We start from the raw sequence: 47,956 nt of genomic DNA, 5'->3' as shown, positions 1-47,956 counted from the left end.
AAGGTCTCGCCAAGGAGCTCCGGTGTGGAGTATCCAGAGAATGCCATCGAGCACTTGGCGCGGTTCACGGGTAGGGCGCCCGATCAGGCTTCGAGAAGGAAACTGGGGCTCGATAAGCCCCAATTGTGCATCTGTCAGCTGATAACGGCGGGACACGGAATGGATCTTAAACTGTTGAGAAGATGTGAGATTATATCTTCATCACTTTAAGAACACAGCCTAGGGGCTGACAAGGAGAGAAAATCAGAAGGGGGAGAGGAGATCAGGCCTTGATCCCGAAAGAGCGGGTGCTTGAGCGGGTATTGCCTTTGGCGTCATAGGTCAGGGAGCTGCTGTCTCTGAGCTTGCTGAGGAAGCTGGCGAGACGGCGATTGGAGACAATGCTGAGTTCGAGCAGACGTCCATTGAGGTTGTTCTGCTCCTGACAGGCTTCCAGCTTGGCTTGAAGGGCCTGCAATTGGGCCGGGAAGGCGCCCAGCTGTTGCTGCAAGTCGGGTAGCTCTGCCAGAGTCTTGTCCAGCATCTCGATGGCCACCAGCAGTTGTTGCTTGCGATCGGCGAGTGCCGGCAAGGCAAGGGCCCGGTGAGCCTTGAGGAGGTCGAACTCCTCTGCCAGCAAGCCTTGCATCTGGGAGAGGTTGTCGTCCTGAGCGCGCAGCAGCGAAGGGAGGTCCATCATCCCAACCGTTTATCCAGATCGGCTTCGAAGCTGAACATCTTTCTGGCCACGGCTTCGCTGTTGACCTTGTACTCCCCACTGGCCACAGCCTTCTTCAGGCTCTCGACGCGGCTCTCGTTACCGGTGGAGGCGGTGTTGAGGGTCTTCTGCATCTGTTGCAATTGCTGCGCCTCACTGGTCAAGGAGACAGAGTCGCTCTTGACGGTCGTCGCACGGCTGCTCTCGCTGGAGGTCGCCGACTTGGTGGCTACACCTTGACTGCTTCCGCTGTTTTGCAGGCGGTTGTTAGCCAAGTTGTTGATATTGTTGATAGCCATAAGGTTTACCTTCGTCTGCTTTGCTGTTCGCTTACCTGTATATCGGTGACGGCGGTCAGAACTTTAGAAAAAAATTGCGCAGTGCATTCCTGTGTCAGAATGTCACGACCACGGAGCCCACTGCACTGACCTGGCCTTGCACCGTTCTGCCCGAGCGCGTGTTGACAAGCCGGATCATGTCTCCGAAGCTGCCATCTTGCAAGGCGCGGGCCATGGTTTTGATCTGCATGCTGCTGTTTTCGGCGCTCAGGGTGACCTGGTCCCCCTTGCAGACCACGCATACCTGGGTGAGTCTGATTGGCTGACCCGGTTTGAGCTCACGCTTGCTGCGTACCCCGATGAGGGTGGTCGGGTCGGTAAGGTAGTCGCCACGGATCAGGGTCTGATCCTGGTATGCCAGGGTCAGCATGGGTTCACTCAGAATGTCTCCCTTGGCAACCGGGACGGCGACGGTGACATAGGGTTTCTGGATGCTGACCCGGACCGGTAGATAGAGATCCCAGGATTTGTCTCCCTCGCACTTGAGGTAGACGGTGGTGTTGCGACGGATCTCCATCCTGGCGGGGAGGGAAATGGTGAGGGCATCTTCGCAGCGCGTGAGGGGGAGGCGCTCGTCAATGGTACCGGCCTTGACGTCGGCCTGTGCATCGAGGGGAATATCGAGCTGGTCGAGCACGAACGCCTGTGCCTGTTCTTGCAGATAGTCGGTGACCTCGGACGCCATGGCGTGAGACAGACTGCAAAACGGCAGTAAGATAAGGAAAAGTCTACTAATCATTTTTGCTTACCGGTCGATAAGTTATTCACGTATACCACCGTAGTTAACTATGCTTGCTCCAGAATTATTCGATTGTTGAAACAACGATGATCTGATGCAAGCCAATGTGCATGCATAATGACATGCACGATCAGTGCCAAGCATTTTTAGGGAGTGTTTATGGCGAGTATTCTGGACTCGGTCAACCAGCGAACCCAGCTAGTGGGACAAAACAGGCTGGAGCTGCTGTTGTTTCGTCTCAATGGACGTCAAAGATTTGGCATCAACGTATTCAAGGTACGCGAGGTGCTGCAGTGTCCCCCTCTGACCGTCATGCCCAAGCTCAACTCCTGCATTCGCGGCGTGGCACATATCCGTGGCCAGACCATCTCGGTGATCGATCTCAGCATGGCGATGGGCAAGCGCCCCATCCAGGACCTCTCCAAGTGCTTCATCATCATCTCCGAGTACAACCGCTCCATTCAGGGGTTCCTGGTCCACTCGGTCGAGCGCATCATCAACATGAACTGGGAGTCCATCCTGCCGCCACCCAAAGGGGCTGGTCGCATCAACTACATGACGGCGGTGACCGAGGTAGATGGTGAGCTGGTGGAGATCCTGGACGTGGAGCGCATTCTCAACGAGATCTCGCCGGTCTCCACCGAGGTGTCCACCGAACTGGTGGAAGCAAGCGTGGAGCGCAATCCTCACGGGCGTCCCGTGCTGGTTGCGGACGACTCTTCGGTGGCGCGCAAGCAGGTTCAACGGGCACTGGAGGCTATCGGGGTGCAGTGCGTGCTGGCCAAGGATGGACGGGAAGCGCTCAACATGTTGCTGGAGATGTCCAAGAACGGTCCCATCAAGGATCAGATAGCCCTGGTCATTTCGGACATCGAGATGCCGGAGATGGACGGTTATACCTTCACCGCCGAGATCCGCAACAATCCCAACCTCAAGGATTTGCATGTTATCCTGCACACTTCCCTCAGTGGGGTGTTCAATCAGGCCATGGTGCAGAAAGTCGGAGCGAACAATTTCATTGCCAAATTCCAGCCGGATGAATTGGCCAAGGCCGTACAAGGCGCTCTCTAATCAAGAAGAACAACTGCATGAAGACACTTTCGGACGACTTATACAGGCAATTCAGCAATTTTCTGGCGCAACAGAGCGGCATAGTGCTGGGTGACAACAAACAGTATCTGGTCAAGAGCCGCCTGTCGCCCTTGATGACTCAGTTTGGTATCGAGAGTCTGTCTGATCTGGTCACCCGGGCGATGAGCGTGCGCGAGCGGGAGCTCAAGATGGCGGTGGTCGATGCCATGACCACCAACGAGACCCTGTGGTTTCGCGATACCTATCCGTTCCAGCTGCTGAGCGACAAGATTTTCCCGGAGCTTGGCAAGAGCGGTCGTCCCATCAAGATATGGTCTGCCGCCTCTTCATCCGGGCAGGAACCCTACTCCATCGCCATGACGGCGCTGGAGCAGCAAGTCAAGCGGCCGGGTACCTTGCCGGGCGGGGTGCAGATAGTGGGGACCGATATCTCCAGCACCATGCTCAACCAGTGCAAGGAGGGGGTCTACGACAGCCTGGCGCTGGCTCGCGGGCTCTCCCCCGAGCGCAAGCGACTCTTTTTCGAACCCTGTGGCGACAACAAGATGCGGGTGGTGGAGCGTGTCAGAAAATTGACCAGCTTCCGTCCCCTCAACCTGCTGGAGAGCTACAGCCTGCTCGGCAAGTTTGACATCATCTTCTGCCGCAACGTGCTCATCTACTTTGCGCCCGAAGTGAAATCCAAGATCCTCAACCAGTTCGCCAGCAGCCTCAATCCTGGCGGCTACCTGATGCTGGGGGCCTCCGAGTCTCTGGCCGGCCTCACCGACAAGTTCGAGATGATCCGCTGCAACCCCGGCATCGTCTACAAGGTCAAATAACCCCGCTCAATACCCTCTTGGCACACCTTTTGCTAAATATTCATGAAGCAGGAGGTGTGCTATGGCAATTTCATTCGACAAGGCATTCGGTGTTCATCAGTACACGCTGAGCGTGCGCGCCAAGCGTGCCGAGGTGTTGTCCAGCAACATCGCCAATGCGGACACGCCGGGCTTCAAGGCTCGTGACATCGACTTCTCACAGGCGTTGCAGGATGCCCAGGGCCAGCAAGGGTTCGGGCTCAGCACCACCAGCGAGAAGCACTTCGCCTTGCAGATGGATACCCCGGGCACGACCCAGTACCGCAATCCCCTGCAACCGGATACCGGTGACGGCAACACGGTGGACGTGCAGCAGGAGCGCAGCGAGTTCCTGCGCAACAGCCTCGAATACCAGGCCTCCCTTGAATTCATGAACAGCAAGATAAGCGGCCTGCTCAAGGCACTGAAAGGAGAGCAAGGATGAGTTTGTTCAAGGTCTTTGACATTGCAGGCTCTGCCATGAGCGCGCAGTCCGTTCGCCTCAACACGGTGGCGAGCAACATGGCCAACGCTGACAGCGTCAGCTCCAGCGTGGAAAAAACTTACCACGCCAGGCGGCCAGTCTTTGCCGCCCAGCTGGATCAGGCCATGTCCGACAAGCAGGCCTCGGTCGGGGTGGATGTGAAGGGCATCGTCGAGAGTGATGCGCCCCTGCTCAAGGAGTACAACCCGAATCACCCCATGGCGGACAAGGATGGCTTCATCTTCAAGCCCAACGTCAACATGGTGGAAGAGATGGCGGACATGATAGCGGCGTCGCGCAGCTACCAGACCAACGTCCAGGTGGCCGATGCGGCCAAGAAAATGTTGCAGCAGACCCTGGGTCTGGGCAAGTCCTGACAGAGGTGAACCCGGATGAGAGTGACCCGTGATCGCCTGCCAGGCGGCAACAATCGGCCCAGTGGGCACGCCCTAGAGAGGGGAGCATAAGTGGCAGATACCTATGACAGCCTGCTGGGCGTCAACCGGACGACGTCGGCCCAGACCAGTACGGTCAACACCAGTACCCAGAAAAAGGAGCTGGATCAGGAGTCCTTCCTGAAGCTGCTGACCATGCAGCTCTCCTATCAGGATCCGTTCAAACCGGTGGACAACGCCCAGATGCTTTCCCAGATGACCTCGATGTCGACGTCTCAGGGGATCAGCAGCCTCTCCACCCAGATGGAGAGCCTCAACAGCCTGATGACCTCCAGCCAGGCGCTGCAGGCCTCCGCGCTGGTGGGACAGAACGTGCTGATCCCGTCCAACACGGGTTACGTGGAGAAGGGAGGCACCCTCACGGGGGTCATCGCCACCGGCGATGGCGGCAGCAACATCAAGGTGACGGTGAAGGACGAGAGCGGCCAGGTCATCAGGGAGTTCGCCATCGAAGGGAGCCACAAGGGGAACGTGGCCTTTGAATGGGATGGCAAGGACAAGTCCGGCAACGAGGCCAAGAGCGGCAAGTATTCGATAGAGGCGCATGCCACCGTCGACGGCAAGTCGGAGAGCGTCCCCGCCCTGACTTACGCCAAGGTGGAGAGCGTCACCCTGGGAACGAGCACCAACCCCAGCACCCTCAAACTCAAGGGACTGGGCGGCATCTACCTGACCGATGTATTGGAAATTGGCGCGACGACCGGCAAGACCACCACCCAGTCGGCTTCGTCCTCTAACGCAGTGATCTAAGGAGAAAGACATGTCATTCAACAATGCCCTCAGCGGCATCAATGCGGCTCAAAAAGACCTGAACGTCACCGCGAACAACATTGCCAACGTCAATACCACCGGCTTCAAGGAGTCCCGTGCCGAGTTTGCCGACGTCTATGCCAACTCCATCTTCGTCAACGCCAAGACCCAGGTCGGCAACGGGGTGGCGACTGGCGCGGTGGCCCAGCAGTTCCATCAGGGCGCGCTGCAATTCACCAACAACGCGCTGGATCTCGCCATCCAGGGCAACGGCTTCTTCGTGACCTCGGACGGCCTGACCAACCTGGATCGCACCTACACCCGTGCGGGCGCCTTCAAGCTCAATGAGAGCAGCTACATGGTCAGCAACTCCGGCGGTTATCTGCAAGGGTACGAGATCAACTCTGACGGCACCCCCAAGGCGGTGAGCATCAACGCCACCAAGCCCATCCAGATCCCGGACAAGGCCGGTGAGCCGGTGCAGACCACGACGGTCGAAGCTGGCTTCAACCTGCCTTCCAGCACGAAAACGCTGATGGATGTCAATGCCTCCAAATTCGATCCCACTGACTCGACCACCTACTCCTCCTCCACCTCCGTGGTGGTCTATGACTCCCTGGGCGAGCCACACACCATCACCCAGTACTTCACCAAGGAAGCGGATCCGGCCGATCCTACCCAAGCGGCGGTGCCGACTGCCTGGCGCATGTACCTCTATGAAGGGGACAAGCCCATCGACATCGTAGGCGGTACGGCCACCACCATGGCGACCGGTCTGAGCCAGGCCCCCCTGAGCGCCCGGGTGACCTTCGATGCCTCCGGCAAGATGGTCACACCCACCACCCCGGCGGTCATCAAGACGGAACCCCTGGGGGCGGCGGGGGCTGGTATCATCACCAATGGCGCCGATGGCACCCAGGAGATTGAGTTCAAGCTTGGTACCGTGACCCAGTACGCCTCCCCCTTTGAAGTGAGCAAGCTGACCCAGGACGGCTCCACCGTCGGTCGCCTGACCAAGGTGGAGATCGGGGCGGATGGCATAGTCTCCGCCACTTACAGCAACGCCACCACCGTCAAGGTGGCCATGGTGGCCATGGCGAAGTTTGCCAATGCCCAGGGTCTCACCCAGGTCGGCGACACCTCCTGGCGCCAGTCCCTGCTCTCTGGCGATGCCTTGCCCGGCACCCCGAACTCCGGCACGTTCGGCTCCATCAAGTCGTCGGCGCTGGAGCAGTCCAACGTGGACCTCACCACCGAGCTGGTCGATCTCATCACTGCCCAGCGCAACTTCCAGGCGAACTCCCGTTCCCTGGAAGTGAACAGCTCCCTGCAGCAGAACATACTGCAGATCCGCTAAGACGGCGGGTAGTTGGCAGGGGCGCTTCGGCGCCCCTTGTCATTTCCGTCCCGCCTCATTTCCTCCTTTCATTCCGTCTTCGTCATCTCTCTTGGCATTCAACTTGCAGTTGAGCTGTGAGAGTCATCTGTTTGACGGAGGATCCCATGGATCACCTGCTTTACATCGCCATGTCCGGGGCCAAGGAGAACATGAACAGCCTGGCTGTTCGTGGCAACAACCTTGCCAACGCCAACACCATTGGCTTCAAGTCTGACTTCGAGCAGGCGCGCAGCATGCAGGCGTTTGGCGAAGGGCTGCCCACGCGGGTGTTCGCCATGACCGAGCGGCCGGGCCAGAACCTGCAGCACGGCATGCTGATGACCACGGGTCGGGATCTTGACGTTGCCGTCGATGGGCCGGGCTGGATTGCGGTGCAGGATCCCAACGGTGCGGAAGCCTATACCCGCATGGGCAACCTGCAGCTCAATGCCACCGGCAATCTGCAGACCTCCACCGGTCTGAACGTGGTGGATGATGCCGGTCAGCCCATCGTGCTGCCCCTGCCCATGGAGAAGATCGAGATCAATCGTGACGGTACCATCAGCGGCCGTCCCGAGGGGGCAGCCGCCAACCTGCCGGAAGATTTCCAACGTATCAAGCTGGTCAACCCGGCGGCAGATGCGGTGGAGAAAGGTCAGGACGGCCTGTTTCGCCGCAAGGATGGCCAGAATGAGGCCGCGTCTGCGGATGTGGGCCTGATCGCCGGCTCCCTTGAGGGGAGCAACGTCAACGTGGTCGACGAGATGACCAACCTTATTCGCTTGCAACGTCAGTTTGAAACTCAGGTCAAGATCATGAAGACCGCCGAGGAGAACGACGAGGCACAAACCCAGCTGCTGCGTATCAGCTAATCAAGGAGCACCCCATGAATCCTGCACTCTGGATCAGCAAGACCGGCCTCGATGCCCAGCAGACCAACATCTCGGTCACCTCGAACAACCTGGCGAACGCCAGCACAGTGGGCTACAAGAAGGCGCGGGCCATCTTCGAGGATCTGCTTTATCAGAACATCAACCAGCCTGGCGGTCGCTCCTCGGCGGACACCGAGCTCCCTTCCGGCCTGATGCTGGGGGCGGGGGCCAAGGTGGTCGCCACCCAGAAAAACCACAGTCAGGGCAACGTCCAGACCACGGACAACTCCCTTGACCTGATGATCAGCGGCCGCGGCTACTTCGAAATCCAGCTGCCCGATGGCAGCGCCGCCTATACCCGCAACGGCCAGTTCACCCTGAACGACGAGGGGACCATCGTCACCCCGGGCAACGGTTACCCGTTGCAACCGGAGATCCAGATCCCCGAGAACGCTCAGAGCGTCACCGTGGGGGAGGATGGCCAGGTCTCCGTCCAGCTCAAGGGGGATGGCCAATCCCAGGTGGTGGGCCAGATCAACACCACGGACTTCGTCAACCCCACCGGCCTGCAGCCCATGGGGGAGAACCTCTTCCTCGAGACCCAGTCCAGCGGCGCCCCCATTCAGGGGACAGCCGGTGCGGACGGGCTGGGGGTGATCAAGCAGGGGATGCTGGAGACCTCCAACGTCAACGTGACCGAGGAGCTGGTGAATCTCATCCAGGCTCAGCGGGTCTACGAGATGAACTCCAAGGTCATCTCCGCCGTCGACTCCATGATGTCCTTCCTGACCCAGCGGACCTGATGAAAGGAGTGTCATGATGAAAGCCATATGGATGCTGGGACTGCTGACGCTGGCGGGTTGCACCAGTACCCCCAATACCGCCAAACCGGATGACCCGGATTTCGCCCCCGTCTACGGGGAGCCGGAGCCGGTGTCGGTGCGCCCGACCGGCGCCATCTTCCAGCCCGAGCAGGTCAACGGCATCTACTCGGACATCAAGGCGCACCGGGTGGGTGACATCATCACCATCCAGTTGGCGGAGTCGACCTCGGCGTCGAAAAAGGCCAACACCCAGAGCGGCAAGGACAACAAGCTGGCGCTCGACCCCGTCACCCTGGGTGGCGTGCCGGTCACGGCGGGGCCCTACGATCTGTCGGCCTCCATCGGCCAGAACAGTGCCTTCAAGGGGCAGGCCAAGGCGGATCAGAGCAACAGCCTGCAGGGCAACATCTCGGTCAGCGTGGTCAAGGTACTGCCAAACGGCAACCTGCTGGTGCGCGGCGAGAAGTGGATCATGCTCAACAATGGCAACGAATATATCCGCATCACCGGTCTGGTGCGCCCGGAGGACGTGAGCTCGGAAAACAGCGTCTCCTCCCAGCGGGTGGCCAATGCGCGTATCTATTACGGCGGTACCGGGGATCTGGCGAACACCCAGGAACAGGGCTGGCTCACCAGCTTCTTCAACGGCCCCTGGTGGCCCATTTAAGACTCAATAGTCCGGGGCGTTCACGGGCCCCGGATCAGGAAGGTTTTGTTAGGAGATGTCATGAACCGATTCCGTCTGCTTGCCCTGCTGTGCTGCCTGCTGCCCTTCGGGCTGGCGCACGCATCCCGCATCAAGGACCTCGCCTCGGTGGAAGGAGTGCGCAGCAACCAGCTTATCGGTTACGGTCTGGTGGTGGGCCTGCCCGGCACGGGGGAGAAGAACAACGCCTTCACCGAGCAGACCTTCAGGACCATGCTCAACAACTTCGGCATCAAGGTGCCTGACAACATCAAGCCCAAGATCAAGGACGTGGCGCCGGTGGCCATCCACGCGGATCTGCCCCCCTTCTCCAAGCCGGGTCAGACCATAGACGTCACCGTCTCCGCCATCGGCGAGGCGAAGAGCTTGCGTGGCGGCACCTTGCTCCAGACCTTCCTGAAAGGGCTGGATGGCCGCGTCTATGCGGTGGCCCAGGGCAGCCTGGTGGTCGGTGGCCTCGGGGCCGAAGGGGCGGACGGCTCCAAGGTGGTGGTGAACACGCCCACAGTGGGGCGCATCGCCAACGGGGCGACCGTGGAGCGGGAGGTTCCCAACTCCTTCAGCCAGGGCGACACCATCACCTTCAACCTGAACCGGCCGGACTTCACCACCGCCCGCCGTCTGGCGGACGTGGTCAACGATCTGGTGGGTCCGAACACCGCCCAGGCGATGGACGCCACCTCCATCAAGGTATTCGCACCGCGGGATCCGGCCCAGCGGGTCTCCTACCTCTCCACCATCGAGAACCTGGAAGTGGACCCGGCGAGCGAGTCCGCCAAGATCATCGTGAATTCGCGCACCGGGACCATCGTCATCGGCAGCGAGGTCAAGCTGCGCCCGGCGGCCATCAGCCACGGTGGGCTGACGGTCACCATCGCCGAGAACCAGCAGGTCTCCCAACCCAATCCGCTCGCTGGCGGGCAGACGGCGGTCACCAACAACTCCACCATCAACGTGCAGCAGGATCCCGGTCGGATGTTCAAGCTCGATACCGGCGCGACCCTGGACGACCTGGTGCGGGCGGTGAACCAGGTGGGGGTCGCCCCCGGGGATCTGATGGCGATCCTGGAGGCGCTGCAGCAGGCGGGCGCGATCCAGGGCCAACTGGTCATTCTGTAATTTCGTGAGCGGCAAGCGGTTGCCACGGGCGGCAAAGAGGTAGGTTATGGCAGAGTTCGACACCCAGAGCGGTATCAATATTGGCATGGTGCAGGACGTCCAGAACCTGGACAAACTGCGCCAGATGAGCCTGAGCAAGGAGGGGAAGCAAGGGGCCCTGATGGCGGCCGCCCGCCAGTTCGAATCCATCTTCACCCAGACCCTGTTCAAGGGGATGCGCCAGGCCAACTCGGTGCTCACCGAGGGCAACCCGATGAACAGCAGCTACACCCAGTTCTATGAAGGGATGCTGGACGAGCAGCGGGTTGCCGACATGTCGAGCAAGGGGGGGCTGGGCATTGCCGAGATGGTGGCCAAGCAGCTCTCACCCGAGCAGACCTTCACCCATCAGGATGGCCGGGTACTCAAGCTGCCCCAGCGTACCGAGCGGGTCTACAAGCCCTATCAACCCCCCAGTGCCTCCAACGATCTGATTGCTGCCTCCAAAGTTGGCAAAGATTTTGCTGATAACGAAATGAAGGGTGAGCTGAATGGGGCCGAGCGTACGCTGGCCCTGCCAAGACGTCCCCACCGCACCGTGCCGCCCATGGGCAGCAGCCAGAGGCCTTCGGCCCTGGATGGCAGCGCCAAGGTGTTTGACAGCCCGGAAGAGTTCGTCGACAGGCTGATGCCGCTGGCCAAGAAGGCGGCGGACAAGCTGGGGTTGAGCCCGGCGGTGCTGGTGGCCCAGGCCGCCCTTGAGAGTGGCTGGGGCAAGCGGGTGATCAAGGATGCAGACGGAAACGTGACGCACAACCTGTTCGGCATCAAGGCCGATCCGCGTTGGGAAGGCCCCAAGGCGGTGGTGAGCACCCTGGAATACGAGCAAGGGGTGGCCTCGCGCCAGAAGGCGGCGTTTCGCTCCTACGAGTCGTTCGAAGAGAGCTTCAACGACTACGTGGATTTCCTGACCTCTGGGAGTCGCTACAAGGGGGCGCTGGCCAAGGTGGACAGCCCGGACCGTTACTTCGAGGCGTTGCAGCAGGCCGGTTATGCCACCGATCCCCAGTACGCCAGGAAACTTAAACAAGTGTTGCGCAGTGATGCCATCGCCGGCTATTCGACGCCCGGTAACATTGCAGACAGGAACACAGAGATGGAGCTGTAAGCTATGGCAAGCGATCTGCTTGGAATTGGGACCTCGGGTGTGTTGGCCCAGCAGCGGCTGCTGCAGACCACCAGCAACAACATAGTGAACGTCAATAGCCAGGGCTATGTACGTGAACGCACCCTGATCTACACCAATTCCGTCGGATTGGGGACGGGCGACATGGTGAGCGATCGCATCATCAACGCCTATGCCCAGGCCGAGGTTCGCCGTGATACGTCCGCTTATAACGCCGCCAACACCCGCTACGATCAACTGTTCCAGCTCGACAGCCTGCTCGGTGATGCCAGCAACAGTGTGGGGTCCACCATCACCTCCTACTTCAAGGCTTTCCACACCGCCAACGAGTCACCGTCCGAGATCGGAGGGCGCCAGACGATCCTGAGTGAACTGAGCGGTATGGTGGACAGATTCCACACCCTCTCCGCCCAGCTCGACAAGCAGTCCGATACCATCAACGCCACCATAGGGGACGAAACGGACAGGGTGAACAGCCTGCTGAACAGCATCAACGATCTGAACCAGTCCATCGTCCGCACCCAGGGCTCCCCTGAAGAGAACCTGATGCTGTTCGATCAGCGGGATGAGGCCATTCGCCAGCTCTCCGAGAAGATGGAGATCCGCACCGTGACCCAGCCCAACGGCAGCATGCTGGTCAACATGAGCACAGGGCACTCCCTGGTGCTCGATGGCGGCGTGGCCCAGTTCAAGGTGGTGCCGGGGGACCCGGATTCCCGTGAGCCTTCCCTGCAGCTGACCCTGGGCAAGAACCAGGCCAGCATCAACGACCAGGATATTGGCGGTGCCATCGGTGGCCTCTTCACCGCGCGTCGGGATCTGGAGCCCGCCAAGCGGGAGCTGGGGCAGATGGCCGTCGCCTTGGGGGATGCCATGAACCAGCAGAACCGGTTGGGGATGGATCTCGACAACGAGCTTGGGGGGGATCTCTTCACCCTCAAAGGAAGCCAGGGGTTGCCCTACGCCAGCAACCAGGGCAACGGGGCGGCCAGCGTCAACTTCGTTCCCGGCAAGGGGAGCGAGGTCACCACCTTCGACTACGAGGTGCGGTTCAACAGCGCCACCGGTTACGAGGTGTTCGCCATCGACGGCAGCGGGCAGCGTACCTCGCTCGCCACGGGGACCACGCCGCCAGCCACCTTCGAAGTGACGGGCCACGGCATCGAAATCGATCTCTCCGGCACACCGGCTGCAGGTGACAAGATCTTGTTGCAACCCACCCGGAATGCGGCTGCCAACCTGGAGCAGGCGATCACCCGTCCTGAAGATATCGCGCTGGCTTCCCCCCTGAAGGCGGACAAGGGATCCCAGAACCTGGGCTCGGGCGAGATAGCGCTGGGCGGTGTCTACAACACCGGCACGGGCTCGGGTTTTGGCACCAACACTTTGGACCCGAGTGCCCCCCAGGTCATCAAGATCGACGGCAGCGGCAACTACGAGGTCTATGACAAGAACAACAACCTGCTGGGTGTCGCCCCCGCCTCCAGCAAGGGACAGAACCTGATGGCCGCCCTCGAGAGCCCCCTGGGGGGGCCCAAGGTCTACGCCGATCCGACCCAGAGCCCGGGCTATGAGTTCAGCATCACCGGCAAGGTGGAGGCCAGCGACAGCTTCACGCTCAGCTACAACAAGGACGGCTTTGCGGACAACGCCAACGGCCTGGCGCTGGCGGAGCTGCAGAACAAGGAGCTGGTGCGCAAGAACAACAACGCCGCCACCAGCAACGACAAGATGACCTTCAACGATGCCTACTCGGGTCTGGTGAGCGGCATTGGCAACAAGACCAGCCAGGCCAAGACCCTGCTGCAGGCCAACGAGGCGAAGCTGACCCAGAGTACCGCCATCTTCGAGAGTGTCTCCGGCGTCAATCTGGAGGAGGAGGCGGCCAACCTCATCCGCTTCCAGCAGTCCTATGCGGCCTCGGCCCAGATAGTGAACACCGCCAAGACCATCTTCGACACCCTGCTCTCCTCCGTGAGGTAAGTCATGCGCATCACCACCAACATGATCTATGACCGCAACCTTGCCTCCATGAGCAAGGTGAGCGAGCGCCAGAACACCGCCTACAACCAGTTGATGACGGGGGATAAATTCTCCCGCTCCGGGGAGGACCCGGCCGGCATGAGCCAGAAGATGGCGCTGACCAAGGAGATCGATCTCTTCAAGCAGTACGGCGTCAACGGCAGCCTGCTGGAGAACAGCCTTGGCCACGAGGAGACGGTGCTGACCTCCCTCAACAACGCCATGCTGAGTGCCCAGGCCCTGATCCAGAAGGCGAACAACTCCGCCATGGGCTCCGAGGAGCGCAGCGCCATCGCGAGCGAGCTGGAGGGGCTGCAAAAGCAGATGTTCGACCTGATGAACAGCAAGAACTCCCAGGGGGAGTACATCTTCGGCGGCAATCAGAGCAAGACCCAGCCCTTCGTCAAGGATGCCAGTGGCAACTATGTGTTCCAGGGGGACACGGGGCAGCGCAACATCCAGGTCTCACCCACGGTGCAGATCCCGGCCAACGACTCCGGTTTCGATCTGTTCGAGATAGTGGCGACCCGGCGCACTGCCAGCGCCGCTAGTGGCAACATCCAGGTGTCGGTGGCGGATCAGGGGAACTTCGAGAGCTTCTATCGCAACAACTATGACTCTTCCCTGCCGAGCAACCAATATGCGGTCAGCACCCTGGCCGGGCCGCCGGACACCTACGAGATCCGTGACAGCGGTGGAACCCTGCTGCAAAGCGGCGACTATGTGGCGGGCAACAAGATCCCCTTCAACGGCCTGGCGCTCACCCTCGACCTCCCTGCGGGGTCGGCGACCCAGAACTTCGTGCTGGATACCCCGAAAAACGACAACATCCTCAATGGCATGTCCGATTTCATCTCCGCCATGCGTGATCCGACCCTGTCCGAGAGCGATTTCCAGCTGGCGGTCTCCGATGCCACCACCCACATGAGCAACGCCAGAACCAAGATAGACCGGGGACTGGGGGAGCTGGGGGGAAGGATGAACAGCCTGGAGCAGGTGATGAGTTCCAACGATGGACTCAGCACCCTGAACCAGCAGGCGCGGGCCAAGGTGTCCGAGGCGGACATGTACGAGGTGATCGCGGCCCTCTCCAAGGAGGATGCAGCCATGAGCGCCTCCCAGCTAGCCTTCAGCAAGATAAGCAAGCTGACCCTCTTCGACTATATCCGCTGACGTTCGTCCGTTGACCGCAGGCTCCCCCGTGCCACGCACGGGGGAGCCTCGTTTCATGAAGGGCCCGCCGTCCGGCCAATTTGTAACAACCCGTTGCCAGGGGCCCGTTTGCCTTGACTCGACCTGCGCCTGGGCAGATGATGCCGCCCGCACGGTAGCGCCGTGCAATCAATGTTCGCAGCATCTCGTTAGGCGAGGCTCCTGCATAAACACAGGCCACTGATCTCACGACGTCCAGAGACGCCCAAGATCAGGACAGTTTTCATCGGATTAAGGTGTCAACCCAAGTGGCTTCCGGCATGCCGGATACGTTATGCAGTGCTAAAGCTGGTACGTGGGGATGAAAACACGCCGGACGGCGTCATTTCCTGCCTGTTACTCGTCAATCAAATTGCTGTTTTCTTGCCGTTGCATCCGGCCCGTTGCCGGAGGCGTTCAGGTTCGCCTGAAATCACATGAGGACATCTGTGATGAAGAAAACACACACCCTGCTCAATCGTCATCAACTGCTCGACCCGGTTGCCCTGCGCAACTGGCTGGCGCACAACCTGGATCCGGTGGCCCGTGCCGATCAGCTTCTGACCCTGCGCCCGGAAGAGCTCAACTGCATCTTCGATACCCTCTCCATGCCGGAAGGGGCGTCCTTGCTCGCCTCCCTCCCGGCGGAGTGTGCCGGCCATCTGCTGCTCAGGCTGCATGGCAGCATCGTGGGGATACTGCAGGGCACCCTGGCCCGTCGGGACCTGCTGGCCATCCTGCGCAGGCTCGACGAGCACGATCGCAAGACCCTGCTCGCCCGGCTGCCAGACCCCGCCCGTAAAGCCTTCCAGTCCCTGCTGGCCTGGCCGAACGAGTCGGTGGGGGCCAACATGCGCCACGAATACCTGGCAGTGGAGGCCAATGCGACGGTGGAAAGCGCCAAGCAGCTGATCCACGGGGCCTGGGATCAGGCCAGGCTGTTTGGTCATCTCTATGTGGTTGACGGCGAGCAGCGCCTGCTTGGCAGCGTCTCCCTCAAGTCGTTGCTGATCGCCGATCCGCTGCTGCCGGTAGGGGACCTGATGGAGGGGGAGGCGGTGCGCATCAACGCCCGGGCGGATCAGGAGCTGGCGGCCCGCCTGCTCATTGACCGCGACCTCTCGCTCCTGCCGGTGGAAGATCAGGGTCGTCTGGTGGGGGTCTTCCACGTGGACGATGCCGCCGACATCCTGGAGCTGGAGTCCACCGAGGATGCGGAGCTGCAAGGGGGCTCCTCGCCGCTGGATACCCCCTATCTGCAGGCCACCCCCTGGCAGTTGTGGCGCAAGCGGGTGGGCTGGCTGCTGATCCTGTTCGTGGCGGAAGCCTACACAGGCACCGTGCTGCGGGCCTTTGAAGAGCAACTGGAGGCGGCCATCGCCCTGGCCTTCTTCATCCCGCTCCTCATCGGTACCGGTGGCAACAGCGGTACCCAGATCACCACCACCATAGTGCGTGCCATGGCGGTGGGGGAGGTGAGCCTGAAAAACCTCGGCACCGTGCTGAAAAAGGAGATCTCCACCGGTCTGCTCATCTCGGCCGCCATCGCGCTGGCGGCCTGGGTGCGGGCCTGGAGCCTGGGGGTGGGGCCCGAGATCGGCATGGTGGTGACCCTGACCATCGTCGCCATCGTGCTCTGGAGCGCCACTGTCGCCTCGGTGATCCCCATGGTGCTGCGTCGCTTTCGCATCGACCCGGCGGTGGTCTCCGCCCCCTTCATCGCCACCCTGGTGGACGGTACCGGCCTCATCATCTACTTCGAGATAGCCAAGCTGATCCTGCCGGATCTGCAGTAGGAAAAGACAAGAGACAAAAAAAGGCAGCCATCGGCTGCCTTTTTGCACAGAGGGGCGGATCACCCGAGCTGGAACAGCAGGGGCCAGCCCTGCTCGTGGCAGTAGCGGTGCTCCTTTTCCAGGTTCTGCATCAGCAACTTGTTCTCGTCGCACCAGTCCAGGGGCAGGGTGACCACCAGCTGATCCCCGGCGGCCTGCACGTTCCACTCGGGCAGCAGGTTGTCCTGACGCCTGTGGTGGGCCGCCACCGCGAGGCGCAGGATGCGGATGCAGCGCAGCACCGTCTGCTCGTCGTGGTTGGGCAGGGCCGGCAGCTCGGAGAGCTTGAGCCCCTTGCGGTGAAAGCGTACCAGGGCCGCCAGCAGGGCCTGATCGTCCTGGTTGAAGCCGGGCAGATCGGTGTTTTGCAAGATATAGGCGGAGTGTTTGTGGATGCCGCTGTAGTTGATGGCAAGGCCGATCTCGTGCAGCCGCGCAGCCCAGCCGAGGATGGCGCGATAGGGCTCTTCCGGCATCTCCCAGGGGCCGCTCAGGACGTCGAACAGGGAGAGGACGCTGCTCTCTACCCGGGTGGCCTGGCGCTTGTCGATGCGATAGTGAGTGCTGAGTGCAAGCGCGGTACGTTCGCGAATGTCGTGATGCTGCAGGCGCTCCTCGAACTCGTAGAGCAACCCTTCGCGCAGGGCGCCGTCGGAGTACTCCATCCGCTCGATGGGCAGGGAGGTGAATAGCCCGAGCAGGATGGCCACCGCGGCGGCAAAGACCCCCTGACGCTCCTCGGTGAGGCCCGCCAGTTTGAGCTGATCGACCCGCTTGTGCTTGAGCATCTCTTCTTTCAGCCGCTCCAGTCCCGCCAGGGTGATGGCACCATCGGTCCACTCTTCCCCCTGCAACACGTCGCGCACGGTGCGGATGGAGCCCGAGCTGCCGAGGCAGCTCTGCCAGCCCAGCTTGCGGTACTGGTTGATGATGGGGGCGAGCTGATGCTGGGCTTCCAACACGGCGGCGTTGAAGGCCTTCTCGCCGAGCTTGCCGTTGCCAAAGAAGCTCTGGGTGAAGCTAACGCAGCCCATCTTGCGGCTGGTGAGCGCCTTGTGCTCAAACCCTTCGCCGATGATGAGCTCGGTGCTGCCGCCGCCGATGTCCACCACCAGCACCTGGCCCTCGATGTGCTGGGTATGGGCGACCCCCTGATAGATGAGGCGGGCCTCTTCCTGGCCGCTGATGATCTCGATGGGGTGGTTGAGCACCTTGGCTGCCTCGCGCACGAAGTCGCGGGCGTTGCTGGCGCGGCGCAATGTGTAGGTGCCGGCGATGCGGATCTGATCCGGCTTGATGTTGGTGAGCCGCTCGGCGAACAGGGCGAGGCAGTCCAGCCCGCGCGCCATGGCCTCCGGGGACATGCGGCGCTGCTCATCCATCCCTTCGGCAAGGCGCACTCGCTCCTTGATGCGATCGATGATCTGCATCCGCCCCTCGGTGAGGCGGGCAATGACCATGTGGAAGCTGTTCGAGCCCAGATCGACAGCGGCGTACAGACTATTGTCCATGGTTTGACTCTATGCGTTTGAGGTAGTCGTAAATCGCCACCTGGGAACGGACCTTGCGGCGGTTGCCCCGCTTCACGTATTCGTTCTTCTGGTCGGCATCGATCACCCGCGCCTTGCAGGTATCACTCAGTTGTAGCTCGAGAATGTCGAGGATGCGCTGCTTGAGCCGCTCGTCATAGATGGGGGTGCCCACCTCGATGCGACCGTCGATGTTGCGGCTCATCCAGTCGGCACTGGAGATATAGAGCTGGGGATTGCCCTTGTTGTGGAACACCATCACCCGCGGATGTTCGAGGAAACGGTCGATGATGCTGATGACCCGGATGTTGTCGCTCAGACCCGGCACCCCCGGGCGCAGGGCGCACATGCCCCGGATGATCATCTGGATGGGCACCCCGGCCTGGCCGGCGGCATAGAGCCGGTTGATGAGGTCTCTGTCCACCAGGTTGTTGATCTTGAGGGTGATACCGCTGGGTTGCCCCGCCTTGGCGTTGGCCAGCTCGTTGTCGATGAGGCGATAGAGCTGGCGGCGGCTGTTGATGGGGGAGACCAGCAGGTGGTTGAACTTGTAGCGCCGGTACGGGTACTCGATGTACTCGAACACGCTCTCCACCTCGGCGGTGATGTCCGGATGGCGGGTCAGCAGGGAGAAGTCGGTGTAGATCTTGGCGGTCTTCTCGTTGAAGTTGCCGGTCCCGATATGGGCGTAGCGCACCGCCTCGCCGTTCTCGTGGCGGGTGATGAGGCAGAGCTTGGAGTGGATCTTGAGGCTGGGCACCCCGAACACCACTTTGACGCCTGCGTCGGTCAGGATGTTGGCCCAGTCGATGTTGGCTGCCTCGTCGAAGCGGGCGCGCAGCTCCACCACCACGGTCACCTTCTTGCCGTTGTTGGCGGCGTCGATGAGGGAGTGGATGATCCGCGACTTCTTGGCCACCCGGTAGATGTTGATGCGAATGGCGCTGACCGCCGGGTCGAAGGCCGCCTGGCGCACCAGCTCGGTGAAGTGGTGGAACTTGTGATAGGGGTAGTAGAGCAGGATGTCCTGCTTGGCGATGGCGTCGAAGGCGTTGACGAAGCCGTCAAAGTCGCGGCAGTCCAGGGCCGGCAGCTTGGGGTTTTCCAGATAATCCCGGCCCACATTGGGGAAGCCGATGAAATCCTTGAAGTTGTGATAGCGCCCACCGGGCATGATGGCGTCGTAGGAGCTGATCTGCAGCTTGAGCTTCAAGAAGCTTATCATGGCCGCCGGCATCTCCCGCTCGTAGACGAAGCGCACCGGCATGGCGGTGAGGCGCTGTTTCAAGCCGTCACTCATCTTGTCCACCAGGCTGAGGTCCAGCTGGTCGGAGAGATCATATTCGGCATCCCGGGTCAGCTTGACCGCGTAGGCGGCAATCTCGTCGTAGTCGAAGAAGCCCTTGAAGATCTCGTCCAGACAGAAGCGGATAACGTTGTCCAGGATGATGATCTGCTTCTTGCGACGGGTGCCCTCCGGCGGTAGCTGGAAGAAGCGGGGCAGATCGTCGGTGGGCACTTCCACCAGGGCGTACTGGATCACCTGGCCGTTCTTCTTCATCTCGATGGCGAGATAGGTGTGCTCGTCTTTCAGGAACTTGACCGGGTTGACCTCTTTGTTGAGCAGGATCGGGATGATGTGGCGCAGCACCTTTTCCCGGAAGAAGATCCGCAGCCACTGCTGGATGGACTCGGAGAGCTGGCTTTCGTTCACCAGGAAGATGTTGTGGCGGGCCAGCGCGATCAGCAGCTCCTTGTAGGTGTTGTCGAACGCCTCGCCGAGCGCCATCACCTTCTGCTGGATGGCGCGCAGCAGCACCTTGGCCTCGTCGTCGCCGCCGTGGACTTCGTTGATGAGGATGCGGCGCTTGACGTCCGACACCCGTACCTTGAAGAACTCGTCCTGATTGGAGGAGAAAATCCCGAGGAAACGGACCCGCTCGATGAGGGGTACCGTCTTGTCCATCGCCTCTTGCAACACCCGTTCATTGAATGAGAGCCAGCTAAGCTCTTTCTCTTCATACTGCTTGTCGGTGCTCATCTGGTGCCTCTTTGCTCTGGTTGCGTCTGCGCGGAAGTTATGGCGTCAAATCATGACAAATTTATGACAGGCGACACTATTCGCTCAGATCCTGATCGATGTCGACGACGAGGTCGTCGGAGAGGGACTCCAGGGCCGTGACGAGATCGTCCAGTTCGAGCTGCGGCGGCATAGCCACCAGGGCGTGGGCATAGAAGAGGGGGGCGCCTGAGTGGGGCGCAGGTTCGCAACCTGTGGTGAGGTCGGCGACGTTGATGTTGAGCTGGCGCAGGATGCTGGCCACTTCGTGGACGATGCCCGGTCTGTCGTTGCCGGTGACGCTCAGCATCACCTGATGGGCCGGTTGCGGGCTCAGCTGCCCTTCGGCGAAGCTCACGGTGAGGCCAGGCAGCATCACCAGGGCCTCGCACAGGTTGCGGTAATGCTCGTCAGGCACGGCGACGTGCAAAATGCCGGCAAATTGCCCCGCCAGCTCGCTCATGGAGCTGGCCAGCCAGTTACCCTGCTGCCGGGTGATGGTATCGGCCAGGCTCTCGACGATCCCGGGTTTGTCTGCGCCGATCACGGTGACGACCAATTGCTTTTGCATCCTGCTCTCCTTGAATGGGGCTGCGTGGGGTCCGTTGACGCCTGGCGGCGACGGGGTGCGCGCCAGAACGTCCATGGGCTCTAGCATTGTGCCTGCTGTGACAGGCCATATGAAGCCCGCCTTGCGCAAATTCAGTGAAAAAACGCGAATGCCGGGACGGGCTTGATTTCTGCGCTGCCTGAGTCGCTTTCCCCGTGGTAGAGTGTGCCCCTTCCTTTGGTGTGAACTGAATTTGTCTTGTAAACGGGATGTGCGTGTATGAATAGCCTTGTCGTATCGGGAGCTGTGTTGCTGGGGTTGCTCCTGCTGGTGATCGTCTGGCGCAGGGAGAAAGAGGGCAAGGCCGAGCCCTATGATCTGCAGGAAACCTTGATGAGCCCAGCCGAGCGCACCTTCTTCGGGGTGCTGGATCAGGCGGTGGGGGACAAGGCCCGTGTCTTTGCCAAGGTACGAGCCTCCTATGTATTGACGCCCGAGGCGCACCTTGGCAAGGGCAAGCGCCAGCAGGCGCTCGGCAAGATAGGGGAGAAGCACTTCGATTTTCTGCTCTGCCACCCGACGGATCTCTCTTTCCTGTGTGCCGTGGAGCTGGATGACGAGGGGCACCGCCACCAGAAGCGCAAGTCGCGGGATCTCTTCCTGAAGGCGGCCTGCGATGGCGCCGGCCTGCCGCTGTTGCAGATCCCGGCCAGCAGCCACTACCAGGTCGACGAGTTGCGGGAGCAACTGCTGCCCCTGCTGGCGAGAACGACGGCGCCGGTGGATGACCTGCTGCCCGGCGAGCGCCGCGAACCGACCTTCAGCCCGCTGCTGCTCGATGGTGTCGATCTGGGTACGTCACACCCGGGGGCTGCCAGGGAGCCCCAGGTGCCGCCCCCCCAGGCCGAAGAGGCAATGCCCGCGTTGATGGAGGAGAATCCCTTCCTCGATCCGGATGAGGAGGAGCCCCGGGAGACGATCCCTCATTGCCCCCGCTGTGCCGCGCCCCTGGTGGCACGGGAAGCACGAAAGGGTCCCCATGCCGGTCGCCTGTTCCTCGCCTGCAGCCGGTTTCCCGAGTGCCGCTATGCCGCTCCCCAGGAGAGCGTGAAACACTGATCCCTCCTCTGACGCCGCACCCTGTCGGCGTCATTCTTTCCCCTTCGCTGGTTTTCATCCGATACTCAATCTGGCTGGAAGCGTGATCCCCGTCCCGCCAGGGTCCGGGAGGATGCGACAAGTTTTGACAATCCGCCAGAATTTTGGCACTTTGTCCCCCTTATGACACAGTGCGAAATTGGTTTTAATAAGCACTTAAAAAACAATAACTTGGCGTCAGGTGTGAAAATATGGATAGGATGGCTATGGGTGTGCTGCTTGTTGATGCCGATGATGTGCGGCGCCAGCAACTGGGGACTGTGCTCTCCTTCATGGGGATCCCCTGGCAGGAGGTGGTAGAGAGCGATCTCGATGTGGCCATCGAGACTGCCGGGCCCTTGCAGGGGATTCTGGCCGGGGAACTGCGCGAGCGCGCCCTGAGTGAGCTGCTTGCCGCCCACCCTCGTCTGCCCTTCCTCTCCCTGATGCCGGCGAGCCATGGTTGCAGCAACTTCATCGGGGTGGCCGAGGCGCCCTTTACCTATGAGTCCCTCACCCGTCACCTGCACTTCTGCCAGGCCTTCATCTCCCTGCATCCCCGTCATCAGACCCACGACAAGGGTCAGACCCTGCTGCGCCTGCTGGTGGGCAAGGGGAGGGGCATCCAGGAGGTGCGCCGTCTCATCGGCCAGGTGGCCGAGACCGACGCCAACGTACTGATCCTCGGTGAGTCCGGAACCGGCAAGGAGGTGGTGGCTCGCGCCATCCACGAGCTGTCCGCCCGAAGCGCGGGCCCCTTCGTGCCCATCAACTGCGGCGCCATTCCGGCGGAGCTGCTCGAGAGCGAGCTGTTCGGTCACGAGAAGGGGCCTTCACCGGTGCCATTGCCGCCCGGCGCGGCCGCTTCGAACTGGCCCAGGGGGGCACCCTCTTCCTCGACGAAATCGGCGACATGCCGCTGCCGATGCAGGTCAAGTTGCTGCGGGTGCTGCAGGAGCGCCAGTTCGACCGGGTCGGGGGCGGCAAGGCCGTCCAGGCCGATGTGCGGGTGATCGCGGCGACCCACCGGGATCTGGAAGCCATGATCCGCACCCTGGCATTTCGCGAAGATCTCTACTACCGCCTCAATGTGTTCCCCATCGAGACGCCCCCCCTGCGGGATCGGGCCGACGACATCCCGCTGCTGCTGCAGGAGCTGCTCAATCGCCATGCCGAACAGCACAAGGGGATCATCCGTCTGACCCAGCGCGCCATGGAGTCCCTGATGCAGTACGCCTGGCCCGGCAACGTGCGCGAGCTGTCCAACCTCATCGAGCGCCTGCTCATCCTCTATCCGAACCAGATCGTCGATGTAGCGGATCTGCCCGGCCGCTATCGCCTGCTGCCCTGCGAGCCACGAGATGAGCGGCTCACCGAGATGGACGAGCGGGACGCCCTGGCTGCCGTGTTCCAGTCCCCACCAGAGCTGGATCCCGGCATCGCCATGCCCCTGCCCATGCAGTTGCCCCAGGAGGGGGTCAACCTCAAGGAGATGCTGGCCGACCTCGAGGTGGAGCTGATCCGCCAGGCCCTGGAGTCCCAGGACGGGGTGGTGGCCCGCGCCGCCGACCTGCTCAGCATGCGCCGCACCACCCTGGTGGAGAAGATGAAGAAGTACGGCATGAGCAAGGACAATTGAGGTCAATGCTTTGACGCATTGACCCAATACATTGATAAATAACGTCTATTTTGCTGGCATGGAAATTGAATAAGCTGACTAAATCGCCAGTTTGAGGTCAGCTTTATGACAATCTTGCAGCAGGATGCCCCCCTCCAGTCACATGAAGTGAGTCAGCTTTACGCCATCTTCACGGCGCTGCCGACCGGCGTGCTGCTGCTCGATGGCGAGGGGCTGATCACCCGCGCAAACCCTGCCGCCCTGGCGCTGCTGGGAGAGCCACTGGAAGGCCTCTCCTGGCGCCAGATCATCGCCCGCTGCTTCGAACCCCGTGAGGATGACGGTCACGAGATCTCCTTGCGCGACGGCCGCCGGGTCCAGCTGTCGACCCAGCCGCTGCCGGATCAGCCCGGCCAACTGGTGTTCATTACCGACTTGACCGAGACCCGCCAGTTGCAGGACAGGGTCAACCACATGAAGCGCCTCTCCGCCCTTGGCAACATGGCGGCTTCCCTGGCGCACCAGATCCGCACCCCACTCTCCGCCGCCATGCTCTATGCGGCCAACCTGGCCAACCGCACCCTCAAGCCTGAATCCCGCAGCCAGTTCCAGCAAAAATTGATGGCGCGCCTGCAGGATCTCGAGAAGCAGATCAACGACATCCTGCTGTTTGCCCGCAATGGCGACAACCAGGTGGTGGCGCCCCTCTCGGTGCAGGGCTTGCTGGCGGAAGTGCAGGCGGGGGCCGACGCCTTCTGCCAGCAGCAGGGCTGCGCCTTGCATCTGGAGGCCCCTGAGCCCGATCTCTGTCTGCTTGCCAACAGCAGTGCCCTGGCGGGGGCCATCAACAACCTCATCGCCAATGCCCGGCAGGCCGGCGCCGATTCGCTCCTGGTGAGCGCTGTGCGCAGCGGCAACCGGGTGGAGATGCGGGTCATCGACAACGGTAAGGGGATGGCCCCCTCCCTGCTCAACCAGATCTTCGAACCCTTCTTTACCACCCGATCCCAAGGCACGGGCCTCGGTCTTGCGGTGGTGCAGTCGGTGGTACGAGCCCATCAGGGGGAGGTGAGCGTGGCCTCGGTCCCTGGCGAGGGCACCTGTTTTACCCTGTCCTTCCCCCTGCATCAGCAACAGGTTCAGTTGGGGGGCGTGGCATGAGGCGCGCAAAAGCCGGAGCGCCGGTGAAGATGATTCTCGACAAGGCCATGTTGGTTGTAGGAGGTGTGGCATGACCCAGGCTCGCATTTTGGTGGTGGAAGATGACAACGGCCTGCGCGAGGCGCTGGTGGATACCCTGCTGCTCGGTGGCTATGAGTGCCGCGAGGTGGACAGCGGCGAGCGGGCCCTGCTTGCCCTGTCCCGTCAGCGCTTTGACATGGTGATCTCCGACATCCAGATGGGGGGCATGGATGGTCTGACTCTGCTCGCCAACATCCGCCAGCAATATCCCCAGGTGCCTGTGCTCCTGATGACGGCCTACGCCAACATCGACGGGGCGGTGCGCGCCATGCGCGAGGGGGCGATCGACTATCTGGCCAAGCCCTTCTCCCCCGAGGTGCTGCTCAACCAGGTCAGCCGTTATGTGCCGGCCCAGAAGGTGGAGAAGCGGGCCGTGGTGTACGGGGACCCTAGGACTGCGGAGCTGTTCCAGCTGGCGACCCGGGTGGCGAGAAGCGAAGCCACCGTCATGGTGACCGGCCCGAGCGGGACGGGCAAGGAGGTGTTGGCTCGCTACATTCACGACCACTCCAACCGGGCAGAACAGGCCTTCGTCGCCATCAACTGCGCCGCCATTCCGGAGAACATGCTGGAAGCGACCCTGTTTGGCTACGAGAAGGGCGCTTTCACCGGTGCGGTGCAGGGGTGCCCTGGCAAGTTCGAGCAGGCTCAGGGAGGAACCCTGCTGCTCGACGAGATCACCGAGATGGATCTGGGACTGCAGGCCAAGCTGCTGCGGGTCTTGCAGGAGAAAGAGGTGGAGCGGCTCGGCAGCCGCAAAATGATCCCCCTCGATGTGCGGGTCATTGCCACCAGCAACCGGGATCTGAAAAAAGCGGTGCAGGACGGGCTGTTCCGCGAAGATCTCTACTACCGCCTCAACGTCTTCCCCCTGCGCTGGACGGCGCTCTGGGAGCGCCCGGGGGACATTCTTCCCCTGGCGGAGCATCTGCTGGCGCTGCATGCCAGCCAGATGGGGCTGCCGACGCCGCAGCTTGCAGAGGGCGCCCGAGAGCGTCTGATGGCTCACCCCTGGCCCGGCAACGTGCGCGAGCTCGACAACGTGGTGCAGCGCGCCCTGATCCTCTGCCCAGACGGCCTCATCGACTGTGAGCACCTGATCCTGGAAGAGACGGACGAGACCCTGGTGCGGCCGCTTGAGCGGCTGTCAGGGGAGGGGCTTGGCGGCGAACTCAAGCTGCAGGAGCACCAGATCATTCTGGACACCCTGCAGGAGTGCAACGGCAGTCGCAAAGCGGTGGCCGACAAGCTCGGCATCAGCCCGCGCACCCTGCGCTACAAGCTGGCCCAGATGCGTGACGCCGGCATCGAGTTGCCCGCCTAGGCCTGACAGGCGCATGGCCTTGCCGGTCCGGCTCGATTATCATGGGCCCTGACGATCGGAATCCGGCTCCCCGCACAGTGCGTGGGGAGCCCAGCTAGGAGACCCCCATGATCTCTCATCGTAAACTGGAAAGCCTGCTCAACCACCTGCTCGAACCCCATGCCATCAAGGATTACTGCCCCAACGGCCTGCAGGTGGAGGGGCGCGAGCGCATTCGCAAGGTGGTGACCGGCGTCACCGCCAGCCAGGCCCTCATCGATGCCGCCGTGGCCGCCGGGGCCGATGCCATCCTGGTTCATCACGGCTACTTCTGGAGCGGCGAGCCGGCCCAGATCACCGGCATGAAGCAGCGTCGTCTCAAGACCCTCTTGACCCACGACATCAATCTGTTTGCCTACCACCTGCCGCTGGACGTGCACCCCGAGGTGGGGAACAATGCCCAGCTTGCCAGGTTGCTCGGCATCAAGGTACGTCGCGGCCTCGAACCCTGGAACAGCAAGAGCGTCGCCATGGTGGGCAAGCTGGAGGAGCCCATGAGCGGCAGCGATTTTGCCAAGCTGATTGCCGAGCGTCTCGGTCGCGAGCCGCTTCATTGTGGTGACAGTGGTCCCGAGCTCATCCGCTCCGTGGCCTGGTGCACCGGCGGTGGTCAGAGCTACATCAGCCAGGCGGCGGAGCAGGGCATCGATGCCTTCATCTCCGGCGAAGCCTCCGAGCAGACCATCCACACTGCCCGGGAGATGGGCATGCACTTCTACGCCGCAGGCCATCACGCCACCGAGCGCTACGGCGTCAAGGCGCTGGGAGAGTGGCTCGCCACCGTGCACGGGCTGGAGGTGACCTTTATCGATATCGACAATCCGGTGTAGGGCCGATTAGCCGCGCAGCAGCGTCATCGGACGTGATGACAGCCATTGCGCTGGTCGATGGAAATGACAAGGGAGGCCTGAGCCTCCCTTGTTGTGTCTTACGGCTGCTCGCGGTTACTCGCTGGCATAGCCTGCCAGGCCAAGCTGCTTGCCATCGAGGAAGGCAGACCCTTCTCGCATCTGCAAGCGCCCTTCACAGAACCACTGCACTACCAGGGGGTAGATGCTGTGCTCCTGCACCTGGACCCGGGCGGCGACCTCGTCGGCACTGTCCCCTTCGAAGATGGGGACCCGTGCCTGGAGGATCACCGGGCCGCCGTCGAGCTCTTCGGTGACGAAGTGGACGCTGGCGCCGTGCTCGTCATCACCGGCCTCGATGGCGCGCTGGTGGGTGTGCAGACCCTGGTATTTCGGGAGCAACGAGGGGTGGATGTTGATCATCCTCCCCGCGAAGTGGCGCACGAGGTCGGCGCTCAGGATCCGCATAAAGCCGGCCAGCACAACCAGATCCGGTTGATAATCCGCCATCAGGGCCAGCAGGGCGACATCATACTCCTCCCGGCTGGCGAACTGCTGCTGGGCCAGGATGGCGGTTGCCACCCCGGCTTCCCTGGCACGCACCAGGCCATAGGCATCAGCCTTGTTGCTGATGACGCCGACCACCTGACCGGCAATCTTGCCGCCGGCACAGCCGTCGAGGATGGCCTGCAGGTTGCTGCCGCTGCCTGAGATGAGGACGAGGATGCGTTTCATAGGGGAGGTCATCTGGCCGTTGATCCGATCATTCATTGAATGATGACCTGCTCCTCACCATCGGCCGCCTTGGCGATGTGGCCGATGTGCCAGGCGTTCTCGCCTTCGGCCTTGAGCAGGGCCAGTGCCTTGTCCAGCTGATCCGCCGGCAGGGCGATGATCATGCCGACGCCGCAGTTGAAGGTGCGATACATCTCGTGGCGGGTGACGTTGCCTGCCTGTTGCAGCCAGCTGAACACCGCCGGCCACTGCCAGCTCTGCTCGTCGATGACCGCCTGGGTGTTGGCGGGCAGCACGCGCGGGATGTTCTCCCAGAAGCCGCCGCCGGTGATGTGGGACAGGGCGTGGATCTCGCACTCCTTGATAAGCTTGAGCACGGGCTTCACGTAGATGCGGGTCGGCTCCAGCAGGGCGTTGGCCAGGGTGGTATCACCCAGCGGCTGCTGCACGTCGGCCTTGGAGACTTCCAGGATCTTGCGAATGAGGGAGAAGCCGTTGGAGTGGGGACCGCTGGCGGCCAGGGCGATCAGGGCATCCCCTTCGCCAACCTTGCTGCCGTCGATGATCTCGCTCTTTTCCACCACGCCGACACAGAAACCGGCGATGTCGTAATCTTCCCCTTCATACATGCCAGGCATTTCGGCAGTTTCACCGCCGACCAGGGCACAGCCGGACTGTTCGCAGCCGGCGCCGATGCCGGTGACCACGGCAGCGGCAGTGTCCACGTCCAGTTTGCCGGTGGCATAGTAGTCGAGGAAGAAGAGGGGCTCGGCGCCCTGCACGATGAGGTCATTGACGCACATGGCGACCAAGTCGATCCCCACGGTGTCGTGCTTCTTCAGGTCGATGGCCAGACGCAGCTTGGTGCCCACCCCGTCGGTACCGGAGACCAGTACCGGTTCCTTGTAGCCAGCAGGGATTTGACACAGGGCCCCAAAGCCGCCAAGACCACCAAGGACTTCAGGACGACGAGTGCGTTTTGACACGCCCTTGATACGTTCAACCAGTGCATTGCCGGCATCGATATCTACGCCAGCATCCTTGTAGCTCAGTGAGGTTTTGTCAGTCACGCGTATTCCCCGTCATATAAAGAAGTGGAGGGTAAAATTCGGGGCGTATTCTACCAGCGGGCACGAAAAACCAGAAAGAAAATCGTTTGCGCGTTTTTGAATCGAAAAGCTCTACAAGCCGTGGCTTTTGTTGTATGATTCCGCGATTTTTTTGGCGCCGGTTAGAGGAGATAATAATGAAAGTCGTTGAAGTCAAACACCCCCTGGTCAAGCACAAGATCGGCCTGATGCGCGAAGGCGACATCAGCACCAAGCGTTTCCGTGAACTGGCCAAGGAAGTGGGCAGTTTGTTGACCTACGAAGCGACCTCTGACTTCGAAACCGAAAAAGTGACCATCGATGGCTGGAACGGCCCTGTGGAAGTCGACCAGATCAAGGGCAAGAAGGTCACCGTCGTGCCCATCCTGCGCGCCGGTCTTGGCATGATGGATGGCGTGCTGGAGCACATGCCGAGCGCCCGCGTCAGCGTGGTCGGTATCTATCGCGATGAAGAGACCCTGCAGCCTGTCCCCTACTTCGAGAAGATCGTCAGCAACATCGAAGAGCGTCTGGCCCTGGTCATCGACCCCATGCTGGCCACCGGCGGCTCCATGATCGCCACCATCGATCTGCTCAAGAAGAAAGGTTGCCAGTCCATCAAGGTGCTGGTGCTGGTTGCCGCGCCGGAAGGCATCAAGGCGCTGGAAGCCGCTCACCCGGACGTGGAGCTGTTCTGTGCCTCCATCGACCAGGGGCTGAACGAGAAGGGCTATATTGTCCCGGGTCTGGGGGATGCCGGCGACAAGATCTTCGGCACCAAGTAAGCATCACCCCATCGCCGCGCCCAAGGCGCGCAAACGGAGCCGGCATCCTGCCGGCTCCGCTGTTTCTCCCCCCCTTTGCTTGCTGCCATGCGCGCCTTGCCGCTACCATAAGCACCATCCCCCATTTCGAGAATCTTCTTTATGCTGAAACGCTTAGCGACTCTCCTCTGCTGCTGTCTGCCACTCGTGGTGTCGGCCGCCCAGGTAACCGACCTCTATCAGGGCAAGGCTCCCACCAGTGGCGACATGACGGCCGCCCAGTCCCAGGCGCTGGGGGATGTGCTCGTCAAGGTGACGGGCAAGCGCGATATCCTCACCCAGCCGGATGTGGTGAAGGCCCTGGCGGCGCCGGCGGATTACGTGCAGCAATACAGCTATCAGGACATCGGCTCGGTCAAGTTTCTCAAGGCGGATTTCAATGTGGCCAAGGTGAACGCCCTGGTCGGCCAGAGCAAGTTTGCCCTGCTTGGCCCGGTGCGGCCGCAGGTCGCCATCTGGCTGGTGGTCGACGAAGGGGAGCGGCGCATTCTGCCGGATCAGTCCGGCGATGGCTGGTCCGAGGCGCTGCGTGCCCAGACCCAGGCCATGGGGCTGCCGGTCAGTCTCCCGCTGATGGACTTGGATGACAACATGGCGGTCAATGCCACCGATGTCTGGGGCCGTTTTGCCGATCCCGTGCTCAAGGCGAGCCAGCGTTACGGCGCTGAAATGGTGGTGCTCGGCAAACTCACCCCGGAGGGGGAGGCCTGGAGCATCGATTGGGGTCTTTATGGGGCCAAGCCGGGGGCGCAGGCAGGAGAGCTGACCGAGCTGACCAAGGGCTCGGGTTCAGGTACCCAGGCCGAGGTGGCAAAGGGCTTTGCCGATGCCCTGGCCGGTTGGCTGGTGCAGCAGTACGGTACCCGTCTCTCCGGTGTCGCCTCCAGCCAGACCCTGGTGGTGGAGGGGCTGTCCGATATCGATGGCATGATCCAGATCCAGAAGCTGCTGCAGGGGATGGCCAGTGTCACCAAGGTGGCCATCGGCAAGCTGGAAGGGGACAAGGTGACCTTCAACCTCTCGCTGCAGGGGGACAAGGCCGAGCTGGTGAGGGGGTTGCAACTGGAGAGCCGCCTGCATCAGGTGGAAGACAACGAGAGCGGCCTGCGCTATCAATGGTCGCAGCCCTGATCCCGGGGAAGGATCCTGACCGCCCGGCATGGTCCGGGCGGTTCTCTATCTGCCCCGCTGGTGATACACTTGCCCGCAAATATCACAGTCAAAGCCCAACGAGTGAAGCAACCGGCCCAACTGTCTTTAGCCGTACAACTACCGGATGATGAAACCTTCGTCAGTTTTTATCCCGGCAACAACGCCCATCTGATCACCGCCCTCAAGAATGCGGCCATCGGTCAGGGCTCGCCCTTCCTCTATTTCTGGGGAGCCAAGGGGTCGGGCCGCTCCCATCTGCTCCATGCCACCTGCGCCGAGGTCAACGCCCGCGACGCGGCGGCGGCCTATCTCTCCCTCGATCAGTTCGAACAGCTTGACCCCAGCATGCTCGATGCTTTGGAGAGCCTGCCCCTGGTCTGTCTCGACAGCCTGGAGGCGATCGCTGGCAACGCCCTGTGGGAGCGGGCCCTGTTCGACTTCTACAATCGCTGGAAGGAGAAGGGGGAGGGGACGCTCATCGTTACCGGCTGCAGCGCGCCACGCAAGCTGGGGCTGCAACTGCCGGATCTCGCGTCCCGTCTCGACTGGGGAGTGAGTTTCCACCTTGACGAGCTGGACGACGAGGGCAAACTCAGCGCCCTGCAACTGCGCGCCGAGCTGCGGGGTTTCAAGCTGCCCATCGACGTGGGCCGTTTCCTGCTCAACCGCCTCTCCCGCGACATGCGCACCCTGCTTGCCACCCTCAATCGTCTCGACAACGCCTCCTTCCGTGCCAAGCGCAAGCTGACCATCCCTTTCGTCAAAGAGATCCTCGAGCTCTGAAAACCTATCCCATTAGGCTAACTTATTCGCCATTTTGAACCTGGGCAGTGCTCGAAATCTTCACGTACTACAGTACGCTCCGGTTTCTGCGCGCTGTCCGTGTTCAAACTGCCTTCAACGATTACGCCTACTGGGATAGGTTCTAAGCCCCATAACGACAAACCCCGGGACTTGGCCGGGGTTTGTTTGCGAGCATTACACAGCTATCAGTGGAACTGATCTTCTTCGGTGGAGCCGGTCAGCGCGGTCACCGACGACTGGCCGCCCTGAATGACGGTGGTCACCTTGTCGAAGTAACCGGTCCCCACCTCCTGCTGGTGTGCCACGAAGGTGTAGCCACGCTCGGCAGCGGCGAATTCCGGCTGCTGCACCATCTCGACATAGTGCTTCATCCCCTCGCCACGGGCGTACTGGTAGGCCAGCTCGTACATGTGGAACCACATGTTGTGGATACCCGCCAGAGTGATGAACTGGTATTTGTAGCCCATGTCGGAGAGCTCCTGCTGGAAGCGGGCGATGGTGGCATCGTCCAGGTTCTTCTTCCAGTTGAAGCTCGGGGAGCAGTTGTAGGCCAGGATCTTGTCCGGATACTGGGCCTTGATGGCCTCGGCAAATTTGCGCGCCTCGTCCAGATCGGGCTTGGCGGTCTCGCACCACACCATGTCGGCGTAAGGGGCGTAGGCCAGGCCGCGGGAGATGGCCTGCTCGATGCCGGCCTGCACCTTGTAGAAGCCCTCGCTGGTGCGCTCACCGGTCAGGAAGCCGGCATCGTAGGGGTCGGCATCCGTGGTCAGCAGATCTGCCGCGTTGGCGTCGGTGCGGGCGATCACCAGGGTGGTGGTGCCGCAGACGTCGGCTGCCAGACGGGCTGCGATGAGCTTTTGCACCGCTTCCTGGCTCGGGACCAGTACCTTGCCGCCCATGTGGCCGCACTTTTTCACGGACGCGAGCTGATCTTCGAAGTGCACGCCGGCGGCGCCCGCTTCAATCATCCCCTTCATCAGCTCGAAGGCGTTCAGCACGCCGCCGAAACCGGCTTCCGCATCCGCCACGATGGGCAGGAAGTAGTCGATGAAGCCCTTGTCCTCTGGTCCAACTTTGTTGGCCCACTGGATCTGGTCGGCCCGGGCGAAGGAGTTGTTGATGCGCTCCACCACGGAGGGGACGGAGTTGGCCGGGTAGAGGGACTGATCCGGGTACATGGTGGAGGAGAGGTTGTTGTCCGCCGCCACCTGCCAGCCGGAGAGATAGATGGCTTCGATGCCGGCCTTGGCTTGTTGCACCGCCTGGCCGCCGGTCAGGGCGCCGAGGCAGTTTACATAGCCTTTCTTGGCGCCGCCGTGGATCAGCTCCCACAGTTTGTCGGCGCCGCGTTGGGCCAGAGTGTGTGCCGGCTGCAGGCTGCCACGCAGGTTCACCACGTCCTCGGCGCTGTAGCCGCGCTTGATCCCTTTCCAGCGGGGGTTTTCTGCCCAGTCTTTCTCGATAGCCTGGATCTGTTGCTCACGGGTCAGTGCCATATCAGTTCCCTCTTTCATTGATTTCACGTTTCCATTGACTTGTTATGGGGGCCGTTACCGGCCCGGGTCTCACAGCCGCTCGTAGCCGGGCAGCGTCAGAAAATCGATGAGTGTGTCGGCGCAGGTGATCTCGTCCATCAGGGCGCTTGCCTCGGCGAAACGGCCAGATTGCCAGCGGGCCTCGCCCACTTCGCCTCTGACCACCTCCTGCTCCTCGGCCAGCATCTGGCGGAACAGCGCCTTGGTCACTGCCTGACCGTTGGAGAGGGTCTTGCCGTGGCGGATCCACTGCCAGATGGAGGTGCGGGAGATCTCGGCGGTGGCGGCATCTTCCATCAGTCCGTAGATGGGCACGCAGCCATTGCCGTTGATCCAGGCTTCCAGGTATTGCAGGGCGACGCGGATATTGGTGCGCATGCCCGCCTCGGTGCGATCACCCTCACAGGGGGCCAGCAGGTCGGCGGCCGTGATGGGGGCATCCTGCTCGCGCAGCACGCCGATCTGGTTCTGGGCACCCGCCGGAATGGTGGCGTTGAACACCGCCATGGCGGTATCGGCCAGACCGGGGTGGGCGACCCAGGTGCCATCGTGGCCGTTGTCGGCCTCGCGCTGCTTGTCCGCGTGCACCTTGGCAAACACCTGCTCGTTGACGGCCGCGTCCTTGGCCGGAATAAAGGCGGCCATACCCCCCATCGCCAGCGCGCCGCGTTTGTGGCAGGTCTTGATAAGGAGTCGCGAGTAGGCAGAGAGGAACGGCTTGTCCATGGTCACCACCTGACGATCCGGCAGGACGCGATCCGGGTGGTTCTTCAAGGTCTTGATATAGCTGAAGATGTAGTCCCAGCGACCGCAGTTGAGGGCGACGATGTGATCCTTCATCTGATAGAGCAGCTCGTCCATCTCGAATACCGCCGGCAGGGTTTCGATGAGCACGGTGGCCTTGATGGTACCGCGGGGCAGACCGAATTTGTCCTCGGTCCAGGCGAACACCTCGCTCCACCAGCGCCCTTCCAGATGGCTCTGCAGCTTGGGTACGTAGAAGTAGGGACCGGATCCCTTGGCCAGTAACGCCTTGTGGTTGTGCAGGAAATAGAGGGCGAAGTCGAACAGGCCGCCGGGAATGGGGGCACCATCGAAGGTGACATGTTTTTCCGGCAGATGCAGACCGCGCACCCGGCAGATAAGCACGGCCGGGTTGGGATTCAGGGTATAAGCCTTCCCTTCCGGGCTGGTGTAGGAGACGGTGCCGTTGACCGCATCGCGCAGGTTGATCTGACCTTCGATCACCTTGTTCCAGGCGGGAGCCAGTGAATCCTCGAAGTCCGCCATGAATACCTTGACGTTGGCGTTGAGGGCGTTGATCACCATTTTGCGCTCGACCGGGCCGGTGATCTCCACACGGCGGTCCTGCAGATCGGCGGGAATGCCGCGCACCGTCCAGTCACCATCGCGAATATGGGCGGTCTCTGGCAGGAAGTCCGGCAACTCGCCGCCATCGATACGGGCCTGGCGTGCGACTCGCTGCTTCAGCAGCTCATTGCGTTGGGGAGCGAAACGTTCCACCAGTTCGGACACCAGGGCCACCGCATCCGGCGTCAGGATCTGCGCGTAATCGGGAAGCATCTCGCCTTGAATGCGCAGGCGGGTGCTGCTGATGGTCTGGGCCGGTGCCGACATAGTGGGTACTCCTCCAAAAGTTACATTTTGAATTTATTAACTACGACTAACGTCTATATCCCTTTCTTTTAAACTCCCCATAACAGCGGGGTAACACGATTCATAAGGTGCAAAAGAATGGCGGATTCGTCAACTTGATTTTTAAAACAGGTGTTTTTTGATGATAGTTAAGATGCTGTTTTAAATTGATTTATGTGATTAGTGCAAAAGCTCTTTGCAGATGGTTATGCTCTTGGGTCGCCGGGGCGGCAGGGGGGAGAATTTCGGTAGAGGGGATGGGCTAAAAATGTAATTAATTACGTAATAAAATTACAAATGCAAAAACAAATCCCGACATTACTCCAAGCTTTGCAAAAACAGCTGTATGAAATGCCTTCGTTCAATCCAGCCTGCATGAGGGCTATGAAGTGACCGGGTAGTGAACTGGTGTTTAAAACTAAAATGTCAAATTGGGTCAAAATGACGAAGGCGAACAGGAGAGAGGGAAATGACGAGCAATAACGTAGGTTTGTATCAAGGCGTGTCCATGAAGGAGAGGGAGGTTGGGGCGCAGAAGATGGTCAATTAAACTGATTTTTGAAGAAAAACTAGCATTTTGTCGTTATTTGCGGTGGCGGTCTGTTGGCCGGGGTCAAGGGCGGTGCCGGACAGCAAAACCGGCATCTTGAACCGCACTATGGCACGGGCTCGTCTCAGTAATCTTCATCCGGGGCGGCGAGATCGATCACATCGAGGTGCACTGAACTGCCAAACCCGTGCTCTGCGGAATCGAGCTCGGAGGGCGTGGGGGAGATCAGGGGCTGAACGGGCTGGGAGTCAACAGCTTGGGTCATGGATGCTTGCCTCATTGATTGCAAGCCGGTCGGTGATTCCATCACCCTAGTGTCCACCTCCCTGTTTTTATGGCCGGCGGAAAAGTTGCGTATCCTAGCGGCACTTTATGAAAGCTTCAAGTGGTTCTGTATAAAATTCATGCCAATAAAAAGTGGCGACCCGATGAACGGGGGAGGCGAGAGGAAAAAGAGGCAAGCGTCGGGCGTGCAGGCAAAAAAATAGCCCAGTCGTTTGACTGGGCTATTTTCGGGGAATTTGGTCGGTGTGAGAGGATTCGAACCTCCGACCCTCTACACCCCATGCAGATGCGCTACCTGGCTGCGCTACACACCGACGGAGTCAGCTCGGCTGACGGGGAGGAAGTCTAATCGGATGAGTTGGCGGGCGCAACTCCTTTTTTATCAGGGAGATGCCGACTGCTTCTTTATTGTTCAGCCAAGATGCAACTTGGGCCCTGGCCGGAGTTTTGGCATAATCGCCGCCCCCTTAGGCGGGCACAGAGTGGCGAACACCCAACTCGGGGCGTTCCGATGTCGCCGGGGCCTTTGGCCTCTCTTTCATTGACAGCATCTTCTGCCGTGGGCTATCGGCTACCGGCCAGCGCGAGGGGGAAGGGGCCCGGTGTGCCCAGGGCCGTGACGCAGCAATCCGGGAGTGCGCGGCCGATGCCGTGCAGGGGCCAGGCAAGCCGACATCATATCGACGAGAGGATCAGGGCGTGAAACCATCTGAAGTTGCAGCACAGATCAGCCAGCGCGAGCAGGACGAACGCTGGATGCGCCATGCCATGGCCCTGGCAGCCAGGGCAGAGGGGATAGGCGAGATCCCGGTAGGCGCCGTGCTGGTGCTGGGGGACAAGATAGTGGCAGAGGGGTGGAATCGCTCCATCAGCGAGCACGACGCCTGCGCCCATGCCGAGGTGATGGCGCTTCGGGAAGCGGGCAAGCAGCTTGAAAACTATCGCCTGCTCGACACCACCCTCTATGTGACGCTGGAGCCCTGTTGCATGTGTGCCGGCGCCCTCATCCACAGCCGGGTCAAGCGGGTGGTCTATGGTGCCCGGGATTTGAAGACGGGGGCGGCAGGGTCTGTGTTCGACATCCTGCTGGATCCCCGCCACAACCACCAGGTGGTACTGACGGGGGAGGTGCTCGCCGACGCCTGCTCGGCCCAGCTGTCGGATTTCTTCAAACGGCGCCGCGCCGAGAAGAAGGCGGCCAGACTCGCCGCGAAAGAGGCGCTTCCTCACGATGACACCGGGGCCTGATGGCCCCGTTTGCTTTTATTTCACTGCCAGACCGGCGGCCTGCTTCCCCCCGAATACCAACTACCACCCCTGCGATGAAGCCCGCGCTCTTTGCCGCTGTTGATGTAACAAAACTGTCATGCATCCGCCATATAATGCCGCCAAGCCTAGCTCACATTGAGGTCTTGCATGTCATCGGAATCGTTAAATCTGGTCATGGCGGGCAGTCGAAAACGCCGGATCAAGGATAAATTGGCCAAATATGGCGTCACCACAGGGGGAGCCCTGGTGCTGGTGGCGCTGTTGCTTATCTTCTTCTACCTGCTCTATGTGGTGAAGCCCATCTTCAATGGCGCCAGCATGGAGAGCACCGCGTCCTTCACCCTGCCCATCAAGGGCAAGACCGCCTGGCTCGGGGTCGAGGAGCAAAACGAGATAGGTTACCGCTTCAGCGACCTGGGGAAGGTCAAGTTCTTTGCCGTGCAACCGGATGGCAAGATCAAGACCGGACAGGTGATTGGCGAGGCACAGGTGAACGGCGAGATCACGGCGGTCGCGCCGCCTGCACCGGGCCAGAAACTCATCGCCTATGGGTTTGCCGACGGCAAGGCTCAGGTGGTGCAACCCTATTTCAAGATCTCCTATCCCAATGACGTGCGCGTCATTGAGCCCAGCCTGCAATATCCCTTCGGCGAGACCCCCGTGGTGATCGATCCCCAGGGCAAGGCGCTGACGCGCATGGTCTTCGAGGCGACCAAGGACAAGATGGCGACCGCGGCCGTGACCGAAGATGGTCGTGGTGTGCTGATGGTGATGAGCGGCGAGGAGAATTTCCTCTCCGGCGAAATCGAGTGGAGCAACCAGACCTACACCATTCCGTCCCTGCCACGCCATGTTGACCAGATGCTGCTGACCCCGAACCTGCGCCTGTTGTTCGTGCGCGAGGGCAACCGCCTGTCGGTCTATGACATCCACAACCTGAGCGACATCTCCCTGCGCAATGTCATGGAGATCAACGCCCCCAATGCCAGCGTGACCCAGGTGGCCCTGCTCTCCGGTGCGTCCTCCCTGCTGGTGGGCAACGACAACGGCGTCATCTCCCAGTGGTTCGAGGTGGCAAAGGGTGGCAAGCGCCAGTTCACCCAGATCCGTGACTTCAAGGGTGACGCGCCGGTCGCCCTGCTGACTCCCGAGCACTTTCGCAAGGGCTTCATCAGCGCAGGCAGCGACGGCACCATCAACTTCTTCCATGCCACCGGCGAAGCCAAGCTGCTTGGCGAGAAGATTGACGGGGGCAACCTGGCTGCCGTTGCCATCTCTCCTCGCCACAACCTGCTGTTGACCCAGCAGGGGGATGACTTCAAGGTCTTTGACGTCGAGAACGATCACCCTGAGGTAACCTGGTCTGCCCTCTGGCAACAGGTGTGGTATGAAGGCTATCCCGAGCCCCAGTACGTGTGGCAGTCCACCTCCGCCAGCAACGACTTCGAAGCCAAGCTGAGCCTGGTGCCCCTGGTGTTCGGTACCTTGAAAGCCTCCTTCTATGCCATGGTGTTCGCGGTGCCCCTGGGTGTCGCCGGTGCCATCTATACCGCCTACTTCATGTCGGCGGGGCTGCGCAAATACGTCAAGCCGACGGTGGAGATCATGGCGGCGCTGCCGACCGTCATCCTCGGCTTCCTGGCGGGTCTGTGGCTCGCGCCCATCATCGAAGGGGCCCTGCCCGGGGTGATCCTGCTGCTGATCCTGCTGCCCATGGGCATGCTGCTCACCGCCCTGGTGTGGAACTATCTGCCGGAGCGCGGCCGCACCTGGCTGCCGGAAGGCTGGCACGCCATCCTGCTCATCCCTGTGCTGCTGTTCATCGGATGGGGCGCCTTCGCCTTGAGTCCCATCATCGAGAACGCCTTCATGCACGGTGATTCGCGCATCTGGCTGACCCACGACATGGGCATCAAGTTTGACCAGCGCAACTCACTGGTGGTCGGTATCGCCATGGGCTTTGCGGTCATCCCCACCATCTTCTCCATCGCCGAAGACGCGGTCTTCTCGGTGCCCAAGCACCTGACCCAGGGCTCGCTTGCGCTGGGGGCGACCCCGTGGCAGACCCTGAGCCGGGTGGTGATCCTCACCGCGAGTCCGGGCATCTTCTCGGCGGTGATGATGGGCCTTGGCCGCGCCGTGGGCGAGACCATGATCGTGCTGATGGCCACCGGCAACACCCCCATCATGGACTTTTCCATGTTCCAGGGGCTACGGACCCTGGCGGCGAACATCGCGGTGGAGATGCCGGAATCGGAAGTGGGCAGCTCCCACTACCGGGTGCTCTTCCTCGCCGCCTTCGTGCTGTTTGTGTTCACCTTCTTGTTCAATACCCTGGCCGAATTCGTCCGCCAGCGGTTGCGTGAAAAGTACAGCTCTCTGTAAGGACTAAGGAATCGACAATGGGTAAGTGGTTTAAATCGGGGGCCCCCTGGATCTGGATGACGGGGGGCGCCGTCAGCCTGAGTCTGGTGGCCGTACTGGGTCTGTTGTTGCTGATTGGCTGGCGTGGTCTGGTCTATTTCTGGCCCCATCCCATCTATGAGTGGCAACTTGAAGATGCAAGCGGCAACAAGAGCGTCCTGATTGGCGAGATCAACGACCGGGAGCTGGTGCCGGTGGAGCGCCTGCGCGCCGCCGGCCAGGCGCTGGAAGGGGAGGATCGCGAAGAGATCACCCGTTATCTGGTCAAGACCGGCAACCGGGAGTTCGTGGACCTCGATTTTCGCTGGGTGCTGGAGACCGATATCAAATCGCGCGCCCAGCCGGCGGAGCTCGCCATGGTGGAACGCGCCACCAACGGCAACTTCTATGGTTACATCACCTCGGTGAAGGAAGATGGCCAGGAGCTGACCACGGATCTGCATCCCGCCTTGCAGCGGGTGCTGGCCCGTGCCAACGGCCTCTCAAGCCAAGCCAACGACCTGCAAAAAGGGGCCATCGGCAGCATCAACTATCAGCTGGAGCGCCTGCGCCTGAAAGAGCGCAAGGCCGAGCTGGATGACAAGCTGACCGATCAGCTTAAAGCCGAGCTGGCGAGCGAGCGTCAGGCCCTGAACGATCGTTACCAGGTGCTGGAAAAAGAGCTCTTCTCCCTGCGTACCCAGGCGGACAGAGACAGCATCACCGTCAAGGACATGCGCGGCGAGCTGGTGACCATGCCCATGTCCCGGGTGCTGGATGTAGTCTGGCCCAACGACATGAGCCTGATGGCCAAGGTGGGTCACTGGTTCCACCAGATTGGCAAGTTCGTCTCCGATGACCCCCGGGAGGCGAACACCGAGGGCGGCGTCTTCCCGGCCATCTTCGGCACCGTCTTCATGGTGATCCTGATGGCCATCATCGTGACCCCGCTCGGGGTGGTGGCGGCGGTCTACCTGCACGAGTACGCGGGCAAGAACAGCCTGACCAAGATCATCCGCATCGCGGTGATCAACCTGGCGGGGGTGCCCTCCATCGTCTACGGCGTGTTTGGTCTGGGCTTCTTCGTCTACACCCTGGGGGGCAGCATCGACCGCCTCTTCTACCCGGAAGCGCTGCCGAGCCCGACCTTCGGCTCCCCCGGTGTCATCTGGTCAGCCCTGACCCTGGCCATTCTGACCCTGCCGGTGGTGATCGTCTCCACCGAAGAGGGGCTGGCCCGGATCCCGAGCACCATTCGCCAGGGTTCGCTGGCGCTGGGTGCCACCCAGGCCGAGACCCTGTGGCGCATCGTGCTGCCCATGGCCAGCCCGGCCATCATGACCGGCCTTATCCTGGCCATCGCCCGTGCGGCGGGCGAGGTGGCGCCGCTGATGCTGGTGGGGGTGGTGAAGCTTGCTCCCACGTTGCCGATGGACGGCAACTTCCCGTACCTGCACGTGGAGCGCAAGTTCATGCACCTGGGCTTCCACATCTATGACGTGGGCTTCCAGAGCCCGAACGTCGAGGCGGCGCGTCCTCTGGTCTACGCCACCTCCTTCCTGCTGGTGACGGTGATCGTCGGCCTCAACCTGACGGCGATCGGTATTCGTAACCACCTGCGCGAGAAATTCCGGTCGCTGGAACATTAATCCAGCCATTACAGAGACGGGCAGGGGTCTTCCCTGCCAACCAGATATTCCGGCAGCGGGCAAGACGTTTGCCCGCTGCCACCAAGAGAATTTGAGGTAAACAGATGATCAACGTAACACCGAGTTCGGCCCCGCACACCGCCACCGACCTGCTCAACCTGACCCCGGAGCAGACTGCGCTGGAGGTGAAGGATCTCAACCTGTACTACGGCAACAAGCAGGCGCTGTTCAACGTCAACATGAAGATCCCCAAGGGTCAGGTCACCGCCTTCATCGGCCCGTCCGGTTGCGGCAAGTCCACTTTGCTGCGCTGCATCAACCGGATGAACGATCTGGTGGAGATCTGCCGCATAGAGGGGGAGATCCAGCTGCACGGCCACAACATCTACGACAAGAGCGTGGATGTCTCCGCCCTGCGCCGACAGGTGGGCATGGTGTTCCAGCGCCCCAACCCCTTCCCCAAGTCCATCTACGAGAACGTGGTCTACGGCCTGCGCCTGCAGGGCATCAATGACCGCCGTACCCTGGACGAGGCCGCCGAGCGTTCCCTGCGCGGTGCCGCCCTGTGGGAGGAGGTGAAGGATCGTCTGCATGACAACGCCTTTGGTCTCTCCGGCGGTCAGCAGCAGCGTCTGGTGATTGCCCGTGCCATCGCCATCGAGCCGGAAGTGCTGCTGCTCGATGAACCGACCTCGGCGCTGGACCCCATCTCCACCCTCACCATCGAGGAGCTCATCAACGAGCTCAAGAGCCAGTTCACTGTGGTGATCGTGACCCACAACATGCAGCAGGCGGCGCGGGTCTCGGATCAGACCGCGTTCATGTACATGGGGGAACTCATCGAGTACTCGAATACCAACACCATCTTCACCACCCCGGCCAAGAAAAAGACCGAAGATTACATCACTGGTCGCTACGGCTAAGGCAAGGTTGGTGCAATAAGGTGATTGATATGAACAGCAAGCAACAGATTACCGGCCAGTTCAACGGCTAAGGCATAATCGGAGCATCAAGGATTATTTGTATGGACAATATGAACCTCAATAAACACATCTCCGGTCAGTTCAATGCCGAGCTTGAGAATGTGCGCAATCAGGTGCTGGTGATGGGCGGTCTGGTGGAGCAACAGCTTACCGACGCCATCGCCGCCATCCACGATCAGGATCTGGACGCGGCGCGCAAGATAGTGGCCAATGACCACAAGGTCAACGCCATGGAAGTGGCCATCGACGAAGAGTGCACCCGCATCATCGCCAAACGCCAGCCCACAGCGTCCGACTTGCGTCTGGTGATGGCCATCATCAAGACCATCACGGATCTGGAACGCATCGGCGACGTGGCGGACAAGATAGCCCGCATGCTGACCGACAACGCCAACAAGCCACAGCCGCCGCTGGTGTCCCTCGAGAACATGGGGCGCCGCACCATCAAGATGCTGCACGACGTGCTCGATGCGTTTGCCCGCATGGATCTGGAGGCGGCCATCGCCGTTTACAAGGAAGATGACAAGGTCGATCGGGAGTACGAGTCCATCATCCGCGAGCTGATGACCTACATGATGGAAGATCCGCGCACCATTCCCCAGGTACTCAACGTACTGTGGGCGGCGCGAGCCATCGAGCGGGTCGGCGATCGCTGTCAGCACATCTGCGAGTACATCGTTTACTACGTCAAGGGCAAGGACGTTCGCCACACCAAGGCGGACGAGCTGAGCGATCTGCTTGGCAAGAGCTGATGAAATGAATAAAAAGGCGCGTTTCGCGCCTTATTTTAATAACTTAGATGATTGAAATAAAAGGATTTATTTCAATCAGTGTCCACGCTGTGACCACATTGAGGAAATCAAAGTAAAGGTCCCTGCTAAGGCAGGGGTCTTTGGATCTGCCAGCTAGCCAACCATATGCATCACAGTGATAACTGCTCTTGCTGTCCACTACTATCGTCAATACTCCAGCGGATAGTTGCTTTTTACTTAAACTTCGCTATCCAGTTCCACTGCTTGGATCTCAAAACGCCATTGCTCATCCAGGGGAAATCGGTTGATGAAGGAACGGGTATATCAGGGGAAGAAAATACAACCTCAAAAACCCGCCTGCGTCGCTGTTGGTCTTCTCGCAGTTAAGACAGCATAGCTCAACTTCGGCGGCCTGCTTCCCGGTATCTGCATAGCTGATGCCCGCCAGAAATTCCTCCCTTAGTGCCCAACCACGCCAACCCGCTGGTGATGGTATGTCATGGGTATCAGACACTGATTCGACATACGCATATGCCACCTCTATATCGTCATCCAGACCACAGCCAAGACTCCGCTTGTCGTGTTCCGGTATGGGGTATCTTTCGTCCTGTGAACTCATGGTCTTCTCTAGATCTGTACAATCTGTACAACGTGACAGCACTGGGGAGGGACGTCCATCACATCACTACACATTATATGTTCGACAGTATATGTCAGTGATTGTATATCTGTTCTCTAACCTCAATAAACCAAGAAGGAAAACCCACTAGCGCCCTTATATCTGAATCCCACCCACCCTTACCAAACAGCGGTATATCAATTTTATCCGCAGCGTTTAACATTAGCTCAAGTAATTCTTCCTCTTGAATCTCATTAGCTTCCATCAAATAACCAATCCACTTATTACCAATGTTGACATGGTAAGCCTCATCGTTATTAATATTGTAAAATGCATTTGCTTCAGGTAATCGGTTCAATATGGTAAGTTCCTTGATAAGAGATAGGTTTATCTCAACAGCATTTCCCTCTTGAAGTATTTGCTGGATAACTAGGGACTCCAATAGTGAATTAGACTGCATGTAACGCGCGATAACGTTGTTTGTATATGACTGACTTTTAAGGTCGCCACCTTTTTCTATAAATAGTTGATAAATATATTGAGCGTGTCGAGCCTCATCCCAGATTTGTTTTGCAAAATCTAGTGTAAACTCTCTTGGCATGTTCTTATTATTTAAAATTTGATGTGAGCAAATCTCCATTGCAGAAATTTCTACATCAACAAGAACATAGTACAGAAAAGCAATGTAGCTATCATTGTTTGAAACCAGTTCTTCGTTGCTATTGACACTAAAGGTTTTCTTCTCACTAAAGGTCATATCATCTGATCTCGCAGGAGGAAACTCAGCAGTTTTTTCATCTCCTACAAAGGTCATTGATTTTGACAGTTGGCTTTTTATCAATTGGACAGTCTCAAGCTCATGAGCAAGCAATACATCTTCCTTGTAGCTCAATATTTTGTTGCAACACTGCAAGACAGACTCTAAGTCATGTACCTTATATGAGTTGTCTGAAATAAGATTGTCAATAATAGGTGGTGATGCCATTGCTTTCAAGCGCCTCTCAAGGTGATGCGAAGTTACCCATAAAGCCGAAAGGTTAAGGCCAAATTGAATCTTTTCATCAATGCTCCCGGAGAGAATGATCTGACTAGAGTTTGTGTATATTCGATTAAGAATCACATCAATAGTTAATGAGTAAAATTCCCTTAAATCATAGATATTAATCATAATCTAGCTCCAAATCCTCACCACCGAAGACATACTCTGTACTTCCGCTTATCACCAGCTCGGCAATCTTCCCGTAAACCACATTGTTAAAAAGGTAACTAACAGACCTGTAGTTTCCTCCGAGCTTGTAAGCGAGTTTTGCTAACTTGGTTTTAAAATCTTCCTTAAATGAGATCTCTAATTTATTGCTACTTGCATACTCAATAGCAGCACGATAATATTCATCGTTGGCGGCCAACCGACGGAGGGTTTCCTCTGATGGACGGTCAAGATGAAGGAAAAAATCTACTCTGTTCGCAAGTTCAGGTATAAAACCGCATTTAATTAAATCATTTGGGTTTCTAATGGGTTTTCCGTTAAAACTTCCAGTTAATACAAAAATCATGTGTTTAGTATTCAAATTTACGGTTGGTTGTGGATTTACTCTCGATACGCTAGGGTTGTTTATGCCAACCTCGATCCCATCTAGTGGCTTCAGTAGTGACTGTTGAATCCCAACCCCATTGACATCCTTGCCAACAGATGGGGACGCACATAGCTTATCGAACTCATCAATATGAACGATGCCTAGTTCCGCCTTATCTTTGTCGTTTTCTGTTGATAAATACAACTTCTCAAATATCGTTGTTGGATCTTTACCTGTGTACCCAACTTCGGACAAATCTTTGGCATCAATTGTAACCATTGTCCTATAGCTAACATTTGACATAATGTTAGCCAATCTGGTCTTTCCTGAGCCGGACTCACCTGATATCACGACACATTTTGCTTTTGTCTCGAATGCGCGAATCCCGTCACTCAGCAATATCGACAAAATTCGGTTTACCTTACTAATCTCGCTCCCGTTATCAATAAGGCTTTGGTTTAATTTAGTTAAAGTTTTCATTCACACCTCACTCGAAAGTCCATCTCTGTAAATTTTTGAGCAGCGGTTCAAGAAAGCAGGCGCAGCAGATCCAATGATACAAAAAATGAAAAGAGGCATAAAAGAGTCATACGCATTCACCAAAAAGAGCAAACAAACTGAATACCCAGCAGTAATACCCCTAACTAAAGTATCGCTAGCTAGGATTACTTCCCCAAGATGCTCTTGAGGTGTTACTGCTTGACCAAGAGTCATTCCAGATATCCGGAAATAGAACTGCCCCCACCCAATCATCAAAGCCATCACATACAGGGAATATTCAGCAAAACCAAAACTTGCTGATACTGCAATAGCGAGCGCTGCAAACAGCGTAGACATTTTGGCGAATGTCGCAGCTAAAGTTGGATGAATTTTTAGTATATTGTTTGACACCAAGCCATTAATAACAAAACCTGCACTAATAAGTGACAAAACTACATTTTGAATAAATGTGAACTGCTCATTTGTTGACGATGCTTTTGCCACCATCATTGGTATCAGCACTATTAGACCAGTAAATAGTAGGTTGTTTAGAATCCTTGATATGGTAAGTCCTCGCAGAGCTGGACTGTCCATAATGATTTTATAACCACACCATAAATTTTTACTTTGCAGCTCCTTGTTCGATGCTAGTTGTCTCAACTCCTTACTCAGAACCCAAGGCAGGCAAGTTAAAAGATAAAATAACATGAAGAACATAAATGAAATTTCATGCCCGAAATACACCACAATACCCGCAGACAACAACGGAGAGACAATTACAGCCGATTGCATGGCTGTGGTATATTTTGTGAATGAGTGGGCTTTGTCTTTCTTGTCTTTTATCATCTTATTTAGTGATGAATTATTGTTCGGGTTGTCTAAACCAATGATGATAGAGAGACAAAACACTATAGCCAAAATCACATAGATGTTATTTGTAAAGATAAGTGGTGGTATCATTAACGATGAAAATAGTGGTGCAAAAAAGCCAATCCGAAACCCTTGATATCGAGCCAACAAACCACCGAGTAGAACCCCTGTAAAGCTAATACCCAAGGTGTTGGCTATTGATACTGAAGATGAAAATGCACCAGAACTATCAACCAACTCAAGCTTAGAGATAGCTGTAGCAATAACGCCGATGCCAGAAAATTGAGTTAAACAGCCAACGAGAATGATTGCAAAGATATTCAATTTAAACCCCCTTGTTGCCCAACTTCTTTATTAATGTACTGCCTCCATTTCTCCAGTGATTCTGACGGAATGTTCGGCAAAGCGCTAAAACCTAGTTCTTTGTAATATCTCAGCTCAAGTGGATTTTGTTGGCTTTGTTTCTGAAGGCCATCTACAAGTAGAAACTCAATGCCTGCGGATACTGTCGACATAGATTGAGCAAGGTAATATCCGCAAGCACGCCAGTACTGGTTACTTGGGTATCTATCCATGTAATTTTCTAATGATAGCTTTGGGTGGCATCCATCAAGGATTCGTTTAGGGCATCGGTATAGTGGATACCAGATGTCAATTTTGTCAATAGTTCTTACGGGGAATGGGGATAGGTTTTCACCACGAATAATTGAGTACATCGATTCAGCAAGAATATCCTCGAGGTTCAGGCCGGTTACAATTATATTTGTGTCGTTTTCTCTTGCAACATGACTCAAAACAAGACGGATCCCCAAAGTTCCAATAACTTCTAGGTCTGACTCTGGGTAGCATCTCTCGAAGTCTTCAGCCCAGCTTCCGCCATTCGTCTCACCACGAATAATGACATCAACCTCATTCGACTCAACCACCTTAAGTTTTAGACCAACATCTTCACAAATTTTATGCGCACGATGTAAACCCTTATCCCAATCAGCAATGCCCATCATCATTACTGGAATGATATTCTCTTTGGGGATGCCAGAATAAATAAGGCTAGTTAGAAGTGTATTTGAATCGCCACCACCACTAATGCCGACAACAATATTTTTATTGGTATAGTCTTCAACAAAATTTCCAGTGAACTTAAGCACCTCTCTATTCACAAACTCATGGCACTCTTCCTGACTCATAAGAATATGCTTTCTGCTTGAGCCATCATGGTTATCAAAGGTGTATTCAGCCGTTGGCACTGAATCCGCATCACGGTATACATCCAAATCTTTACCAATAATTGCTTGATAGTCGATGTTACGATCAGCTCGAAAAACGATATCAAAGCCTTTATGCTGTTCTTCTAGCTCCTTTACAGTAGACGTTTGGAACGGGATACACTCTGGCTTACCAGTATCATCTAGCTTGTATGCCGAAACGGAGTTGTATGGAATGCGATTAGTTAAGAGAACATCCTTAACCAACATTGAGTCAGTATTACACTCAAGTAAATAATCGCCATGCGGTGTTATTAGTTTGAATCCATTCATTGTGTTTTACCTATCATCTGAGTAATAAAAAGAGGGGACTCAACTCCCCCCTCTTGATTTTTAGAAATCACAATATAGAAACGTCTATATCGTTAATTATTAACCACTAACCACGCGAGTTGAGCTTCCACAGATATCACCTTCATTATTTTTACCAAGGTGTGCTTTTGCTATAGCGGTAAGTGACGACAGGTTCGCTTTACCTTTAGTGTTTACTCATGTACAGAACCTTAAGCGGCAAGCGAATTAATAATACCGTCTAACGTGTTGTTTTGCTTGGATTTTCTCTGCCTACTCTTTTTGCCGTTTTTGGATAAATACACCATTGCCCACTC

General features: G+C 58.9%; 42 protein-coding genes, 1 tRNA gene, 1 pseudogene and 1 riboswitch. Of the genes and pseudogenes, 27 read left to right on the top strand and 17 right to left on the bottom strand.

Annotation, left to right across the window (positions count from 1 at the left end):
- The 4 genes from ACNPAA_RS13400 to flgA form a co-directional block, all read right to left on the bottom strand.
- Window positions 1–156: transposase (locus ACNPAA_RS13400; RefSeq protein ID WP_417891818.1), on the bottom strand; the 156-nt coding region annotated here is incomplete at its 3' end.
- A gap of 106 nt (window positions 157–262) precedes the next feature.
- Entirely contained in the window at window positions 263–679 is a 417-nt protein-coding gene (locus ACNPAA_RS13395) for a flagella synthesis protein FlgN (RefSeq protein WP_162540923.1), read from the bottom strand.
- The gene (gene flgM, locus ACNPAA_RS13390; protein ID WP_010675298.1) at window positions 676–996 is read right to left on the bottom strand and encodes a flagellar biosynthesis anti-sigma factor FlgM; all 321 of its coding nucleotides are present in this window, start codon (window positions 994–996) and stop codon (window positions 676–678) included. Before flgM ends, ACNPAA_RS13395 begins: the two co-directional genes overlap by 4 nt.
- Before the next feature lie 94 nt (window positions 997–1,090).
- A complete protein-coding gene (flgA, locus tag ACNPAA_RS13385; protein WP_308444226.1) occupies window positions 1,091–1,696 on the bottom strand; it encodes a flagellar basal body P-ring formation chaperone FlgA in 606 nt (201 codons plus the stop codon).
- A 237-nt stretch (window positions 1,697–1,933) separates the two neighbouring features.
- On the opposite strand from flgA, the gene ACNPAA_RS13380 reads away from it, so the two are divergent.
- The 14 genes from ACNPAA_RS13380 to mgtE all read left to right on the top strand — a co-directional run bounded on the left by ACNPAA_RS13380 (window position 1,934) and on the right by mgtE (window position 16,467).
- A complete protein-coding gene (locus ACNPAA_RS13380; RefSeq protein WP_010675296.1) occupies window positions 1,934–2,845 on the top strand; it encodes a chemotaxis protein CheV in 912 nt (303 codons plus the stop codon).
- 17 nt (window positions 2,846–2,862) lie between these two features.
- On the top strand, window positions 2,863–3,687 hold the full coding sequence (locus ACNPAA_RS13375) for a CheR family methyltransferase (RefSeq protein WP_010675295.1): 825 nt from the start codon (window positions 2,863–2,865) through the stop codon (window positions 3,685–3,687).
- A gap of 61 nt (window positions 3,688–3,748) precedes the next feature.
- Complete coding sequence (flgB, locus tag ACNPAA_RS13370) at window positions 3,749–4,150, top strand: flagellar basal body rod protein FlgB (RefSeq protein WP_010675294.1); 402 nt, start codon at window positions 3,749–3,751, stop codon at window positions 4,148–4,150.
- On the top strand, window positions 4,147–4,566 hold the full coding sequence (gene flgC, locus ACNPAA_RS13365) for a flagellar basal body rod protein FlgC (RefSeq protein ID WP_005329775.1): 420 nt from the start codon (window positions 4,147–4,149) through the stop codon (window positions 4,564–4,566). The genes flgB and flgC overlap by 4 nt, the downstream gene beginning before the upstream one ends.
- Window positions 4,567–4,656: 90 nt before the next feature.
- A complete protein-coding gene (locus ACNPAA_RS13360) occupies window positions 4,657–5,394 on the top strand; it encodes a flagellar hook assembly protein FlgD (RefSeq protein ID WP_045524147.1) in 738 nt (245 codons plus the stop codon).
- A 10-nt stretch (window positions 5,395–5,404) separates the two neighbouring features.
- Window positions 5,405–6,751, top strand: coding sequence for a flagellar hook protein FlgE (flgE, locus tag ACNPAA_RS13355; RefSeq protein WP_042017542.1), 1,347 nt, complete (start codon window positions 5,405–5,407; stop codon window positions 6,749–6,751).
- 146 nt (window positions 6,752–6,897) lie between these two features.
- On the top strand, window positions 6,898–7,644 hold the full coding sequence (flgF, locus tag ACNPAA_RS13350; RefSeq protein WP_010675291.1) for a flagellar basal-body rod protein FlgF: 747 nt from the start codon (window positions 6,898–6,900) through the stop codon (window positions 7,642–7,644).
- Window positions 7,645–7,658: 14 nt separating this feature from the next.
- Window positions 7,659–8,447: a flagellar basal-body rod protein FlgG gene (gene flgG, locus ACNPAA_RS13345; protein ID WP_010675290.1), complete on the top strand. Its 789-nt coding sequence runs from the start codon at window positions 7,659–7,661 to the stop codon at window positions 8,445–8,447.
- 16 nt (window positions 8,448–8,463) lie between these two features.
- Window positions 8,464–9,135: a flagellar basal body L-ring protein FlgH gene (flgH, locus tag ACNPAA_RS13340; protein WP_201871722.1), complete on the top strand. Its 672-nt coding sequence runs from the start codon at window positions 8,464–8,466 to the stop codon at window positions 9,133–9,135.
- Between the two features lie 60 nt (window positions 9,136–9,195).
- On the top strand, window positions 9,196–10,293 hold the full coding sequence (locus ACNPAA_RS13335) for a flagellar basal body P-ring protein FlgI (protein ID WP_010675288.1): 1,098 nt from the start codon (window positions 9,196–9,198) through the stop codon (window positions 10,291–10,293).
- A gap of 46 nt (window positions 10,294–10,339) precedes the next feature.
- A complete protein-coding gene (gene flgJ, locus ACNPAA_RS13330; RefSeq protein ID WP_210539031.1) occupies window positions 10,340–11,440 on the top strand; it encodes a flagellar assembly peptidoglycan hydrolase FlgJ in 1,101 nt (366 codons plus the stop codon).
- A gap of 3 nt (window positions 11,441–11,443) precedes the next feature.
- Window positions 11,444–13,441, top strand: coding sequence for a flagellar hook-associated protein FlgK (gene flgK / locus ACNPAA_RS13325; RefSeq protein WP_201871723.1), 1,998 nt, complete (start codon window positions 11,444–11,446; stop codon window positions 13,439–13,441).
- A gap of 3 nt (window positions 13,442–13,444) precedes the next feature.
- Complete coding sequence (gene flgL, locus ACNPAA_RS13320) at window positions 13,445–14,653, top strand: flagellar hook-associated protein FlgL (protein ID WP_171865629.1); 1,209 nt, start codon at window positions 13,445–13,447, stop codon at window positions 14,651–14,653.
- 177 nt (window positions 14,654–14,830) lie between these two features.
- Window positions 14,831–15,000: riboswitch (M-box (ykoK) riboswitch) on the top strand.
- A 123-nt stretch (window positions 15,001–15,123) separates the two neighbouring features.
- Window positions 15,124–16,467 (top strand): magnesium transporter, encoded by a 1,344-nt coding sequence (gene mgtE / locus ACNPAA_RS13315; RefSeq protein WP_139736373.1) that lies wholly within the window; start codon window positions 15,124–15,126, stop codon window positions 16,465–16,467.
- A 59-nt stretch (window positions 16,468–16,526) separates the two neighbouring features.
- Here the strand turns inward: mgtE and ppx are convergent, their stop codons facing one another.
- The 3 genes from ppx to ACNPAA_RS13300 form a co-directional block, all read right to left on the bottom strand.
- A complete protein-coding gene (gene ppx / locus ACNPAA_RS13310) occupies window positions 16,527–18,017 on the bottom strand; it encodes an exopolyphosphatase (RefSeq protein WP_171865630.1) in 1,491 nt (496 codons plus the stop codon).
- The gene (gene ppk1, locus ACNPAA_RS13305) at window positions 18,007–20,076 is read right to left on the bottom strand and encodes a polyphosphate kinase 1 (protein ID WP_010675282.1); all 2,070 of its coding nucleotides are present in this window, start codon (window positions 20,074–20,076) and stop codon (window positions 18,007–18,009) included. The genes ppx and ppk1 overlap by 11 nt, the downstream gene beginning before the upstream one ends.
- Window positions 20,077–20,152: 76 nt before the next feature.
- Window positions 20,153–20,665 (bottom strand): glycine cleavage system protein R, encoded by a 513-nt coding sequence (locus tag ACNPAA_RS13300; protein ID WP_005331931.1) that lies wholly within the window; start codon window positions 20,663–20,665, stop codon window positions 20,153–20,155.
- A gap of 258 nt (window positions 20,666–20,923) precedes the next feature.
- On the opposite strand from ACNPAA_RS13300, the gene ACNPAA_RS13295 reads away from it, so the two are divergent.
- The 5 genes and pseudogenes from ACNPAA_RS13295 to ACNPAA_RS13275 all read left to right on the top strand — a co-directional run bounded on the left by ACNPAA_RS13295 (window position 20,924) and on the right by ACNPAA_RS13275 (window position 26,834).
- Entirely contained in the window at window positions 20,924–21,763 is an 840-nt protein-coding gene (locus ACNPAA_RS13295; RefSeq protein WP_041206048.1) for a DUF2726 domain-containing protein, read from the top strand.
- A gap of 239 nt (window positions 21,764–22,002) precedes the next feature.
- Window positions 22,003–23,420, top strand: a pseudogene (locus ACNPAA_RS13290) (sigma-54 dependent transcriptional regulator).
- Window positions 23,421–23,525: 105 nt separating this feature from the next.
- Complete coding sequence (locus tag ACNPAA_RS13285; protein ID WP_042879582.1) at window positions 23,526–24,560, top strand: sensor histidine kinase; 1,035 nt, start codon at window positions 23,526–23,528, stop codon at window positions 24,558–24,560.
- Between the two features lie 70 nt (window positions 24,561–24,630).
- Entirely contained in the window at window positions 24,631–25,965 is a 1,335-nt protein-coding gene (locus ACNPAA_RS13280; RefSeq protein ID WP_053288348.1) for a sigma-54-dependent transcriptional regulator, read from the top strand.
- A gap of 107 nt (window positions 25,966–26,072) precedes the next feature.
- Window positions 26,073–26,834: a Nif3-like dinuclear metal center hexameric protein gene (locus tag ACNPAA_RS13275; protein WP_042864115.1), complete on the top strand. Its 762-nt coding sequence runs from the start codon at window positions 26,073–26,075 to the stop codon at window positions 26,832–26,834.
- 114 nt (window positions 26,835–26,948) lie between these two features.
- Here ACNPAA_RS13275 and purN read toward each other — a convergent pair whose 3' ends face one another.
- Window positions 26,949–27,587: a phosphoribosylglycinamide formyltransferase gene (gene purN / locus ACNPAA_RS13270; protein ID WP_048208753.1), complete on the bottom strand. Its 639-nt coding sequence runs from the start codon at window positions 27,585–27,587 to the stop codon at window positions 26,949–26,951.
- Between the two features lie 32 nt (window positions 27,588–27,619).
- Complete coding sequence (gene purM, locus ACNPAA_RS13265) at window positions 27,620–28,657, bottom strand: phosphoribosylformylglycinamidine cyclo-ligase (protein WP_010675274.1); 1,038 nt, start codon at window positions 28,655–28,657, stop codon at window positions 27,620–27,622.
- 176 nt (window positions 28,658–28,833) lie between these two features.
- Between purM and upp the strand changes: the two genes are divergently transcribed.
- The 3 genes from upp to hda all read left to right on the top strand — a co-directional run bounded on the left by upp (window position 28,834) and on the right by hda (window position 31,434).
- Window positions 28,834–29,460, top strand: coding sequence for a uracil phosphoribosyltransferase (upp, locus tag ACNPAA_RS13260; RefSeq protein ID WP_005302745.1), 627 nt, complete (start codon window positions 28,834–28,836; stop codon window positions 29,458–29,460).
- A 141-nt stretch (window positions 29,461–29,601) separates the two neighbouring features.
- Complete coding sequence (locus ACNPAA_RS13255; protein WP_104454387.1) at window positions 29,602–30,630, top strand: DUF2066 domain-containing protein; 1,029 nt, start codon at window positions 29,602–29,604, stop codon at window positions 30,628–30,630.
- Window positions 30,631–30,732: 102 nt separating this feature from the next.
- Window positions 30,733–31,434 (top strand): DnaA inactivator Hda, encoded by a 702-nt coding sequence (gene hda, locus ACNPAA_RS13250; protein ID WP_010675272.1) that lies wholly within the window; start codon window positions 30,733–30,735, stop codon window positions 31,432–31,434.
- A gap of 206 nt (window positions 31,435–31,640) precedes the next feature.
- On the opposite strand, the gene aceA is transcribed toward hda, so the two are convergent.
- The 4 genes from aceA to ACNPAA_RS13230 all read right to left on the bottom strand — a co-directional run bounded on the left by aceA (window position 31,641) and on the right by ACNPAA_RS13230 (window position 35,798).
- Window positions 31,641–32,954, bottom strand: a complete 1,314-nt coding sequence (gene aceA, locus ACNPAA_RS13245; protein WP_041214877.1) for an isocitrate lyase — start codon at window positions 32,952–32,954, stop codon at window positions 31,641–31,643.
- Window positions 32,955–33,023: 69 nt separating this feature from the next.
- Window positions 33,024–34,631 (bottom strand): malate synthase A, encoded by a 1,608-nt coding sequence (gene aceB / locus ACNPAA_RS13240; RefSeq protein WP_417891817.1) that lies wholly within the window; start codon window positions 34,629–34,631, stop codon window positions 33,024–33,026.
- A 692-nt stretch (window positions 34,632–35,323) separates the two neighbouring features.
- The gene (locus tag ACNPAA_RS13235) at window positions 35,324–35,464 is read right to left on the bottom strand and encodes a hypothetical protein (protein WP_010675269.1); all 141 of its coding nucleotides are present in this window, start codon (window positions 35,462–35,464) and stop codon (window positions 35,324–35,326) included.
- Between the two features lie 257 nt (window positions 35,465–35,721).
- A tRNA-Pro gene (locus ACNPAA_RS13230) sits at window positions 35,722–35,798 on the bottom strand.
- A 385-nt stretch (window positions 35,799–36,183) separates the two neighbouring features.
- Here ACNPAA_RS13230 and tadA point away from each other — a divergent pair.
- The 5 genes from tadA to phoU all read left to right on the top strand — a co-directional run bounded on the left by tadA (window position 36,184) and on the right by phoU (window position 42,540).
- Window positions 36,184–36,732 carry a tRNA adenosine(34) deaminase TadA gene (gene tadA / locus ACNPAA_RS13225; protein WP_080944231.1) on the top strand — a complete coding sequence of 183 codons (549 nt, stop codon included), beginning with the start codon at window positions 36,184–36,186 and terminating at the stop codon, window positions 36,730–36,732.
- Between the two features lie 168 nt (window positions 36,733–36,900).
- A complete protein-coding gene (locus ACNPAA_RS13220) occupies window positions 36,901–39,138 on the top strand; it encodes an ABC transporter permease subunit (RefSeq protein ID WP_161469701.1) in 2,238 nt (745 codons plus the stop codon).
- A gap of 17 nt (window positions 39,139–39,155) precedes the next feature.
- Window positions 39,156–40,805 (top strand): phosphate ABC transporter permease PstA, encoded by a 1,650-nt coding sequence (pstA, locus tag ACNPAA_RS13215; protein WP_045524164.1) that lies wholly within the window; start codon window positions 39,156–39,158, stop codon window positions 40,803–40,805.
- 104 nt (window positions 40,806–40,909) lie between these two features.
- Window positions 40,910–41,728, top strand: a complete 819-nt coding sequence (gene pstB, locus ACNPAA_RS13210) for a phosphate ABC transporter ATP-binding protein PstB (RefSeq protein ID WP_010675264.1) — start codon at window positions 40,910–40,912, stop codon at window positions 41,726–41,728.
- Window positions 41,729–41,829: 101 nt separating this feature from the next.
- Window positions 41,830–42,540: a phosphate signaling complex protein PhoU gene (phoU, locus tag ACNPAA_RS13205; RefSeq protein WP_011898554.1), complete on the top strand. Its 711-nt coding sequence runs from the start codon at window positions 41,830–41,832 to the stop codon at window positions 42,538–42,540.
- Between the two features lie 713 nt (window positions 42,541–43,253).
- Here phoU and ACNPAA_RS13200 read toward each other — a convergent pair.
- Genes ACNPAA_RS13200 through ACNPAA_RS13185 form a run of 4 tightly spaced genes read right to left on the bottom strand, consistent with a single transcriptional unit; the run spans window position 43,254 to window position 47,621 of the window.
- Complete coding sequence (locus tag ACNPAA_RS13200; RefSeq protein ID WP_113720028.1) at window positions 43,254–44,327, bottom strand: DUF455 family protein; 1,074 nt, start codon at window positions 44,325–44,327, stop codon at window positions 43,254–43,256.
- Window positions 44,320–45,213 carry an AAA family ATPase gene (locus ACNPAA_RS13195; protein ID WP_408809089.1) on the bottom strand — a complete coding sequence of 298 codons (894 nt, stop codon included), beginning with the start codon at window positions 45,211–45,213 and terminating at the stop codon, window positions 44,320–44,322. The genes ACNPAA_RS13200 and ACNPAA_RS13195 overlap by 8 nt, the downstream gene beginning before the upstream one ends.
- The gene (locus ACNPAA_RS13190) at window positions 45,214–46,407 is read right to left on the bottom strand and encodes an MFS transporter (protein ID WP_113720030.1); all 1,194 of its coding nucleotides are present in this window, start codon (window positions 46,405–46,407) and stop codon (window positions 45,214–45,216) included.
- On the bottom strand, window positions 46,404–47,621 hold the full coding sequence (locus ACNPAA_RS13185; protein ID WP_161469700.1) for a hypothetical protein: 1,218 nt from the start codon (window positions 47,619–47,621) through the stop codon (window positions 46,404–46,406). The genes ACNPAA_RS13190 and ACNPAA_RS13185 overlap by 4 nt, the downstream gene beginning before the upstream one ends.
- Between the last annotated feature and the right edge of the window lie 335 nt (window positions 47,622–47,956).

Origin of the sequence: Aeromonas sp. PS2Canimalfood6 (assembly GCF_048276795.1) — a bacterium.
In the GTDB taxonomy this organism is placed as follows: Bacteria; Pseudomonadota; Gammaproteobacteria; order Enterobacterales; family Aeromonadaceae; genus Aeromonas; species Aeromonas caviae.
Note: the sequence above shows the minus strand (reverse complement) of the source record. Positions and strands in the feature narration are given on the sequence as shown.

Coding starts and splice junctions, on each gene's coding strand:
- ACNPAA_RS13395 (WP_162540923.1), bottom strand. CDS start 679: ATGATGGACCTCCCTTCGCTGCTGCGCGCTCAGGACGACAACCTCTCC.
- flgM (WP_010675298.1), bottom strand. CDS start 996: ATGGCTATCAACAATATCAACAACTTGGCTAACAACCGCCTGCAAAAC.
- ACNPAA_RS13380 (WP_010675296.1), top strand. CDS start 1,934: ATGGCGAGTATTCTGGACTCGGTCAACCAGCGAACCCAGCTAGTGGGA.
- ACNPAA_RS13375 (WP_010675295.1), top strand. CDS start 2,863: ATGAAGACACTTTCGGACGACTTATACAGGCAATTCAGCAATTTTCTG.
- flgB (WP_010675294.1), top strand. CDS start 3,749: ATGGCAATTTCATTCGACAAGGCATTCGGTGTTCATCAGTACACGCTG.
- flgC (WP_005329775.1), top strand. CDS start 4,147: ATGAGTTTGTTCAAGGTCTTTGACATTGCAGGCTCTGCCATGAGCGCG.
- flgE (WP_042017542.1), top strand. CDS start 5,405: ATGTCATTCAACAATGCCCTCAGCGGCATCAATGCGGCTCAAAAAGAC.
- flgF (WP_010675291.1), top strand. CDS start 6,898: ATGGATCACCTGCTTTACATCGCCATGTCCGGGGCCAAGGAGAACATG.
- flgG (WP_010675290.1), top strand. CDS start 7,659: ATGAATCCTGCACTCTGGATCAGCAAGACCGGCCTCGATGCCCAGCAG.
- flgH (WP_201871722.1), top strand. CDS start 8,464: ATGAAAGCCATATGGATGCTGGGACTGCTGACGCTGGCGGGTTGCACC.
- ACNPAA_RS13335 (WP_010675288.1), top strand. CDS start 9,196: ATGAACCGATTCCGTCTGCTTGCCCTGCTGTGCTGCCTGCTGCCCTTC.
- flgJ (WP_210539031.1), top strand. CDS start 10,340: ATGGCAGAGTTCGACACCCAGAGCGGTATCAATATTGGCATGGTGCAG.
- flgK (WP_201871723.1), top strand. CDS start 11,444: ATGGCAAGCGATCTGCTTGGAATTGGGACCTCGGGTGTGTTGGCCCAG.
- flgL (WP_171865629.1), top strand. CDS start 13,445: ATGCGCATCACCACCAACATGATCTATGACCGCAACCTTGCCTCCATG.
- mgtE (WP_139736373.1), top strand. CDS start 15,124: ATGAAGAAAACACACACCCTGCTCAATCGTCATCAACTGCTCGACCCG.
- ppx (WP_171865630.1), bottom strand. CDS start 18,017: ATGGACAATAGTCTGTACGCCGCTGTCGATCTGGGCTCGAACAGCTTC.
- ppk1 (WP_010675282.1), bottom strand. CDS start 20,076: ATGAGCACCGACAAGCAGTATGAAGAGAAAGAGCTTAGCTGGCTCTCA.
- ACNPAA_RS13300 (WP_005331931.1), bottom strand. CDS start 20,665: ATGCAAAAGCAATTGGTCGTCACCGTGATCGGCGCAGACAAACCCGGG.
- ACNPAA_RS13295 (WP_041206048.1), top strand. CDS start 20,924: ATGAATAGCCTTGTCGTATCGGGAGCTGTGTTGCTGGGGTTGCTCCTG.
- ACNPAA_RS13285 (WP_042879582.1), top strand. CDS start 23,526: ATGACAATCTTGCAGCAGGATGCCCCCCTCCAGTCACATGAAGTGAGT.
- ACNPAA_RS13280 (WP_053288348.1), top strand. CDS start 24,631: ATGACCCAGGCTCGCATTTTGGTGGTGGAAGATGACAACGGCCTGCGC.
- ACNPAA_RS13275 (WP_042864115.1), top strand. CDS start 26,073: ATGATCTCTCATCGTAAACTGGAAAGCCTGCTCAACCACCTGCTCGAA.
- purN (WP_048208753.1), bottom strand. CDS start 27,587: ATGAAACGCATCCTCGTCCTCATCTCAGGCAGCGGCAGCAACCTGCAG.
- upp (WP_005302745.1), top strand. CDS start 28,834: ATGAAAGTCGTTGAAGTCAAACACCCCCTGGTCAAGCACAAGATCGGC.
- ACNPAA_RS13255 (WP_104454387.1), top strand. CDS start 29,602: ATGCTGAAACGCTTAGCGACTCTCCTCTGCTGCTGTCTGCCACTCGTG.
- aceA (WP_041214877.1), bottom strand. CDS start 32,954: ATGGCACTGACCCGTGAGCAACAGATCCAGGCTATCGAGAAAGACTGG.
- aceB (WP_417891817.1), bottom strand. CDS start 34,631: ATGTCGGCACCGGCCCAGACCATCAGCAGCACCCGCCTGCGCATTCAA.
- ACNPAA_RS13235 (WP_010675269.1), bottom strand. CDS start 35,464: ATGACCCAAGCTGTTGACTCCCAGCCCGTTCAGCCCCTGATCTCCCCC.
- ACNPAA_RS13220 (WP_161469701.1), top strand. CDS start 36,901: ATGTCATCGGAATCGTTAAATCTGGTCATGGCGGGCAGTCGAAAACGC.
- pstA (WP_045524164.1), top strand. CDS start 39,156: ATGGGTAAGTGGTTTAAATCGGGGGCCCCCTGGATCTGGATGACGGGG.
- pstB (WP_010675264.1), top strand. CDS start 40,910: ATGATCAACGTAACACCGAGTTCGGCCCCGCACACCGCCACCGACCTG.
- phoU (WP_011898554.1), top strand. CDS start 41,830: ATGGACAATATGAACCTCAATAAACACATCTCCGGTCAGTTCAATGCC.
- ACNPAA_RS13200 (WP_113720028.1), bottom strand. CDS start 44,327: ATGATTAATATCTATGATTTAAGGGAATTTTACTCATTAACTATTGAT.
- ACNPAA_RS13195 (WP_408809089.1), bottom strand. CDS start 45,213: ATGAAAACTTTAACTAAATTAAACCAAAGCCTTATTGATAACGGGAGC.
- ACNPAA_RS13185 (WP_161469700.1), bottom strand. CDS start 47,621: ATGAATGGATTCAAACTAATAACACCGCATGGCGATTATTTACTTGAG.